The sequence below is a fragment of the Providencia sp. SP181 genome (genome assembly GCF_050446505.1).
GTDB classification, from domain to species: domain Bacteria; phylum Pseudomonadota; class Gammaproteobacteria; order Enterobacterales; family Enterobacteriaceae; genus Providencia; species Providencia vermicola.
On the sequence record NZ_JBBPXM010000006.1, the window covers coordinates 1 to 57,671 of the forward strand.

The window sequence follows — 57,671 nt, forward strand, 5'->3', positions numbered from 1 at the left end:
ATTATCAAAAGGAAACCTCGGTATACCCGGTATATTATCGTCAAAATCCTCTGCGAGGAGCCTGTCTCTATCTTCAATTGTGCGAAATTTAAAGGTTGCTGAAATTTTTAATTTTGAGGAGTCTGAAGATTGAAAATTCCATTTATATGTACAAGGGTACTTTTGCGGATCAATGATAAATTTCCAGCCAGGCGATTTCTCAATCTCCGCAATATCCTTTCTCAATGTAATTAAATCATTTTCAATTAATGTTTATTTAGATTTTAAATCATCCTTAATTGTAGTAGAAGAATCTTGAAAAGTATCGACTTTGTGATTATCAACATCATCATGGATATGAGCTATATTTTTATTATCATATAGATTTTCATGTAAAATATTTTTTAATCCTTCATACCTCCCTGTTAAATCAATATCTTCATGAGCATTATCATAATTATTAAAATAATCATTGAAATGTTCTCTTGGATTGTTTCCCCTTACAGTTATTGTACCTAGGTGTGTCACATCATCCATAAACTAACTTCCTTATTAGTTATAAAAAACAGAATAAAGAAATTAGAATTTAATATTTTTATAGTCAACTAACCGTTATTATTAATAAATATTCGTTAATTAAAATTAAAAACATATTATTTATAAAATGATTAATATCGTTTTTAATAAATAATTGACAGGCACATGCGACTAATTGTTTATATTCACAAAAATAAAAAAAACCAATGTGTTTCCACATTGGCTTCTATACGCTTTGGTGATAAACAGCATACTAGAGATACTGTTTATCTATGCGATTAAAGAAAATTATTTTTTCTTTTTCGCTTTTGCGTTTGGTAAATCAGTAATGCTACCTTCGTAAATCTCAGCAGCCATACCAATTGATTCGTACAGTGTTGGGTGAGCATGGATAGTTAATGCTAAATCTTCAGCATCACAGCCCATTTCAATTGCTAGGCCGATTTCGCCCAGTAATTCACCACCGTTCACACCGACAACCGCACCACCGATAACACGGTTAGATTGCTTGTCGAAAATCAGCTTAGTCATACCTTCTGAGCAGTCAGATGCAATTGCACGACCTGACGCAGCCCATGGGAAAGTCGCAACTTCGTAGCTGATATTTTGTTCTTTCGCTTCTTTTTCAGTTAAACCAACCCATGCAACTTCTGGCTCAGTATAAGCGATTGATGGGATCACTTTCGGGTCAAAGTAATGTTTCAGACCAGAGATAACCTCTGCTGCAACGTGACCTTCGTGAACACCTTTGTGAGCCAACATTGGTTGACCAACGATATCACCGATAGCGAAAATGTGTGGAACGTTAGTGCGCATTTGTTTATCCACGTGGATAAAGCCGCGATCATCAACTTCAACGCCAGCTTTGCCTGCATCTAAGTTTTTACCGTTAGGAACACGGCCGATAGCCACTAACACAGCATCATAACGTTGTGGTTCTGCGGAAGCTTTTTTACCTTCCATAGACACATAAATACCGTCTTCTTTCGCTTCAACTGCGGTAACTTTCGTTTCTAACAGCAGGTTGAATTTTTTGCTGATTTGTTTGGTGAATACTTTAACCACATCTTTGTCAGCCGCAGGGATGACTTGGTCAAACATTTCAACCACATCGATTTGAGAACCCAGTGCATGGTACACAGTTCCCATTTCTAAACCGATGATGCCACCGCCCATAACCAGAAGACGCTCTGGAACTTCTTTCAGTTCTAACGCATCGGTTGAATCCCAAATACGTGGGTCTTCATGAGGAATGAATGGTAATTGAATTGGACGTGAGCCCGCTGCAATGATTGCGTTATCGAAATTGATAGTCGTACTACCGTTTTCGCCTTCAACAACCAGCGTATTTGCACCCGTAAATTTACCCAGACCGTTAACGACGGTCACTTTACGACCTTTCGCCATCCCAGCTAGACCACCCGTCAGCTGATTAATGACTTTTTCTTTCCATAAGCGAACTTTAGAGATATCGGTTTTTGGCTCACCAAATACGATACCGTGCTCTGCTAATGCTTTCGCTTCTTCGATCACTTTTGCAACATGCAATAAAGCTTTTGAAGGGATACAACCCACGTTTAAACAAACACCACCAAGGGTTGAATAACGTTCAACTAAAACAGTTTCTAAACCTAAGTCAGCGCAACGGAAAGCCGCAGAATAACCTGCAGGGCCTGCACCAAGCACAACGACTTGGGCTTTAATTTCAGTACTCATCATGACCTCTTTTTGTTTTGTCCAGCGGTACTGCTGAATAAACGATCTTCCACTGGAAAAGTACACACCGAGAGCAGTTTACAGAATTGTTAACACCCTGAAAAGGCTCATTTCGTGATGTAACTCCCAACCTTTCGTAGCAGCAGCAAAAAATTCTGCCTCAGCCTAAATAAAACAGACCGGCCTATCAGCCGGTCTTATTATTTACATCACTAAACGGCGAATATCGCTCATTAATTGCCCTACTAGGGTGATGAAGCGTGCTCCATCAGCCCCATCGATGACACGGTGGTCAAAGGACAGTGACATAGGCAGGATCAGGCGAGGAACAAACTCGCTACCGTTCCAAACAGGTTTCATTGAAGAACGTGACAGCCCCATAATAGCCACTTCTGGTGCGTTCACGATTGGTGCAAAACCAGTTGTACCGATACCACCAAGGCTAGAGATGGTGAAACATCCGCCTTGCATATCAGCCGCAGTCAGTTTACCTGCACGCGCTTTCTTAGAAACTTCCATCAGTTCACGAGATAACTCTAAAATGCCTTTTTTGTTAACGTCTTTAAAGACAGGAACAACTAAGCCATTTGGTGTATCAACCGCGATACCGATATTGATATATTTTTTCAAGAACAGACGCTGTGCATCTTCAGAAATCGAGCTGTTAAAGCGCGGCATTTCTTCCAGAGCGCGGGCAACTGCTTTCATGACAAAAACTAATGGCGTGATTTTCACGTCCAGTTTTTTCTTCTCTGCTTCTTTATTCTGTTGCTTACGGAATTCTTCAACTTCAGTGGTATCCACTTCTTCCATCAGCGTAACGTGTGGGATCATCACCCAGTTACGGCTCAGGTTTGCACCAGAGATTTTTTGGATACGACCCAGTTCGACTTCTTCAACTTCACCAAACTTGCTGTAATCTACTTTCGGCCATGGCAGCATACCCGGTAAACCACCACCTGCTGCAGCTGGAGACTCAGCACGTTTGACTGCATCTTTCACGTAAGCTTGAACGTCTTCACGCAGGATACGGCCTTTACGACCAGTGCCTTTTACTTTCGCTAAGTTAACACCGAACTCACGCGCTAAGCGGCGAATAACCGGTGTTGCGTGGATGTATGCGTCGTTCTCAACAAATTCATTTTTACTATCAGCTGCTTTTGCAGCTGGTGCTGGTGCTGCTGCAGGTGCTGGTGCCGCTGCTTGAGCAACTGGTGCCGCAGCTGGTGCTGCACCGGCAACTTCAAAAGTCATGATCAGCGAGCCAGTTTTCACTTTGTCGCCTGTCGCAATCTTGATTTCTTTAACAGTACCAGCAAATGGTGCAGGAACTTCCATTGATGCTTTATCGCCTTCAACCGTAATGATTGATTGCTCAGCAGAAACGGTGTCGCCCACTTTAACCATCACTTCGGTAACTTCAACTTCATCACCGCCAATATCTGGCACGTTAACGTCTTTAATTGCAGAGGCTGCTGGAGCTGCTGGCGCTGCTTGTGCAACTGGAGCAGCGGCTGGCGCTGCGCCTGCGACTTCAAAGACCATGATCAGCGAACCAGTTTTCACTTTATCGCCTGTCGCAATCTTGATTTCTTTAACAGTTCCAGCAAATGGCGCTGGGACTTCCATTGACGCTTTATCGCCTTCAACAGTAATTAAAGATTGTTCTGCGGTCACGGTGTCACCCACTTTAACCATGATTTCAGTGACTTCGACTTCATCGCCACCGATATCTGGTACAGCAACGTCTTTTGACGCTGCTGCGCTTGGTGCTGCCGCAGGGGCTGCTGGCGCTTGTGCGGGAGCTGGTGCTGCTGCACCCGCTTCTGCTTCAAAGACCATGATTAGCGAGCCAGTTTTTACTTTGTCGCCTGTCGCAATTTTAATTTCTTTTACCACACCCGCTTGTGGTGATGGGACTTCCATAGAAGCTTTATCACCTTCAACGGTAATGAGCGATTGCTCTGCTTCTACTTTATCACCAACTTTAACCATCACCTCGGTGACTTCAACTTCATCAGCACCGATATCTGGCACTTGGATTTCAATAGACATTGATATTTACCTCTTATGCCAAACGTGGGTTAACTTTTTCTGGGTTAATGTTGTATTTTTTAATCGCTTCTTCAACGACTTTAACATCAACCTCACCACGTTTAGCTAATTCACCTAACGCTGCTACGATGACATAGCTGGTATCCACTTCGAAGTGGTGACGCAGGTTTTCACGACTGTCAGAACGACCAAAACCATCAGTACCCAGTACGCGGTAATCACTTGCAGGTACATAAGTACGAACTTGTTCAGCAAACAGTTTCATGTAGTCAGTTGATGCAACTGCTGGTGCGTCATTCATTACTTGTGCAATGTATGGAACGCGTGGTGTTGCAGATGGGTGCAGCATGTTCCAACGCTCACAATCTTGACCATCACGTGCCAATTCAGTGAATGAGGTTACACTGTAAACATCAGAACCAATGCCATACTCTGCAGACAGAATATCTGCCGCTTCACGAACGTGGCGCATCATTGAACCTGAACCTAACAACTGCACTTTACCTTTGCTACCTTCAACAGAAGCCAGTTTGTAGATACCTTTACGGATACCTTCCTCTGCACCTTCTGGCATTGCAGGCATGTGGTAGTTTTCGTTCAGAGTCGTGATGTAGTAGTACACGTTCTCTTGTTTCTCACCGTACATGCGCTCTAAACCGTTTTGCATAATCACTGCAACTTCATAAGCGAATGCAGGGTCATAAGAAATACAGTTAGGAATAGTCAGTGATTGAATATGGCTGTGACCATCTTCGTGTTGTAAGCCTTCACCATTCAGCGTTGTACGACCTGAAGTACCACCAATCAGGAAGCCACGTGCTTGTTGGTCACCCGCTGCCCACATTAAGTCACCAATACGTTGGAAACCAAACATTGAGTAGTAGATATAGAATGGGATCATCGGCAAGTTGTTAGTACTGTAAGATGTTGCAGCCGCTAACCAAGAAGAACCTGCGCCCAACTCATTGATACCTTCTTGCAGGATTTGACCTTTCGAGTCTTCTTTATAGTAGGCAACCTGTTCTCTGTCTTGCGGTGTATATTGCTGACCTTTCGGGCTATAAATACCGATTTGACGGAACAGACCTTCCATACCAAATGTACGCGCTTCGTCAGCGATAATTGGCACTAAACGCTCTTTAATAGAGTTGTTTTTCAACATCACGTTCAATGCACGAACGAAAGCAATTGTGGTCGAAATTTCTTTTGATTGTTCTTCTAATAATTGGCTGAAATCTGCCAGTGCAGGGATTTCCAGTTTCTCATCAAAAGTTGAACGACGAGCAGGCAAATAACCACCCAGCGCTTGGCGACGCTCGTGCAGGTATTTGTACTCTTCGGAATCTTTTTCGAAAGTAATGTATGGCAGTTTTTCGATTTGCTCATCAGCCACTGGCACATTGAATTGATCACGGAAGTGGCGAACACCGTCCATGTTCATTTTCTTCACTTGGTGCGCAATGTTTTTACCTTCAGCTGTTTCGCCCATACCATAACCTTTAATGGTTTGCGCTAAAATAACAGTTGGTTTGCCTTTGGTTTCTTTTGCTTTCGCAAATGCAGCATAGACTTTCTTCGGATCGTGACCACCACGGTTCAATGCCCAAATTTCATCATCAGTCATATCTTTAACTAATGCTGCAGTTTCTGGGTAACGATTGAAGAAGTGTTCACGAACGTACGCGCCGTCGCGTGATTTAAAGGTCTGGTAGTCACCATCTAAAGTTTCGTTCATTAACTGAACAAGTTTGCCGCTCGTATCTTTACGCAGCAGCTCGTCCCAACGGTCACCCCACATAACTTTGATAACTTGCCAGCCAGCACCGTTAAAGATACCTTCTAATTCGTTAACAATTTTTCCGTTACCTGTTACTGGGCCATCTAGACGTTGCAGGTTACAGTTGATAACGAAAACTAAGTTATCCAGTTTATCGCGTGTTGCGATAGTAATCGCACCTTTAGATTCTGGCTCATCCATCTCACCATCACCTAAGAATGCATATACGCGCTGCGCAGATGTATCTTTCAGGCCACGGTTATCAAGGTATTTCAGGAACTTAGCTTGATAGATAGCATTGATTGGGCCCAGCCCCATTGATACTGTCGGGAATTGCCAGAAGTCAGGCATCAATTTAGGGTGCGGATATGAAGATAGGCCATTACCACCAATTTCTTGACGGAAGTTGTTCATTTGCTCTTCAGTTAAACGCCCTTCTAAGAAAGCACGTGCATAGATACCTGGAGAGATGTGACCTTGGAAGAATACTAAGTCTCCGCCATCATTATTGTTATGAGCACGGAAGAAGTGGTTGAAGCAGACTTCATACAAGGTTGCTGATGACTGGAAAGAAGCCATGTGGCCGCCCAGTTCTAAGTCTTTTTTAGACGCACGCAGAACAGTCATTACTGCGTTCCAGCGAATTGCAGAGCGAATACGGCGCTCTAAGTCCATGTTACCAGGGTATGCAGGCTCATCTTCAACAGCAATTGTGTTGATGTAATCAGAACGACCAGATGCACCAGCAGCAATACTTACGCCGCCTTTACGCGCTTCGCTTAATACCTGTTCGATAATAAACTGAGCACGATCAACACCTTCTTCACGGATGACCGATTCAATCGCCTGTAGCCAGTCGCGAGTTTCAATCGGATCCACGTCATTTTTTAACATATCTGACATGGTGTATTCCTTATCTGTTATCTATTTTATATGGTTATGTGGAGCCTATCTTCCCGCTATTTTCCCAATATTGCTAAAACAGCGGGAAGATAGGCCCTGATGTAGTTGCCGCTTTAACTCTCTTTTAGAGCATTCACAATAATATAGACGCAGCAGTCAGGATCTATATTACTAAGTTAAATCAGGGTGTTGCTGTAACCGCCGTAAAGAACGTTCTCTACGAGTTTGCTCTCGGCTAATATCCAATAGCAAATCTTCAATAAAAGACAGGTGACGGTGAGATGCTTCGCGCGCTTTTTCAGGTTCTCTTGCCATTATTGCAGCAAAAATTTGTGCTCTATGGGAGCTAACCGCGTTATACATCTCTTTACGGGTATACAAAAATTCAAAGTTTTGACGGATATTCTGTTCTAACATTGGGATCATGCAGCGCAATAAATGCAATAGAACCACGTTGTGAGCCGCTTCTGTCACAATGAGTTGGTATTGGAGTACCGCATCTGACTCGGCATCTAACTCGCCGCTTTTTTGCGCGGTTTCGATAAGTTCATAACTTTGACGAATACGGTCAAGATCTTCTTCAGTACCACGGAGTGCAGCATAATAGGCCGCAATACCTTCAAGGGCATGACGAGTTTCAAGAAGATCAAATTGAGATTCGGGATTACCTTCGAGTAACTGAGCTAAAGGATCACTAAAGCTTTGCCACATTTTCTTTTGTACGAAGGTGCCGCCGCCTTGACGACGAGATAGAAGCCCTTTCGCTTCTAATGTTTGAATTGCTTCACGCACTGATGGCCTAGATACGTCAAACTGTTTTGCGAGTTCACGTTCAGGGGGCAGCTTTTCGCCAGGGCGCAATGTCCCTTCGAAAATAAGATGTTCAAGCCGTTGCTCTATTACATCTGATAACTTTGGTTGGCGAATTTTACCGTAAGTCATAATCTGCCATATTCATAAGTGAGTAATTATTGATTACGTATTACCCAGTGTTAATTGGTAATACCAATTTGTTTATGGGCTAATAAAGTAACAAAGTATTCACTATCTGTCCATAAAGACCTTGCGCTAAATCATAAAATCCTGCAAATATTAACAATTTATTTTAAAATTTAGCATGTTTTGATAACTAAACAACCAATGTCGTGAGAGTATTTTTAACATAAAAAACATCATTTACCGATTAAAAATACAAACTGAATCGTAAAAGCAATCATTTTAATGAATAAAAATTCATTAAAAGCAAATTAAAAATCAAATAAAACCTTAGCTGCTCTATTATACTTAAACGTCTCACTTTTTTTGTTTCAAAAATGTTAAAATCACAACTGAATTTACACTTATCTTAAATTCTAACCGCATCTTCAACTCAAATTGGCCCGCTTTCTATAGAATAATATTGATGCTTTTAAAAATAATATGCCAATACTTCCACTTTATGAATGCTGATATAAATCACTTAATGAGAAATAAAAGAACTGTATGATGAAATTGAGCAATACAGTTCTTATATCAAACTTTGATAGCGTAATGATGCTCTAGGAATGGTTCTCAACAAAACGCATTGATAAGTCCATCGCTTGAATATGTTTAGTCAAAGCACCCACTGAAATAAAATCAATGCCAGTTTCTGCAAATTCTTTTATTGTTTTTAGTGTCACATTACCTGAGACTTCAAGCGCAGCCTTCCCTGCAGTTAGCACTACAGCCTCTTTCATCATTGTCGGTGTAAAGTTATCTAACATAATGATGTCTGCGCCTGCTTTTAGCGCTAGAAGTAACTCATCTAGGCTTTCCACTTCAATTTCAATAGGTACTTCAGGGTGTGCTTGTCTGGCAAGTTCAACCGCCATATCCACCGAACCTGCTGAAATAATATGATTTTCTTTAATTAAATAGGCATCTGACAATCCCAAACGATGGTTAAATCCCCCCCCCATAAGAACAGCATACTTCAATGCAGTTCTTAGGCCAGGAATCGTTTTGCGAGTATCAAGTAGCTTGGCACGAGTTCCTGCAATCTCTTTTACATATATCGCAGTTACTGTCGAAACCGAAGAGAGTGTTTGGATAAAATTCAGCGCAGTCCGCTCCCCTGTTAATAAAACTTGAGATGGTCCCTGCATTTCACATAACACTTGATTTGATGTGACGGTATCACCGTCTTTCACTTTCCAATCAATTTTAACTAGCCCGCCTAATTGAAGAAAGACTTCTTCTAACCATTGTTTACCGCAAAAGATACCGTTTTCCCGTGTAATAATACGGGCGGTTGCAATCGCGCTTTCACTAAGTAGCTGCCCTGTGATATCTCTTTTATAGTCAACAACCTGTCCAAGGTCTTCTTTTAATGCAACTGTCACCATAAAAGGGATATCAACTGCTAATCGCTCTAATAGAATGCCGCGTCTTTGCTGTTCATCATAACGCCGTATAGCCATTTCTTTCTCCAAAATATGCTCTCGTCTTATTGTATCTATGCTAATCTTTCCATCCAAAGATAACGAGCCCTGACAAAAAGAAGATAGAATACTATGGATAACGAGATGAAAATACATGATGGTTGGTTAAATAATGTGACTCATATCCCCTCACCGCATCATGATCAACGCCCTGATGGTGTTACTCCCTCTTTGCTTGTTATCCATAATATTAGCCTTCCTCCAGGTCAATTTGGTGGGCCTTATATTAATCAATTATTCACGGGGGTTTTGAATCCTCAAGAACATCCTTTTTTTGAGGAAATAAAACACCTTCGCGTTTCTGCTCATTGCTTAATTCGCCGTGATGGCTCAATTATTCAATATGTTCCTTTTCATTTACGTGCTTGGCATGCAGGGCAATCAAGCTACCAAGGAAAAGAAAAATGCAATGATTTTTCAATTGGTATTGAGCTAGAAGGCACTGATTTTGAGCCGTTTACTGAATCACAGTACCAATCTCTCGCGACTTTAACCCAACAACTTATTACTCAATATCCATTGATTGCCCATAATATTACGGGTCATAGTGATATCGCCCCTTTACGTAAAACCGATCCTGGCCCATTTTTTGATTGGCAATATTATAGAAGCTTACTTTAAAATTAGTTTAATCATATATAGCAATGAAAATTAATTATTTTTTAATTGCTATATATTTATTATTCTTAATACATCCATTTTCCTTTAATTAAAGAAATTAAAAAAGGCCAATATTAAAATTAAATTATATTTTGCGAAGCCGATCGATAAAAAGTGTAATAAACCATCAATTCATTTATTTATCTACAAAGCGTTTCGCAACATCATTTACAATGAATAAAATATAGAGAAAAATAGCTTTATGATAAAACCTCACTTAACAACAGAGGTTTTATCATGCGCCAACAAGGATTTTCACTTATCGAAATAATGGTTGTTATTGCAATAATATCTATACTTGGTGTTATTGCTATTCCTGGTTATCAAAGCTATATGCAAAAGGCTGCAATGACCGATGTCCTGCAAACCATTTTACCTTACAAAAATAGTATTGAAATATGCCACTTCAATTTCGGTAGTCTATCTCAATGTAATAGTGGCAACGATAATATTCCAAATAATATTTCAGGGAAACACATCAAAACCATTGATGTAAAATCAGGTATTGTGAAACTGAGTGGAGATAAAACATTATCAGATCTTAATATTACACTAACACCTGTTGTCACAGGTAATAACTCGCCATTTAAATGGAATGTTGCTTGCGAAATAAAAGACAATACCAATTTAAAATCTTTATGTGAAAAAACGTTTAGTTTTTAATTAGGGGTAATTATGAATATAACGAAAGATAACCACTTTATATTTAAAGAACTAAAAAAACTATGTGATAAGCACTATATTATTATCGTGGATTATAACCATAAAAGATTATCTATAGCCACGGTTAAAAAACCTGATGATAATCTTATGGCAACTCTAAAGTTTATTGCTAGCGTTCCTGTTTGCTATGATATTTGGCCTAAAGAAAAGGTTGATCATTACTTCAATAGTGTAATACATCAAATCAAAGAGGAGGATATCCCTTACCAACCTAAAGAAGCAGAGACATTAAATATTACATCCCCTGCGGTTGATTTTGTTGAGAATTTACTTAAAACCGCAGTTCATAAACGCTCATCAGATATTCATCTTGAGCCATCCAAACAGGGGTTAAAGATTAGGATTCGTGTTGATGGGAAACTTTACTTTCTTCCTTCAGCACCCTACGAAATTAACAATGAAATCATTGCTCGGCTAAAAATACTTTCCAAAATGAATATTGCGGAAAAAAGACGTCCACAGGATGGACAAATGAATTGGTATTTTGATGGGCAAAATTACAGCATACGCCTTTCTAGTATTCCCACCTTATATGGTGAGAAACTCGTATTAAGAATTCTTAATACTCAATTAAAATATTCATTAGAGCACATAGGGATGTGCTCTTCCCTTCTTGACTCATTAAAAAGATACTTAAATCAGCCTCAGGGTCTAATCTTAGTGACAGGCCCTACAGGCAGTGGCAAAACAGTGACTTTATATAGTGCCCTGGAATTTTTAAATCAATCTTCTCGGAATATTTCAACAATAGAAGACCCAATTGAAATTCCTTTGCAAGGAATTAATCAAATACAGGTTCATGAAAAATCCGAACTTAGCTTTGCTTTTATTCTTAGAGCACTATTACGCCAAGATCCCGATATTATTATGATTGGTGAAATAAGGGATGAAGAAACCGCCCAAATTGCTACTCGTGCAGCGCAAACTGGCCATTTAGTTTTATCTACATTGCATACTAATTGTACTGTAAGCGCTATAGAACGTATGATCCAGCTTGGCGTAGAAAAAAAACAATTAATGTCTTGCTTAAAAATGGTGATAGCTCAAAGATTAGTACGTAAATTATGTCCTAAATGTAAAATACCTACACCATCAAAAACTCAGCTAAATAGAGTGTTAACGATTAATGAATGGAGGTCTAAGGGATGTGAGCACTGTTTTTCTGGCTTTATGGGAAGAACAGCTGTTTATGAGTACATTGACCAGCAAATAATTCAAGATTTACAGGAGCAACAAGGTCGTAATATTGTAAATTTTGAACGTCTTTTTCAAGCAGGTATCAAGCTCATTGAATCAGGGGAAACAACGTTACAAGAAATTTACGCCATTGTTGGCAACGAGGGGGCTTGAAATGTTCATTTATTCATATATTGCACTCAATGCTCACAACCAAATAATTGAAGATACCTTGTTAGCTAAAAGTAAAAAAAAAGCTTTTCTTATTATTACTGAAAATAACCTTATTCCATTGAAAATCAAAATTAAAGCGATTTTTAATTTAAATCACGCCTGTATTAACTATCGGATACATTTCTTTCATCAACTAGGTGCCTTAACATCATCTGGGATAACACTAATACAAAGCTTAAAAATACTTTCAGAAAATTGCCACCTTCCTTTTTGGCGTCACTTTATTAAAAATTTGATTCTACATATCGAAAAAGGGGAGCTTTTTTCCGATTTTTTAAAGAATCATCCACAAATTTTTAGCAGTACAATTATTAGCCTTATCATTGTTGCAGAAAAGACAGGTAAATATGATGAAAATTTTAATACGATTAGCTTTATGTTAGAACATAATGAAAAAATCTCTGCATTGTTCAAAAAAGCCATACGTTATCCGCTCACTCTCTGTCTATTTTCAGGTATGTTACTATGTATTATGTTTTTGTATGTCATTCCTCAATTTAAAGAAATTTACGATAGCTTTCAACAGGAGCTACCTCTATTAACACAAGCTATGCTTTACGTATCCGACTTTATAAAAGAACAATTCACATATTTTTTATCAGTTATTTTCGTTCTTCTAATATTTACACTAAAAATAAATAAGCATCAGCACTTACAACATTTTTTTTCACAACTGCCAGTATTCAAAAGTTTAATCTCCTATCATTATCTAAGCTTGTATTTTCTAACAGTATCATCCACATATAAAATCGGCCTTCCGCTAATTGATTGTTTAAAATGTACAATACAAACAATCAATAATAAGCAATACAAAAAAGATTGTGAAAATATTCTCTCTGCTGTTCTTAAAGGTGGGACACTTTCAAATGCAATGAAAGAGACTGTTTTATTCCCAAGTTTAGCAGTTCAATTAATCGCCGTTGCTGAAGAATCAGGTAAACTCTATTATTTTACAAGATACCTATTTAAGTTCTACTCCGAACAATACATGCTCCATATAGAGAGAAAAGTGAAAAACTTAGAACCTGTCCTTCTTGTATTTATTTCACTCTTAATTGGCATCATTATGCTAGCTATGTATCTTCCAATATTTAATCTAGGGAATGTTGTCACTGGATGATAGTTTTTAATAATATCTATCTCATATTATTAAGATACTCTAACCATATAGAATCATGTTATATAAGTATTTTTAACTATATTCATTCAAGTTAATTTGAGTGAAGACAAACGGATAATTTCAGTGTAATCTATTTTTATTTTCTATAAGTGATCGAAAAATTTATGCCTTATATCGTTGCTTTAACAGGGGGAATTGGGAGTGGTAAGACGACCATTGCAAACAACTTTGCTAAATTTGGTGTCCCCATCGTCGATGCTGATGTAATAGCTCGCCAAGTTGTAGAGCCGAATACCCCTGCTTTTGACGCTATCAGGTCACACTTTGGTAAAGAGATTATTTCTTTAGATGGCACGCTAAATAGAGGCCTTTTAAGAGACATTATTTTCTCAAACACTAATGAAAAAAAATGGCTAAATACACTTCTTCACCCCTTAATTCAGCAAGAGACGCAAAAACAGCTCTACCAAGACAATTATCCTTATGTTTTATGGGTTGTTCCTTTATTAATCGAAAACAACATTTCTCATTTAGCAGATAGGGTATTAGTCGTTGATGTTACCCCTGAAGAACAAATTCAACGTACAATAAAAAGAGACAATATAAGTCTCGAGCAGGTCAAAAATATATTAAATGCACAAGTTAGCCGTGAAAAACGATTATCTTATGCTGATGACGTTATTACAAACCATACTAAAGACACCAGCATTCAAGACAAGGTAGCAAATCTTCACAATAAATATTTAACACTAGCAAAAATAAAACCATAGGAATTAAAATGGGCGAACTAGCAACTACAAATTTAATCACTTATGAATATCCAATGAATGAAAAGATCCGTTCTTGGTTGCGCCTTGAAACTCTTTTATCTCAAATTTATGAGCTCAGCAATATCACCTCCTACTCTTCTGGTATCGCATTTTTTCGTTCAGTCTCAGAACTTATTGAAATTCTAGATAGAGGCGAAGTCCGTTCAGATCTTATTAAAGAGCTTGAAAAACAACGCACTCGCTTATCAAATTGGGCTAGCGACCCTAATGCGGACAATCAACTAATTAGTTCATTACTCACTGATTTATCAGATAAAATATCTCACTTAATGTCTGCACCTCGCTTTGGTCACCATTTACGAACAGATAAAATTATTAGCATGGTTCGCCAAAGACTAAGCATTCCCGGTGGCTGCTGTAGTTTTGATTTACCTACATTACAATTATGGTTAAATATTCCAAAAAATGAACGAGATAAAGCCATCAGTGGCTGGCTTCAAAGTCTCGATCCTTTAAATGATGCTTTAAAAACAGTTCTGTCATTAATTCGCCAATCAGGAACGTTTGAAACTAAAGAGTCATTTAATGGCTTTTATCAAGATAGTGTCGAAGGTAAAGAGCTACTGCGCATAAAATTGCCCGCAGAAAACTTTATTTACCCACAAATTTCAGGTCACAAAACACGCTTTGCTTTACGTTTCCTGCATATCGATAGCGAGAATGGTATACTCCCTGATATGATCCGTTTTGAATTATCTTGCTGTTAAAGTAGAGAAATGTTTTATGAGTGAAATTATTGAAGTTAACTGCCCAACCTGTCAAAAAGTTGTGATTTGGAATGAAAGCAGCCCTTTTAGGCCTTTTTGCAGCAAGCGTTGCCAGCTCATTGATCTTGGTGAATGGGCCAGTGAAGAGAAACGCATTGCAAGCCAGAGCGATATCTCTGAAAGTGATGATTGGAGTGAGCAACCAGATAACTAGCTTTATATTTTTATAAAGTGGAAAATGTAACCTCTGTTTAAACTTGTATATTTTCCACTTTATTTTCAATGTATTAAAAAATTATTACTGTATAAGCATCTCTACAATAACACGGTTTGCAGGTGGGAACTCATTCTCAACCAATGCTTTTTGTTCTACCCAGCGTGAATCCTGCCCTTCTTTTCCATAAGGTTCATTATCCCACGCAGAGACAATAAAGAAATAAAGCGTAATAATTCTATCTTCAAACTCATGATCTACACGGTGAAATTGTTCATACTGAGTGGCAATAATCCCGACTTCTTCCTCAAGCTCACGAATCAAGGCAGCTTCAGGTAATTCACCTTGTTCTAGCTTTCCGCCAGGAAACTCCCAAAAGCCAGCCATATGTGTGCCTTCTGGTCGTTTAGTAATAAAAATTTTTTGCTGGGAATTACGAATAATTCCAGCCGAGATATGCAGATGTTTTTTTTTCATAATCTTTTCGTCAAAAAGGCGGGTTACCCCGCCTTTTTTATATTAATGAGTTAATAGTAACTTAATTCAAACGGCCATGGCATTGCTTGTATTTTTTACCTGAGCCACAAGGACAAGGGTCGTTACGACCAATTTTGTGACCTTGAGTTGCTATGTTAGCTTCGGTTTCAGTCATTAAAGATTCAGCGCCCGCTTCATGACTTAATTGTTGTCTTTTCGCTAAACGCTCAGCTTCTTCACGACGCTGTTGCTCTAATGCTTCAACCTCTTCAGGTAAACGAACTTGTACCTTAGATAATGTGCTGATAACTTCATATTTCAAGGCTTCAAGCATATTAGCAAACATACTAAAGGATTCGCGTTTATATTCTTGTTTAGGGTCTTTTTGTGCATAACCACGTAAGTGAATGCCTTGGCGCAAGTAATCCATTGAAGCCAAGTGCTCTTTCCATAAGGTATCTAGTGTTTGTAACATGACACCTTTTTCAAAGTTACGCATCGCTTCTGCACCAACAATTTCCTCTTTACGCTCATAGATTTCAACCGCTTTTTGCATGATACGTTCACGTAAAGTTTCTTCATGCAATTCAGGTTCTTTATCCAGCCATTCTTTCATTGGCAGATCAAGATCAAAGTCATTAACTAAACGCTGATGCAAACCATCAATATCCCACATTTCCTCTAATGATTGAGGTGGAATATAGGCATCCATCGTGGTGGTAAAAACATCTTCGCGAATGCTGTCAACCGTTTCTTTAATATCACCACCGTCGAGCAATTCATTACGCTGAGTATAAATAGCACGACGTTGATCACTCGCAACATCATCATATTCAAGTAATTGTTTACGAATATCAAAGTTACGGCTTTCAACTTTACGCTGTGCGTTAGCAATTGCTTTAGTTACCCATGGGTGCTCAATCGCTTCTCCTGGTTTCATACCCAGTTTTTTCATCATGCCAGTCACACGATCAGAAGCGAAGATACGCATCAGAGCATCTTCCATCGATAAGTAAAAACGTGAAGAACCCGCATCCCCTTGACGACCTGCACGACCACGTAACTGGTTGTCGATACGACGTGATTCATGGCGCTCTGTACCAATGATATGTAAACCACCCGCAGCTAAAACCGCATCATGGCGCACTTTCCAATTCGCTTTGATTTCATCAATTTGCTCTTGCGTTGGCTCTTCTAACGCAGCAACTTCCGTTTGCCAGCTCCCACCTAACATGATATCCGTACCACGGCCTGCCATGTTCGTTGCAATAGTAACTGCACCAGCTTGACCCGCATTCGCAATGATATCCGCTTCCATTGCGTGGAATTTCGCATTCAGGACGTTATGGGCAATTTTGGCTTTTTTCAGTGCATTAGAAATTAATTCAGATTTTTCGATGGAAATTGTACCAACAAGAACAGGTTGCCCATTGGCGGTTCTTTCACGAATATCTTCAATAATGGCTGCAAATTTATCGGTTTCGTTCATATAAACGAGGTCAGGTAAATCTTTACGCACCATTGGACGGTTAGTTGGGATAACAATAGTGTCTAATTTATAAATTGAGCTAAATTCAAATGCTTCAGTATCCGCTGTACCCGTCATACCCGCCAGTTTTTCGTATAGACGGAAATAGTTCTGGAATGTAATCGACGCTAAGGTTTGGTTTTCATTTTGAATTTCAACACCTTCTTTTGCTTCAACCGCTTGGTGTAAGCCATCTGACCAGCGACGACCTTCCATTGTACGACCTGTATGTTCGTCAACAATAACGATTTGGCCATCTTTAACGATATAGTCAACATCTAAGGTGAACAATGCATGAGCACGTAAGCCTGCCATTACGTGGTGCATAAGCATAATGTTTGTTGGTGAATATAATGATTCGCCTTCATCCATTAAGCCTTCTTTTGCCAAAAGTTCTTCAATTAACACCAGACCGCGTTCGGTGATAGTGACTTGGCGTGATTTCTCATCAACAGAGAAATGCCCTTCCCCTTGGAAAGTATCTGAATCTTCTTTTTCTTGGCGTTGCAGATGTGGAATTAACTTATCCACTTTTTGGTAAAGTTCTGAGCTATCTTCTGCAGGACCTGAAATGATCAGCGGTGTACGCGCTTCATCGATAAGGATTGAGTCGACCTCATCCACTAATGCATAGTGCAATTTACGTTGTACACGCTCTTCTGGGCTAAATGCCATGTTGTCACGTAAGTAGTCGAAACCAAATTCATTATTAGTACCATAAGTAATATCTGCAGCGTAGGCTTCGCGCTTCGCAGGCGGTGCCATACCTGGTAAGTTGATACCAACCGTTAAACCTAAGAATTCAAATAAAGGGCGGTTATTTTCCGCATCACGTTTTGCTAAGTAGTCGTTTACCGTCACAACATGGACGCCTTTGCCACTTAACGCATTAATATAAGCAGGTAATGTCGCAGTTAATGTTTTACCTTCACCTGTACGCATTTCTGCAATACAACGCTCGTTCAGTACCATCCCACCAATTAACTGCACATCAAAGTGACGCATACCAAAAACACGACGGCTGGCTTCACGCACGGTCGCAAATGCTTCTGGAATAATGCTTTCTAAGCTCTCGCCTTTAGTTAAGCGTTCACGAAATTCAACTGTTTTGGCTTTTAACTCATCGTCTGATAGCTTTTCAAAATCAGGCTCTAAGCGATTAATTTTTTCCACTTCTTTGCGCAGTCTGCGCAGAGTACGATCGTTACGGCTACCGAATACTTTGGTCAAAATTTTAGTTAACATACTTTTAATCTCATTAAATCAATAAGTTATTTTATTATTTCATAGATTTTAAGGCGCAGATTTTCTCAACATTGAGTTGATAAATCTATTAAGAGATCAAGCAGTTAATGGACCAGCACGAATGCCATGTACTTGTGCAACCCAAATAGCAGGCTGGTAGGTAACAAAATGAGGGTAAATATAATGACTGACTAGTACCGTGCTTTCGTGCGTTTGAAGCGAACGCTCTGCCAACATGGCATAAAGCGTATCCAGCATCAATTGTGGTACAATAAGCTGTTCGGATTCTTCTTTTGTCGTCGCTACGTCATCATCTTCATTTGCAGAAAAAGCAAACGTGAGTTGGCGAATAACATTGCGCACCGCATGTTGCTGCCAATAATTAACCGAGTATGATGATGAAGAAGAAGAACGCTGAGAATTTTGCTGCGCAAATAAGTTATCAAATGCATTAACCGCTTGGTTTTGGCGGTTCGCAGGTGATGAGTTAACTTGCGTAAGCTGAGATTCGGAAAGAGCATTTAAAATTGTAGGCAAGCCGACACCCGTGGCAACCACACCTAATAATAGGTGGGACCAAAAGTATTTTCTACCAAGTTGTCGCCAAAAATTTAAAATGCCCATTAAACTCTTTTATAATGAATAAATGACAATATTATTATCTGTACATTAGTTTTCATCATTGTTAGCCGGAGCCAAAAATGAGAGATAGTCATCCACAAGCACTTTTCGATGTTCTTGAGGGATCATTGGCAAATTCATCAAATACTTTACAAACTATTCAGCGAAATGCAAAAGCCATTATCAAGCTGAACCGCGCTGTAAAGGGCTTATTGCCGGCTGAAATTAAGCCAATGTGCCGTGTTGCAAACTACCGTAATAATATTATGGTCATTGAAGTGGCAAATGCCAGTTGGATGACCCGTCTTAATTATGAAAAATTAAACTTACTTTCCGCATTAAGAACTTCTATTCTACCATCATTATCGTCTATCGACATCAGAATCAATCCTGATTTAATGCGAAAAACCAAACAAAATAGCTCAGTAAATAACCGAACAGCTGCATCAACACAAAAAATGAACGAAAGGCAGATAAGTACACAAACAGCACAAGTATTATTAAAATTAGCGGAAAATAGCCCGAAAGGATTAAAAGAAAGGTTTGAGCGGCTGGCTGCACTAGCCGGAGAGAGTACTAGTGCAACCAACAGAAAGCGCTAACCCAGATTTGGGCTAGCCGCATAATAGTTATGCGTATACAGCTGAAGGCGCTTTGAATGCCACAGGCAATTCAGCTTCATCTTCAAAGGTGACCAGATCCCAAGCTGACTCTTTAGCAAGAACCGCTTGCAGAAGTTTGTTATTCAGTGCATGGCCAGATTTGAACGCAGTGAATGCGCCAATAATGTTGTGCCCACACATAAATAAGTCACCAATTGCATCCAACATTTTGTGACGAACGAATTCATCTTCAAAACGTAAGCCATCTTCATTGAGGACTTTATAGTCATCAACAACGATAGCGCAGTCGAAACTACCGCCTAAGCATAAGCCTTGGGATTGCAGATATTCGATATCACGCATAAAACCAAACGTACGTGCACGGCTGATTTGGTTCACAAATGATTCCGCAGAGAAATCAAGTGAATAGCGCTGAGTGCTGCTATCAATCGCCGGGTGTTGGAAATCGATAGTGAAATCCAGGCTGAAACCATTGTAAGGTCGCATTTCTGCCCACTTATCGCCATCTTCAACACGAACAGTTTCTTTAATACGTAAAAATTTCTTCGCACAATTTAACTCTTCAATACCGCCATCAAGCAGTAAGAAAACAAACGGTGCAGCACTGCCATCCATGATCGGGATTTCAGGCGCATTGACTTCAATAACAATGTTATCGATACCTAACCCTGCTAATGCAGCATTCAAATGCTCAACGGTCGAAATACGTACGTTATCTTCATTGACTAAGCAAGTACATAACATCGTATCGCGAACAGATTTCGCATCTGCCGGAAAATCAACCGGTGGATTAAGGTCAGTACGACGGTAGATGACCCCGGTGTTTGCCGGCGCTGGACGTAAAGTCAGCGTAACTTTTTTGCCGGTATGTAAACCAACACCAGTCGCTGTAATAATACGTTTTAATGTCCGTTGTTTGATCATCGTCTATTTCTCGCAATGTTATAAGTCCTACTGATCATCATACAAAATAATCAGTAGGAAATTTTAGCACAAAAAGCGGAGAATCCAATATAAATAAAATTAATCGGCTTGCTTACGCAAGAACGCAGGAATATCGAGATAATCTGGTTCTTTGTTTGTTTGCGTATTTTGGTCATTGACCGCTTTAGCCGCTGCTGGTTTCTCTTCGGTTAATGAAGACATGCTATTTTGCATTTGCTGATAGCGTTGTTCCATTGACGCCTGCTGTGACATTTTGTTGCTAACTAAGGTAATTTCAGGGCGTTTGTCCATACCAATACCTGTTGCAACAACTGTAACGCGCAGCTCTTCATGCATTTCTGGGTCGAGAGAAGTACCGATTACCACAGTCGCATTATCAGATGCGAATGCACGAATAGTGTTACCTACCGTTTCAAACTCATCCAAACGCAGGTCGAAACCAGCGGTGATGTTGACTAACACACCACGAGCGCCTGACAGGTCGATGTCTTCCAGTAATGGGCTAGAAATTGCCATTTCAGCAGCTTCTTCGGCTCTATCTTCACCGCGTGCCACACCAGACCCCATCATCGCGTAGCCCATTTCTGACATAACGGTACGCACGTCAGCAAAGTCCACGTTCATTAAACCTGGGCGAGTAATCAGCTCTGCAATACCTTGTACTGCGCCTTTAAGTACGTCGTTTGCCGCACCAAAAGCATCCAGTAATGAGATACCACGACCAAGAACTTTTAATAATTTGTCATTTGGGATGGTGATCAAGGAGTCAACGTGTTTTGATAACTCAGTGATACCCGCTTCTGCAAATGCCATACGCTTTTTGCCTTCAAAATTGAAAGGCTTAGTCACGACCGCAACTGTCAGAATACCCAATTCTTTCGCCACTTCGGCAACGACTGGCGCTGCACCTGTGCCTGTACCACCGCCCATACCTGCTGCGATGAAAACCATGTCAGCACCATCTAATGCATTACGTAGCGCTTCGCGATCTTCTTCCGCAGCATTGCGGCCGACTTCAGGGTTTGCACCTGCACCCAAACCTTTTGTAATACCCGTACCGATCTGGATAGTTTGTCCGACTGCGGTTTTACGCAGTGCTTGTGCGTCCGTGTTGACGGCGAAGAATTCGACGCCTTCAATACGTTCACGCACCATGTGTTCAACGGCATTACCGCCGCCGCCACCAACACCGATGACTTTAATCACCGCATCGTTAGTGAGCTCCATTGGTTCAAACATAATGTCTCTCCGTTTTGTGCTTACTACTTTTGAAGCTAATAATAGGCTTCTTTATTAAAATTAGAATTCTTTTTTCAACCAACTGGTGATTTTACTGAACCAACCTGTGACTGAGGCACGCTTTTCTGTCTCGGTATCGTCGCCAAGATGGCTTTCTTTACCGTAATGCAGAAGCCCTACCGCGGTAGAATAATATGGCTCCTGCGCGTAATCTGTTAACCCCGTAATATTTAACGGCGTACCAATCCTTACTTGGGTGTGGAATACTTTCTGGGCACATTCAACTAAACCGTCAATCTGTGCAGCGCCGCCCGTTAAGACAATACCAGCCGCTAAATGGTGTTTGACACCTTGTTGACGTAACTGTTCCTGTAAATTTAAAATTTCTTCATTTACTAAGTTTAACAGCTCAGTATACCGCGGCTCGATGACTTCTGCTAAGGTTTGACGTTGTAAACTTCTCGGTGGTCGACCACCAACGCTCGGCACTTCAACCGTTTCATCTTTACTCACAATCGAACCGACAGCACAACCGTGGCGAACTTTAATCGCTTCTGCATCACTTGGTGGCGTACCGAAGGCATACGCGATATCGCTGGTAACCACATTCCCTGCGTATGGAATCACTTTCGTGTGGCGTAACGCACCGCCAGTATAAACGGCCATATCCATAGTACCACCACCGATATCCACCACGCACACACCTAATTCACGTTCATCTTCAGTTAATACGCTATAACTTGCTGCGAGACCAGCAAAAATCAGCTGGTCAACTTTTAGTCCACAACGTTCAACCGCTTTAACAATGTTTTTCGCCATATCATTATGGCAAGTAATTAAATGAACTTTTGCTTGCATGCGCACCCCCGACAAACCTACTGGGTTTTTAATCCCTTCTTGGTAGTCGATCGCAAATTCTTGCGGGATTACGTGCAGAATTCGATGCTCATCACGCACACGCACTGATTTCGCCGTATGCACCACACTATCAACGTCTTCTTGTGTCACTTCTTCTTCAGAAACTGGCACCATACCAATTTCATTTTGGCAGCTAACGTGTTTACCTGAAAGCGCCAAATAGACAGAGGAAATTTGGCAATCTGCCATCAGTTCTGCTTGGTCGATAGCCCGTTGAACACATTTTACAACAGACTCTAAGTCGTTTACGCCGCCTTTATCCATTCCACGAGATGGGCAGCTTCCCACCCCGATAATATTAACCATACCATCGGGCAGAATTTCGCCAACAAGGGCTGATACCTTGGAAGTTCCAATTTCAAGGCCTACCACTAATTTTCTGTCCGTTGCTTTAATCATTTCTTCTGCCTAATTTGAGTTATTAGCAATATTTTTTATTGTAACCCCGGTGGTGCATCGACCAAAACTGGCGCCCAGCCCACCGCAGCACCACTGGTATAACGTAAGTCAACGTAGTCGACGCGTTTGTCCGTTGTTTGCTGCAAGAGCGGATAAAGTTCAAGGAACCGATTTAACCGCTCTGAAACATCTTTTTTACCCAGTTCGATTCGGGTGTCGTTATCCAAAATGATCTGCCATGCATGACGGGCTGTCATTGATAACGATTTAAGCTTTAACTTATTTGTCGCAAGCGTATTTTTAAAGTTAGCAAGCTCTTTTAGTACCTCTTTTTGGCTACCTTGTGGGCCATAAAGCAATACATAATCCCCTTTACCATTTTCGCTTGCTGGTAAGTTAAACACCCTACCTTCTACATCCACCATATTTTGATCGTTCCATCTGGCGAATGGTTGATACTCAACAATATGAATTTTTAATTCATCTGGCCATTGTTTACGCACAGTAACTTGGCGTATCCATGGCATCATACTTATTTGGTTTTGGATAGCGTTGACATCGACAGTCATAAACGTACCCGGTTGCCCTAACGATAAAATCGCCTTTCTTACATCATCGTTCTTGGTGTAATGCCGCTCACCTGTTAAGACGAGCTTTGACATCGGTAGCCTGTCAGCATCTTTCATCCACGTCATCACCATCCAACCACTCCAAACGATGGTACCGACAACGATGAGAAAGAAAAATAATCCGCCTAAAAATGCCCCATTACTTGGGCCTGAACGTGGGTCATCATCATTGTGATGATTATGATGCCTGACGTTTAACGCTGCTTGTGACATATCAACGAGCCAATTCTAAAATTCGCACAACTAACTGCGAAAAATCTAAACCTGCCTGACGCGCGGCCATTGGTACTAAGCTGTGGCTTGTCATACCTGGCGAAGTGTTCACTTCCAACAAGTAAAACTGGCCATCGCTATCTTGCATCACATCAACACGCCCCCAACCATCACAACCGACCGTTAAATAGGCGTTCATCGCTAACTCAGCAAGCTCAGACTCACGTTGTGTATCTAAACCACTTGGGCAGAAATATTGGGTCTCATCAGACAAATATTTTGCTTCGTAGTCATAAAATATTCCTGGCGGCTGGATACGAATCGACGGTAGAGTTTTATCACCTAATACCGCGATGGTGTATTCAGGACCACTGAGCCATTTTTCAATTAATACGGTTTCGTCGAAACGAAACGCTAATTCAAGTGCCGCAGGTAATGCATCTAAGCTGTCCACCTTACTCATACCAACACTCGAACCTTCTAAGCTTGGTTTTACAATTAATGGCAAATCCAGAGCCTTAACTTTTGCAGTGATTTGTTCACTGCTCATCTGCAAATGTTGCTGTTTAGTTAAGTATATATAAGGAGATACACTTAGTCCCGCACCTTGCCATAATTGTTTTGTTCTGAGTTTATCCATACTCAGTGCCGATGCCATTACGCCACTTCCAGTATAAGGCAAACCAAGGTATTCAAGCATCCCTTGGATCGTACCATCTTCACCACCTCGACCATGTAATGCGATGAAAACTTTATCAAAACCTGCTTCTTTTAGTGTAATAACAGGGAAAGTTTTGGTATCAATAGGATGCGCATCAACTCCGCCTTGGCGAAGCCCTGCCAATACGGCATTTCCTGACTGAAGTGACACTTCACGTTCAGCTGATGTCCCACCAAATAGCACCGCAATTTTCTCTGCCATGTTTATTCCTCGACCATTGGCGGCTGTAATTTCGTTTCCGCGAGCGTTTTGGCTATTTTACCAATATTTCCTGCGCCTTGAACTAAAATTAAATCATTTTCATCAAGAGTTTGAGCTAAAAGGTGAGAAATTTGTTCCGGTTCTGAAACATAAATCGGATCAATCTGACCACGACCTCGAATTGTGCGGCACAATGAGCGGCTATCAGCCCCTGCAACATGCTTTTCACCCGCTGAATAGACATCCAACATCAGCAATACATCCACTTGCCCTAATACATTGACGAAATCGTCGTATAAATCACGGGTACGTGTATAACGATGAGGTTGAAAAATCATCACAATGCGTTTATCTGGCCAACCTGCTCGTGCTGCTTTAATGGTGGCATCCACTTCTGTTGGGTGGTGACCATAGTCATCCACTAACATGACCTCACCTTCTTTGCCGTTGACATTGCGTAATGCAAAATTACCCAAGAAGTCAAAACGGCGCCCTGTACCTTGGAATTCCACCAATGCAGACAAAATGTGTAAGTCATCAATGCCTTCTTCCGTCGCAACCGCAACCGCAGCTGTGGCGTTTAATGCATTATGGCGACCTGGTGCGTTCAACACGACCGTCAATTCCGGCATATTTTCACGTGCAATAGTGAAAAATCCTTGATTGCCTTTTTGTTCGTATTTGGTGATGCGCACATCGGCGTCCTCACTAAAACCATAAGTGGTGATGTAGCGGCCAATTTTTGGTAGCAATGTACGAATAACAGGATCATCAATACACATCACTGCTCGGCCATAAAATGGCAAGTTATGCAGAAAATTAATGAAGGTGTCCGTTAAATTATCAAAGTTACCTTGGTAAGTATCCATGTGGTCAGCTTCGATATTGGTCACTACTGCGACTAATGGCTGCAAATGCAAGAACGATGCATCACTTTCGTCCGCTTCTGCAATCAGATAACGGCTACTCCCTAAGCGTGCATGTGTTCCCGCTGATTTCACTAACCCGCCGTTAACAAACGTAGGGTCTAAACCTGCTTGTGCATAAATGCCTGAAATCATCGCCGTCGTGGTCGTTTTACCATGTGTTCCCGCAACAGCGATACCGTGACGGTAACGCATTAATTCAGCCAACATTTCTGCACGACGAATAACTGGAATACGGAGTTCTTTCGCCGCTTGAATTTCAGGGTTTTCACTTGAAATCGCCGTTGAAACGACAACCACACTGGCATTCTCAACATTTTCTGGACGGTGATTAAAATAAATCGTTGCACCTAATTCAGTTAATTGTTGAGTCACAGCATTGGGTGCCAAGTCTGAACCACTAATTTCATAGCCTTCATTTGCCAACACTTCAGCGATACCACCCATGCCTGCACCGCCGATGCCGACAAAATGGATGTGCCTGACTCTTCTCATTTCTGGCACTGATGTTCTTAATTTCGCTAATTGTTGTGTATTCACTCTGTTTTCGCTTCTTTATAAAATCGGTATCAAATGTGACTAAAACTATTTAGCCACTTCGCAAATCACGGCTGCAACACGTTCAGTTGCATCACTAATTGCACAATCATGGGCTTTTTCAGCCATCGACAACAATTCTGCTCTATCCCACTGCTCAAGCAAGTTTGCTACCGCTTCAGCGGTAAATTGTGGTTGCTCTAAGATCTTCGCAGCGCCCGCTTTTTCCAGTGGTAATGCATTCCAATATTGTTGGCGGTCTTTGTGCTGAAAAGGAACAAAAATAGCAGGTAAACCTGCGGCTGCAACTTCACTGACGGTCAATGCGCCAGAACGGCATACAACAATATCTGCCCAAGCATAAGCTTGCGCCATATCGTCAATAAATTCAGTAACTTTATACTCAGAATTGCCTGAAACTTGCAGCTGTTCATTATACAACGCTTCAGTGGATTCCTTACTGCCTTTTCCCGCTTGGTGCCAGATATTTAACTGTTTGCCTACTTTTGCAGCAACTTGCGGCATCACTTGGTTTAAAATCCGTGCGCCTTGGCTACCACCGACAACTAACACGCGTATCGCGCCTTCTCGGCCTGCTAAGCGAACCGCTGGCGTAGGAAGTGCCAGTACATCTTCACGAACAGGGTTACCAACTACAGGCGCATCAGGGAAAGCCCCCGGAAACGCTTGCAAAACCCGTTTTGCGATGCGTGATAACCATTTGTTCGTCAAACCCGCGATGCCATTTTGCTCATGCAGAACAACCGGAACACCACACTGCCATGCCGCAATACCGCCAGGCCCTGAAACATACCCGCCCATGCCTAATACCGCATCGGGCTGATAACGCTTGATGATTGTTTTCGCTTGTCGTATCGCTTTATAAATACGCCATGGCGCGCCTAACTGTGCGGCAATACCTTTGCCTCTTAAACCTGAAATCTGAATAAACTCAATATCTATGCCATGTTTTGGCACTAAGGTCGCTTCCATTCTATCGGCAGTACCTAACCAGCGAATTTCCCAGCCCTGAGCCTGCAAATAATGCGCCACAGCGAGCCCTGGAAAGACATGCCCTCCTGTTCCACCTGCCATGACGAGTAATTTTTTGGGCTGACTCATTTGGTACTCCTTACAAACGCCTGCGCTTTTTCTAGGCGTGTTTCAAAATCAATTCGCAGTAATACCGCTATCGCTGCGGCCATCACTAATAAACTGGAACCACCATAACTAATTAGGGGTAACGTTAACCCTTTCGTTGGCAGCATACCTGAGGCTGCACCAACGTTAACCAAAGCTTGGAAAGTAAACCAAATACCAATAGAGCAGGCCATATAGCCGCCAAATAATTGGTTAGACATCAACGCACGACGCCCAATCATCATCGCCCTAAATGCCAACATGAACACCATTAACAGGACTAATACAACTCCGACATACCCCAATTCTTCCGCTAACACGGAGAAAATAAAGTCAGTATGCGCTTCAGGGAGGTATTCCAGTTTTTGAACTGAATTTCCTAACCCTTGGCCTAACATTTCACCACGACCAAATGCCATTAATGACTGTGTTAACTGGTAGCCACTACCAAATGGGTCATCCCATGGGTTTAAAAACGAGGTCACACGGCGCAAACGGTAAGGCTCAAACCAGATCAGCGCTAATACCCCCACCGCACAGGTGGCAATACCGATAATAAACGGTGCCAGCCTTGCGCCCGCTAAAAACAGTAAGCCTAATGTTGTGACGACTAATACAATGACTGTACCTAAGTCAGGCTGTAAAAGCAGTAATGATGCCATCACAATCAAAATACACATCGGTTTGATAAACCCGAGAAAGCGAGTACGAACTTCTTCTGACTTGCGTACTAAGTAGCTTGAAACATAGCAAAATAGAGTGAATTTCGAAATTTCAGCTGGCTGAATTTTCACTAACCCGACGTCAATCCAACGAGATGCCCCGTTAACCGAACTCCCTGCCACTAATACCACGACTAACATGCCCAGTGAGCCCATCAAAAATAGGAAATTATACTTTTCCCAAAAAGCCATCGGTATGCGCATGACCGCTAATGATAAGGCGAAAGCAATAACGAGATAGACCATGTCGCGTTTTGCAAAGTAAAACGGGTCTTCTGTCAAACGCTGCCCTACTGGCATCGACGCCGAGGTCACCATAATGAAGCCGATAGCCGCTAAACCGAATGCCAACCAGACCAATGTACGGTCGTACAGCGTTGAGCCTGAAATTACGCCATTTTTTTCACCAATGACCCAATTTTTTAAACGCATCGCACCCGGTATGGTCATTACCCAAGCTCCTTCGCTAATTGAGCAAAAATAGCGCCACGCTGCTCAAAGTTTTTAAACTGATCTAAACTGGCGCAAGCTGGCGATAATAACACCATATCCCCTGCTTTTAATTGCGGTGCAATTTGACGTAAGCTTTGCTCCATCGTGTCAGTTAATACTGATTTTTCAGGGGCTAAAGCGGCTAATGATTTACCATCACGACCAAAGCAATATAAATGGTAGTTATCCGCGGCAATATATTGTTTTAACGATGAAAAATCAGCCGACTTACCATCACCACCTAACAATAGATAGACTGAGCCGTCAACATGCAACCCATTCAATGCGGCTTCAGTACTGCCCACATTAGTGGCTTTGGAGTCATTAATCCAACGTACTCCATTGTTAAATAATACCAATTCAAAACGATGTGCTAACCCAGCGTAGGTTTTCAACACCTCAATACAAGCAGGGCGCGGAATATTTACCGCATCCGCAAGGGCTAACGCAGCCAGTGCGTTCAAATAGTTATGCTGGCCCGTCAAGCGCATCTCATTCACGTCTAACAATGTTTTACCGTTGACCACCAACGCACGATTTTTCGTGTCAAAGCAATACTTGCCACTGTTCACCCCAAAACCAATACATTCATCAGCGGATTGGTTTTCAGGCAGCGTTAACGCATCTTGCATATTCACGATACAGTTCTGTGCACCATGATAAATTTTTAATTTCGCACCGCGGTATTGTGATAAGCCCAGCGGATATCTGTCCATATGGTCTTCGCTGATATTCAGTACCGTTGCTGCTGCCGCTTTTAGGCTTGATGTGGTTTCGAGTTGGAAACTGGATAACTCTAGAACGTACAATGCATGGCCTGAATTGAGTAAAGACAGCGCTGGCGTGCCAATATTGCCACCCACACCGACAGAAATCCCTGCCGCGCTCGCCATCTCCCCGACTAATGAGGTAACAGTGCTTTTCCCGTTTGACCCTGTAATCGCCACAATTGGCGCATCCGCTTCACGACAAAACAGCTCGATATCACCGACGATTTCAATACCGTTTTGCGCAGCTTCCTGCAATTGTGGTGTCGCTAATGCAATCCCTGGACTTGCAACAATCAAATCGGCTTCTTGAAGCCATGCGTTGTTCAAACTTCCGCTATGGCACTGCACATTTTCAGGCAGTTTATCCACACCCGGAGGTGTTGCACGGGTATCCATCACGCGTGGCACAGCACCACGCTCAATGAAAAATTGAACGCACGATAGACCTGTGACGCCCAGACCTATAATGACAACGTTCTTACCCTGATAATCAACCATATTAACGCACCTTCAACGTTGCTAGCCCAATCAGCACTAGCATCAAGGAAATAATCCAGAAGCGCACGATAACACGAGGTTCTGGCCAGCCTTTCAATTCATAATGGTGGTGAATTGGTGCCATGCGGAAGATCCGTTGACCACGTAATTTAAACGAACCGACCTGTAAAATAACGGATAAGGTTTCAACCACAAACACCCCACCCATAATCACTAATAGGAATTCTTGGCGCAGTAAAACGGCGATTGTACCTAATGCACCACCGAGCGCCAGTGAGCCTACATCCCCCATAAAAACTTGTGCTGGGTATGTGTTAAACCAAAGAAAACCTAAACCTGCCCCAACAATAGCCGTGCAAACAATCACCAACTCACCTGCGTGTGGTAAGAATGGAATATGCAAGTAGCCCGCAAAATTGACGTTACCTGTCGCCCATGCCACTAATGCAAAACCAGCTGCAACAAATACCGTTGGCATGATGGCTAAGCCATCAAGGCCATCCGTTAAATTCACCGCATTACTGGTACCGACAATCACAAAATAGGTCAGTAAAATGTATAACATGCCCAGTTGTGGCATCACATCTTTGAAGAATGGCACAACAAGTTGAGTGGCTGGCGTGTCTTTGCCTATCGTATACATAGAAAAAGCAACAACTAACGCGATAACGGACTGCCAAAAATATTTCCAACGAGCGATTAAGCCACGCGTGTCTTTTCTTACTACCTTGCGGTAATCATCCACAAAACCAACGATGCCGTAGCCGATTAACACCAGCAATACACACCAAACATAAGGGTTATCTAAGCGCGCCCACAGTAAAACTGACACTGTAATTGAAAACAGGATCAACAGACCGCCCATAGTTGGCGTGCCACGCTTACTGAAGTGTGACTCAGGGCCTTCGCTACGCACGACTTGCCCAATCTGCATTTTTTGCAGATAAGCAATCAGGTGCGGCCCCATCCATAACGCAATCGCAAGTGCAGTCAGCAAACCGACAATGGCTCTGAACGTCAGATATGAAAAGACGTTCAAGACGGAAAACTTGTGGACCAACATTTCGGCAAGCCAGACTAACATTCGAAGCACTCCTTCAATGCATTCACCACATCTTCCATCGCGGAGCTGCGTGAACCTTTAACTAAAATGGAAACAACATCATTCTGCTGTGCTAGCGGAATTAGTCGGGTTAATAAATCGCTTTTTACCGTAAAGTGCTCACCACACTCACTAAATTCGCTGATCAACTTACTGAGTTGACCAACGCTGAATACTTTATCTAAACCAGCCTGTTTAGCCGCAACGCCAACACGTTGGTGGCACTCTTCTGCGTAATCGCCAAGCTCGCCCATATCACCGACAACTAAAATGCGGTAACCTGGCATTTTTTCCAGTACGTGAATGGCGGCAATCATGGAGCCATCATTGGCATTGTAGGTGTCGTCCAACACCACTTTGTGTTCTGCTAAGCGAACAGGAAACAAACGGCCTGGCACGGCTTTGGTATTTGCTAAGCCATTCTTGATATCTTCAAGGCTTGCCCCAACCGAAATGGCTAATGCACTCGCCGCTAATACGTTGGCAATATTGTGGACGCCTGGTAGTGGTAACGTAATATCAACGCACCCAACTGGCGTATGTAACACAAAATCTGTTGTTAGCTGTTTGATTTGAATATCTGTTGGGTAAAAATCAGCTTTAGGCTGTTGTGTTAATGAGTAATACCACACCGTTTGGCGTGGTTGGAACTGCCATTTTTCACTGTAGCTATCTAAATTGACAATTGCCGTCCCTTCTTCTGGGATACCTTGGTAAATTTCACCTTTGGCTTTTGCCACGCCTTCTGGCGAACCAAACCCTGCTAAGTGCGCACCAAATAAATTGTTTACTAATGCCGTTTCTGGCTTAACAATATTAGTGGTGTAAGCAATCTCATTTGGGTGGTTAGCCCCCATTTCAATCACAGCAAAATCGTACTCTGGCGTTAAGCGAAACAGTGTTAACGGCACGCCGATATCGTTATTTAAGTTACCTGCGGTATATAAGGTTTTGCCTCGCTCAGCCAAGATAGATGCCGTCATTTCTTTCACAGACGTTTTGCCCGATGATCCTGTTAAACCAACAATGCGAGCACTCACTTGCTGGCGAACCCAGGCAGCCAGTTGCCCCATTGCAATACGGGTATCATCAACAACCACTTGTGGGCAATTTACGGCCAGTTGGCGATCGACTAATAAGGCTTTTGCACCGCCTTCCACCACTTGCTCAGCAAAATCATGAGCATCAAAACGCTCCCCTTTAAGGGCAATAAACAAACCGTTCTCACCAATTTTACGGCTGTCTGTGCTAACGCTTTCAAGCACAAATTCGCAGTTAGATGCAAACTCAATCCGCCCTGAAGTGATTTTTGCGAGTTGCGTGAGGGTTAATGGGATCATGCTATCACCCCCAATAACCGTGCCACCGTTAAGCGATCTGAATAATCTAACTTACGATTACCTATAATTTGGTAATCTTCATGCCCCTTCCCTGCAAGGACAATCACATCATCTGGTGAAGCTTGCAAAATAGCATTAGTTACTGCTTCTGGACGCCCTGGTATCGCTAGAGCACGACTTGAATCCAGTAAGCCCGCCATAATATCGTTGATAATATCCATTGGGTCTTCACTGCGAGGATTATCGTCAGTGATAATGATTTTATCTGCCCACTCTTCTGCCACAGCACCCATAAGTGGGCGCTTACCTTTATCGCGATCTCCACCGCAACCAAACACACACCAAAGCTGCCCTTTACAATGTAAACGAGCTGCTGCAAGCGCTTTTTCTAACGCGTCAGGTGTATGAGCGTAATCAACAACCACGGTCGGTTTGTTTGGTGCACTAAAAACTTCCATTCGACCACAAACAGGGGAAAGGGAAGATGTGGATGCTAATAACGAGTCAAGTGGGTAACCCATCATTAACAATGTCGCCATCGCAACTAATAAGTTACTGACGTTGAACGCCCCCATTAATGGACTTTCAAATGCGCCGTTACCCCATGTGGAATCAAAATGAATAGTCGCGCCTTTATCGTGGTATTCCACTTCAGTAGCTTTTAACCAAGGCCCTTGCCAGTTGGCTGGAATACGATTTTCCATCGTTACCGCACATGCTTGTGGTAGGCGTTGTAACCATTTCAGCCCAACGTCATCATCTGCATTAATAATTTGATTTTTAGTTTGATGCGTCGAGAAAAGTAACCATTTTGCCGCTTCATAATTTTCCATATCACCATGGTAATCAAGGTGATCACGGCTTAGGTTGGTGAACACTGCGGCAGCGAATTGCAATGCAGCGACACGCCCTTGTACTAAACCGTGGGAGGACACTTCCATCGCAGTCAATGTGGCTTTTTTATTTAATAGCTGCGTGAGTTCTAACTGAATATCTACCGCAGAGCCTGTCGTATTCTCCGTTGGTGAAACCTGCCCTAATAAACCATTTCCAACAGTTCCCATCACAGCGCTTGTCTCGCCAAGACCTTGCGCCCACTGTGCAATCAGTTGGGTTGTTGTTGTTTTACCATTTGTTCCCGTCACGCCGACTAATTTCATTTTGGCAGAAGGCTGGTCATAAAACTCACCTGCCAGTGCAGATAAACGATTGTTTAAGTCATTGAGATAAATCACTGGCACACCATGAACAAAGCGAATTTCGCCTTCTTCAGCTTCACCTTGTGCCTCTGCAATCACAGCACCAACCCCTTGTGCAATCGCTTGAGGAATATAATGCCTACCATCCGACTGATGGCCTTTTATCGCAATAAACAGATCGCCCGCGGCAGCCTTTCGACTGTCTAGCGTCATCTCACGTAGTGAGATAGGAGTTGTGCTTACACCAAATGGCGCAAGAAGATCACAAAGATTACGATCTGCCACTTTTAACCTCTTTTTGACTGTTCACAATTTCATTTTTATCATCAGGTTGTAACGCATCTGGCTCAATATTCATCAGTCGTAAGACTCCGCCCATAATCGAACCAAACACAGGAGCAGAAACTGCCCCTCCGTAGTACTTACCACCGCTTGGCTCGTTGATTAATACAACAAGCGCATAACGTGGATTACTTGCAGGGGCTACACCCGCTGCATAAGCGAGATATTTTTCAACATATCGCCCTTCAGGACCGACTTTTTTCGCGGTACCTGTTTTAATTGCAATACGATAACCTTTAATCGCGGCACGAGCACCACCACCACCAGGCAGAGCTACACTTTCCATCATATGCACCACCGTACGCATAATTGGCTCAGGGAAAACACGAGTTCCTGGTACTGGTGGGTCAACTTTTGTGATAGATAGCGGCCTATAGATACCAAAACTACCAATTGTTGCGTAGGCTCGCGCTAATTGTAACGGTGTTACCATTTGCCCATAGCCAAAAGAAAAGGTGGCCCTATCTAAATCAGACCACCGTGTTTTTTTACTTGGAAAGATGCCACTACTTTCCCCGACTAACCCCAGATTAGTCGGCTTGCCAAACCCAAAGCGGCTATACACATCCACCAGCTCTGTGGCAGGCATCGCTAACGCCAGTTTAGAAACACCCACGTTACTCGACTTCTGTAAAATTCCAGTAATCGTTAATTCCGCATAGCGCGCAACGTCTTTAATTTCATGTCCACTAATACGATATGGATAAGTATTAATGACTGAATTTTCTTTAATAATTTTGTTGTGTAATGCGCTCATTACCACCATTGGTTTTACTGTTGAACCTGGTTCAAAAATATCGGTAATTGCGCGATTACGCATGGCATCCATTGCTGTGCCAGCAAGGTTATTTGGGTTATACGATGGGCTATTGGCCATCGCCAATATTTCCCCAGTGTGTACATCCACTAAAATCGCCACACCTGATTCCGCTTTATTTTCTTGCACGCCGCGAGTCAGTTCACGGTAAACAATTGATTGAATGCGTTCATCGATACTTAATGTCAGGTTATGCGCCGCTTGGCTATCGACTGATGAAATCGTTTCGATCACGCGACCATTTCTATCTTTACGAACAGTACGCTCTCCTGGAGCGCCTTTTAACCAGCGGTCAAAACTTTTTTCAACACCTTCAATACCTTCACCATCAATGTTTGTCACACCTAACAAGTGTGCTGTCACAGGGCCTGAAGGGTAATAACGGCGAGATTCTTTGCGCAGGTAGATACCTGGGATTTTTAATTTTTTAACGTAGTCACCGATAGATGGGTTAACTTGGCGCGCTAAATACACAAAACGGCCACGTGGATTGGCCGATATTTTCTTGGTAATTTGCTCGAGTGGAATTTCGAGTGCGTCTGCAAGCGCTTTCCAGTGCTCATCATTGCTAATTCCACCTTTCTCAAACACTTCTTTTGGATCTGCCCAAATTGCATTAACTGGCACGCTGACCGCGAGCTGCCGACCTTCACGATCACTAATCATACCCCGAGCAGTTGCCACTTCTTGAACACGCAAAGAGCGCATATCCCCTTCTTTAACCAGTTTTTCAGGGGCAATAATTTGCAGGTAAGCCACGCGCGTTAATAACCCTGCTAGCGCTAAGACAATACACCCGCACAGCAAAATAAAGCGCCAGCGGACAAAGCTGGTACTTTCTTCTTGTTTCTTATTTTTTGCTGTTTTTGGTGCTTTCATTGGGAACCTTTTTATTGTTGAGAAACAATAATTTTTTCTTGTGATGGCTCAACTTGAACCATCTGTAATTTATCAACGGACAAACGCTCAATACGGCTATGGCTCGCTAATGCGTTTTCCTCGAGGATCAGATTGCGCCATTCAATATCCAACGAATCTTTTTCTTCGTACAATTTGTCTTTAGCTGCAGTTAATAAGCGAGTTTCATGTGCCGTTGTAACCACAAACACGGCGCTAATAATAATCGCAGCCAATAAAATCAAAGGAACGATGCCGTAGCGAAATAAATCACGTCCAATTACGCGTGCTAGGCTGTGCCTTTCAGGAACCATTATTGCGTCGCCTTTTCTGCAAAACGCAGCACAGAGCTTCGTGCGCGTGGGTTTTCGTCAATTTCATTATCTGAAGGCTTCATTTTGCCTAAGTCACGTAACTGCGCGCTACCTAATGCTTTAATTTGCGTTTCTGTCAGTGGGATCCCAGCAGGCACACTTGGCCCTTTACTGTTTTTACGGATAAATTGTTTAACTAACCTGTCTTCCAAAGAGTGAAAACTGATCACTGATAAACGCCCTTCTGGTGCTAAAACCCTCATCGCACCGTTTAGTGCCTGCTCAATCTCTTCCAGTTCACTATTGATGTAGATACGAATAGCCTGAAAACTGCGAGTTGCAGGATGTTTATGTCGGTCTTTCATCGGGCTGACTTTTGAAATTAATTCAGCCAGATGGCGTGTCCGTGTTAATGGCTCTTCTTCGGGGTTATGATTGCGTTCCACAATCGCCCTAGCGATACGCTTCGAAAAACGCTCCTCGCCAAAGGTTTTCAGCACCCATGCAATGTCATCAGCCTCTGCGTTCATTAACCATTGCTGTGCCGATTGCCCTTTGGTTGGGTCCATGCGCATATCCAATGGTCCGTCTCGCATAAATGAAAACCCTCTTTCTGGGTCATCCAATTGCGGTGAAGACACGCCTAAATCCAATAAAACACCATCAATTTGCCCCGTTAACCCTTCTTCTTCCACATATTGTGCAATGTCAGAGAACGGGCCATGCTTAATCATAAAACGCGGATCATCAATGGCTTCGGCGGCTTTAATTGCCTCTGGGTCACGGTCAATGGCGATTAAACGCCCATGCTCACCCAATTGACTTAAAATTAAGCGAGAGTGCCCACCTCGACCAAAAGTGCCATCGATATAAATACCATTTGGCTTAATATTCAAGCCATTAACGGCTTCATCCAATAATACGGTTACGTGCTTAAATTGCTGTTGCGTCATTGTTATAGTGACAAATCCTGTAAGCGGGCTGAGAGTGGTTCAGTGGTGAGACGCTCCGCAGCGATATCATTTTCCACTTGTTTGTACCAAGTTTGCTCATCCCAAAGTTCAAATTTATTAATCTGGCCAACCAACATGACCTCTTTGGTTAGCCCTGCGTGTTGGCGCAATGTATTGGCTAACAAAAGACGTCCTGCATTATCCATCTGGCATTCGCTAGCATGACCCAGTAAAAGCCGTTGTACACGTCGTTCTGCTTCGTTCATGGTAGATAAACGAGACAGCTTTTCTTCAATGATTTCCCATTCAGGCAAGGTATAAAGCAGCAGGCACGGCTGGTGAAGGTCAATGGTACAGACCATTTGCCCTTTCGCTTCCTCGGTCAGCATTCCTCGATAACGAGTAGGCACGGTTAGCCGCCCTTTGCTGTCGAGATTAACCAGTGTTGCTCCACGAAACATACCCGATTAAACCCCTTTTATTTCCTAGCTACCCACTTTACCCCACAATTCTCCACATATAAAGTTTACGAATGGTATGAAAACCTTGTCAAGCCAGTCACACCTGGCTTTAGGTTTATTTACAGAACAATTCAGAAAATAGAAGGACGAGTAAAATCTTACTTGGAAAGAAAATAAGAAATAACAAATTGATATAATTAGCTTATTTTATAAATTTCGCACAAAATAGCAAAGTGGCTGTTTATTGTTGAAAAATCATACAAACGACGCTAAATCCAATCTCTATCTCATTTTTAATCAGTGTATTTCGTACCAATTCTTTACTTTTAATCTGTTCGTAAAACAGTGTTGATGCACTGTAAAGATAAAAACGCCTCTCCAGTAAAATAAAACCGTTATATTTCATTGAACTAAACAACTGTTTTAATAAACAGTATTAAAATTACAAAAGAAGTAACCAACCCAATGCAAACCTATGCAAAAACCTTTTTTATTTTTGTTTTTATCGCATTTAGCTTTTGTTACAAAATAAATAAATAATCGACTAGGATAATTCCTAAAGTTAAATATTTACTTATTTTTAGCCTATAAAAAAAGGACGCCTACATTGTAGGGGCCCTTATATTACTCATAATCGTGATCAACATCACTCATTATTGAATGGCATTACACTGATCGCCTAAAGTTGCGGCTATTTTTTATTGCTTACGACCTAAACTTCCACGACGACATAAGTCACGACGAATTCGAGTGATACCTGCCTCGGGTTTTTGCTTTTCATCGAGGCTAGCTAATACTAGTTCTAAGATACGCTCTGCAATATCACGGTGGCGCTGAGCAAGTGATAGCACAGGGCAACCGAGGAAATCCAATAATTCGTTATCCCCAAAAGTCGCAATAACCATATGCTCAGGCAAACGGCCACTACGTTTAAGAGCCACATCCAGTACGCCTTGGAGTAAAGAAAAGGATGTTGTAAATAACGCATCTGGCATCTCATTACCGCTGTCGAGCCAATTCGCAAATACTTCTGCGGCAGCATCTCGCTCGTAGCTATTTGCATACAAATAGTCAACTTCACGTTCACGTGTATCGCCATTCCATGCTTTACGGAAACCTTGTTCACGTAAATAGCTGACAGACAGTTCAGGTAATGCCCCTAAGTACAATACCGATTCAGCTTTGAATTTACGCAATTCAGCTGAAATCATAAAAGCATCTTCTTGGTCATCCCCTACAACACTAATAAAGTGCTCTTTTTCAAGCGCCCTATCCAGTGCAATGATAGGAAGTGAACGGTTCGCCCAGCGCTGATAAAAAGGGTGCTCTGGTGGAAGTGCAGTCGACACAATAATAGCATCAACTTGGCGCTGCAAAAGGTGCTCAACACAACGGATTTCGTTGTCAGGTTGATCTTCAGAACACGCGATTAGCAGTTGGTAGCCACGTTGACGTGCCTGTCTTTCTAGATAATTTGCTATACGTGTATAGCTGGTATTTTCCAGATCAGGGATCACTAACCCAATGGAACGGGTGCGCCCTGCACGTAACCCCGCAGCAACTGCATTTGGATGGTAATTGTGCTCTCTGACGACTGCCATCACTTTTTCAACAGTTTTATCGCTGACTCGATACTGCTTGGCCTTGCCGTTGATCACATAACTAGCCGTTGTGCGGGAAACACCCGCTAGACGGGCTATCTCATCCAGTTTCACGTTAACCTCTTTTTAATTTCGGGAGCAGCCTCGAGTCATTCGAGGCCTTATATCCGAGTATTCTACCTTTGGAAGATAAATTTTTCACCGCATAATTTTGTCACCACGCGAAACACCGACAATACCCGAGCGTACAACTTCAACAATTTCAGCAACACCACGTACTGATTCGATGAAAGCATCCAGTTTATCGCTTGTTCCTGCGAGCTGAACGGTATAAAGCGTTGGTGTAACATCAACGATTTGCCCACGGAAAATATCTGCACAGCGTTTCACTTCATCACGCCCATAACCAGACGCTTGAAGCTTCACTAACATGATCTCACGTTCGATATGTGCTGAAGCCGTCAGCTCACTCACACGCAGAACATCCACCAGCTTGTGCAATTGTTTCTCAATTTGCTCAAGAACTTTCGCATCGCCTTTGGTTTGGATAGTCATTCGTGACAATGTTGGGTCATCAGTGGGTGCAACCGTCAAACTTTCAATATTATAACCACGTTGAGAAAACAGACCTATGACACGGGACAAAGCACCTGATTCATTTTCTAATAAAACGGATAAAATACGACGCATAATCAGGTCCTCTCTGTTTTACTCAACCACATTTCGTCCATTGCTCCACCACGGATCTGCATTGGATAAACGTGTTCGGTTTCATCAATATTGATATCAACAAATACTAAGCGTTGGTTTTCATTCACTTCCACAAGCGCTTGCTTGAGTTTTTCTTCCAGTTCATCAGGAGAAGCAATTGAAATTCCAACATGGCCATATGCCTGCGCTAATTTAATAAAATCAGGGAGCGATTGCATATAAGATTGTGAATGGCGGCCTTGATAAATCATATCCTGCCACTGTTTCACCATCCCTAAAAAGCCATTATTGAGGTTCAGAACTAACACAGGCAAGCCATATTGCAATGCCGTTGATAACTCTTGGATATTCATCTGGATGCTGCCATCACCCGTCACACAAACCACTGTTGAGTTTGGATGGGCTAACTTCACCCCTAATGCAGCAGGTAAGCCAAAGCCCATCGTGCCGAGACCACCTGAATTTATCCAATGTCTTGGTTTATCAAAAGGATAATACAATGCGGCAAACATTTGATGCTGACCAACATCAGATGTCACATATGCCTCACCATTTGTTAAACGGTAAATCATTTCAATGGCTTGCTGTGGTTTGACTTTTGTTTGATTGGTTTCATAACGTAGACACTGTTTTTTGCGCCACTCTTCAATGTCTTTCCACCAATCTTTTAATGCATTTTCATCTTGTTTTGCAACAGCTTGATCTAATTGCCCTAACATTTGTTTTAAGGTTGATTTCGCATCACCAACAATCGGAATATCTGCATTTACCGTTTTTGAAATTGAAGTTGGGTCAACGTCAATTTGGATCACAGTCGCATTCGGACAATATTTTTCTAAATTGTTCGTAGTGCGGTCATCAAACCGCACGCCAACAGCAAAAATGACATCTGAATTATGCATGACTTTATTTGCTTCATAAGTCCCATGCATACCTAACATCCCTACGGATTGCTTATGAGTTTCAGGAAATGCCCCTAAGCCCATCAACGTGGATACAACAGGCAATTTTAATGACTCTGCTAATTCAATGATTTCCGCTGAGCAATTGGCGTTAATCGCACCGCCACCAATATAAAAGACGGGTTTTTTCGCAGCGACTAATTTAGAAAGTGCTTTTTTGATCTGCCCTTTGTGCCCTTGCAGTGTAGGGTTATACGAGCGTAAAGAAACAGATTCAGGATAATGATAAGGAAACTTAAGTGCAGGGTTTACCGTATCTTTCGGGAAATCGATAACGACAGGTCCAGGGCGACCACTCGCCGCAATGTAGAAGGCTTTTTTAATCGTCTCAGGAATTTCTTCAGCACTTTTAATTAAGAAACTGTGTTTCACTATCGGGCGAGATATTCCTACCATGTCACATTCTTGGAATGCATCATTACCGATTAAAGAGCTAGCAACCTGCCCTGATAGCACCACCATCGGCACAGAGTCCATATAAGCAGTTGCTATGCCAGTAATCGCATTAGTTGCCCCGGGGCCTGAAGTGACGAGAACTACACCAACATCCCCTGTTGAGCGAGCATAGCCATCGGCCATATGCACTGCGGCTTGTTCATGACGCACCAGAATATGTTCCACACCACCAACGGTATGAAGCGCATCATAAATATCTAATACTGCACCGCCTGGATATCCAAACACGTGCTTTACTCCTTGGTCAATCAATGATTTGACGACCATTTCAGCTCCCGACAACTTCTCCATGAGTTTGCCCCCAGACATTATTTGCAAGTTAAGAGGTATTAATTACCCCTTTATTTTTATCGTTTAAACAGGTTAATGCGTGCTATTAACATATCTCTCTGGCTGAAACGAAGCAAACATCATTTCAGCACAAAAATAGCAAGTATTTCACATCATCTTAAACATTTATCGTTCACAGAGGGAATAACTGCATATGGAAAAAATGGAAGAAATATTGACTATTTTCCAACCAACTAACGACGTGAAATATTTTGTACTGCAGACAGTAATGAATAAGAAAAAAGAACATGGATGAAATGAATATATAGAAATCAGGCTCACCTACCGAAATAGATAAGCCTGATAATAAAACGCTTAATTACTCTTGATACATAGACTCAATTTCTAATTGATAGCGTTCAGAAATAATCTTACGGCGCAATTTCAACGTTGGCGTTAATTCACCTTTTTCCATTGAAAACGTAGTGGGCAACAAGGTAAAACGCTTAACCTGATGAAAATTCTCTATATTTTTTTGCAGATCTTTTAAACGAGCTTCAAAAAGTGCCACAATATTAGAATCTTTCAGCAACTCAAGGCGATCACGATATTTTAAGTTAATCGAATGCGCGTACTCTTCTAGGCTGTCATAACAAGGAACTATCAATGCAGAAACAAACTTACGTGCATCGGCAATGACGGCAATATGCTCAATAAATTTGTCTTGGCCTAATACCCCTTCAATCATTTGAGGTGCAATATACTTGCCGTTAGACGTTTTCATTAAGTCTTTGAGCCTATCCGTAATATATAAATTACCTTGCTCGTCAATTTTCCCTGCATCACCTGTTTTTAACCAACCGTCGGAGGTAAACGTGTCTAAGGTTTCATTCGGGCGATTGTAGTAACCTTTCATCACGACAGGGCCCTTGACTTGGATCTCATCATCTTTACCGATACGCACTTCAACCGAAGATAATGGTGTACCAATCGAACCTAGTGGATATTTACCTTCTTCCCAACATGAAACCGTCGCGCATGTTTCTGACATACCATAGCCGTATTTAATATCCACGCCTGCGGATAAGAAAAAGGCAATAACATCGTCATCTAAACGCGCTCCTGCGGCGGGCATAAAACGAATGCGCCCCCCTAACCCCTCGCGTATTTTACTTAAAACCAATTTATCCGCTAATGGGAAGATAGCCTGATTGATTAATGATGGTGTGCCGCCTTTTGACAACGCTTTAATGCGACGTTTACCAAGGGAAATTGCCATCTTAAATAGCATTCTACGTGCCCACGACGCTTTCGATACCTTACTTTGCACCGCACTGTAAACTTTTTCATAGAAACGCGGCACTGCACACATCACCGTTGGTTTGACATCAGCTAGCGCTTCTCGCACTAAATTGGTGTCCGTTAAATAGACGTTAAGTGCCCCCACGTGCATGACATAGAAACTCCAAGCGCGCTCAAACACATGAGATAACGGTAAAAAGCTTAACGAAATATCATCGGCGGTGAGTTGTAATCGTTCATCGTGCAGATACAGTTGGGCAGCCATATTGTAATAATCCAACATAACGCCTTTTGGCTCGCCTGTAGTGCCTGATGTATAGATAATCGTAAATAAATCACTGAGGTTATGGGCTGAAATTCGGGCATCCAGCTCCATTTGGTATTCAGGTTGTGCTTGTGCCATAAAAGTCGACAAGTGTAAGGTTGCCACTGAGTTATCAATCAACTCAACACTCTCGTCCATGACGACAATCATTTTTAATTGCGGGCAAAGCGCAGGCAATTGGCACGCAATGTCATATTGCGTTTGTTCACCGACAAACAACACTTTAATGTTGGCATCGTTGATAATATAAGCGGCTTGTTCAACACTGCTGGTCGCATAAAGCGGAACCGTCACTGCTCTAATCTGAAGTGACGCTAAGTCAATCAGTGACCAATTCATGCTGTTATGGGCAAATAACCCAATATTTTCCTGTGTTGAAACATCTAAGGCCAAGAGGTGGCGAGAAATCGCAGAGATGCGCTCCCCCACTTCATTCCATGTTAATGAGCTTTGTTGCCCATTATTCCATTGACTGAAAGCTATCCGGCTCGCTGATTCGTGTGCGTTGATTCTGCTACGTAAGCGATTGACTAAATGGTATGGATATAGATTTTCAGTAATCAAAGTTAATTCCCTATCGGTCATTATTGATATAAGTCACTCGGTATCTTCACAAGAACTTAACCGTTTCATTATTTCAGCTTACAAGTGTTAGCTGAATATCGGCAGTGTATCGACTAATAACGTAGGAGGAAAGTTTTTGTATGTAAATTTTCTGCAAATGTTATGTTTGCCGCAAAACTCATCATAGTATTCTCTAGAATGAGTGAATTAACTTGTCTTGGAGCCAAGAATCCTATAGTTCAAGGCTCCATTCAGAGTATTTACCTTAAGCCGCGACAGCTTGGTCCAAGAGTTCCGCAATCATTTGGCTGAATTGCGATTTCATCCATTGGTGGCCTTTATCCCTTGCAGTTGATTCATGCCATGTCAGATAACAAGGACGAGACTGACTTTCTAAAAGCAACGGTAAAGTACGTAATTTCAGTTGCCCTGTATAATGTTCAACTAACCATTTAGGCGCAATTGCAACTAAATCGGTTTGTGCAACGATATTTAATACACTACTGAGGTCAGTGCCTTGATAACTAATAGTATGGGACAATTCAGTATTGTAATAATAAGGTTTGCTGAATGAACCAATATTGTCCATTGACATGATTGCGTGTCGTTCATTCATTAAATCATACTCTTTAATAGAATTAACAATTCGTGGATGGTTATTCGCTGTAACTAATACCAGTTCATCATTAAATAAAACCTGATGTTGATATTCGGGTTTTTCGAATTGGTTATATCCAATAAAGAAATCTATTTCTTGATATTTTAACTGATGTGCAATGTTATTATCCAAAAATGAATGAATAAACACATTAATATTAGGTGAGGCCATTTTAAATTTTGCAACAATCATAGCAGCCAGGCGAATATCTAAAGGTGAACAAATCGATAAATTAAATATACGGTCGCTATCTTGTGGCTCAAAACCTGCGCCAGGTAATTCATTATGCACTAATTGCAACGCTTGTCTTACAGGCCCAAAAAGCTGTTTTGCCCGCGATGTAGGCTGGATACCACGGCCATAACGAACAAATAGTTCATCGTTAAACATTGACTTTAAACGTGAAACCGCATTACTCACCGCGGGTTGAGACATCCCCAAAACTTGTGCTGCTTTCGTGACATTTTGCATCTGCATAACGACATCAAAAACGGTTAATAAATTTAAATCAACATTACGTAGGTGAATATCGCTGCTTTCTTTTTTACCTGTTGAAATCGTATCAAAATCAGTCATTTTTTACTCCACTAAATATATTTATCATTTTTCATTAACGAAAAGACAAATTCACCTTAAAAATACCGACGAATATATAAACTCGTTAAATATTATTTCTGAAACAACTTATAGATAGTAAGCTATTTCGCTTTCCCTGCATTTATTAAAACGACGTTTCTATTACTTTACTCATTAATTATAATTCACAGAATAGATATCATTATAAAACGCAAACATTCACCAAGGTAATGAGTGATATTTTTGTATTAGAATCACGATTACTCTCAGTAAAAATAATAAAACAATTTCCCGAAGAAATCATAATAAATCGCATTTGGATTCTGTAATTATTCTTATTATCAGATTAATTTTTACTTATTCATTTATTAGACAACTAAGTTAATCAATAGCTATTGATTTTAGTAATTAATTTTATGTGTTTTATCTTTTTTACAAATCATTAAACCCAAAAAAAGCCAACAATAATTTAAAAAACAATAAGTTACATGAATCAAAGACACCAATGAAATTCATTGAAAGAATTTTACCCTAAGTTTAGACTCAAAAAATAGGCAAAAACATCATAGAAATTAGTGAAAATAGTCACATACCCTAACTCAAGGGCTTAATTCACAATTGGTAAAAAACAGTCAGAAATCCATGATTGACATTAACTTTAAGATCACGTATCAATAAATACAGTTTAATTTAGATATTGATGAGAGACAGTTTAAAATGACATTTTCTATTCGCCTACTAAGCCTACTACTACTCGCATTAAATTTGCGCGGTATGCTTATGGACGGAAAATAGAAAGGCACTGTCCACAAACATTAAGAACCCGCGCAACCCGCGGGTTTTTTTATGCCTGCGGCTTTGGAAGAACATAAAACTCAATTTATTAAAACAAAATTCGATATGAGGAACACAATATGAGCAACCAAGTCATTATTTTCGATACCACATTACGTGATGGTGAGCAGGCGTTACAAGCAAGTTTGTCCGTAAAAGAGAAATTACAAATCGCATTCGCATTAGAACGCTTAGGCGTTGATATTATTGAAGCTGGTTTCCCTGTGTCATCACCAGGCGATTTCGAATCAGTTCAAACTATTGCTCGTGAAATTAAAAATAGCCGTATCTGCGCATTGGCTCGTTGTGTTGAAAATGATATCGATGTTGCAGCAGAATCCTTAAAAGTGGCTGAAGCCTTCCGTATCCATATCTTCTTAGCCACCTCCAATTTACATATGGAGAAAAAATTAAATAAGTCGTTTGATGGTGTGATGGATATGGCAATCAACTCTATCAAACGTGCAAGACGCTACACGGATGATGTTGAATTTTCTTGTGAAGATGCAGGACGTACAGACCCTGACAATTTGTGCCGTATTGTTGAAACGGCTATTAATGCAGGTGCAACCACCATTAACATTCCTGATACCGTAGGCTATACAACACCTTATCAATTTGGCGGTATCATTACCGATTTGTATAACCGTGTTCCAAATATTGATAAAGCCATTATTTCAGTTCACTGCCACGATGACTTAGGCATGTCCGTCGCAAACTCTATTAGCGCCGTTCAAGCGGGAGCTCGTCAAGTAGAAGGGACTATTAATGGATTAGGCGAACGCGCTGGAAATACAGCATTAGAAGAAGTCATTATGGCCATTAAATTGCGCGAGCAAATGTTAAATGTCCACACCAATATTAATCACAAAGAAATTTATCGCACTAGCCAATTAGTTAGCCAATTATGCAACACCCCAATCCCAGCCAATAAAGCAGTAGTTGGTAGCAATGCGTTTTCCCACTCCTCAGGTATTCACCAAGATGGCGTATTAAAAAACCGCGAAACTTACGAAATCATGACGCCTGAGTCAATTGGTTTAAAAGCAGAGAAATTAAATTTAACCTCTCGTTCTGGCCGCGCTGCCGTGAAACACCGTATGGAAGAAATGGGCTATCACGAAGGCAAAGACTTCAAATTGGATGAGTTGTACACCGCGTTTTTGAACTTAGCCGATAAAAAAGGTCAAGTGTTTGATTATGACTTAGAAGCCTTGGCTTTCTTTACTAAGCAACAAGATGAAACCGACCACTTTGTGATGGATTATTTCAGTACACAGTCTGGTTCAAGCATTGTGGCTACCGCAACTGTCAAAATGCAGTGTGGCGATGAAGTGAAATCTGAAGCTGCAACAGGCAATGGTCCTGTAGATGCTATCTACCAAGCCTTTAGCAACATCACCAATTACCCAATGAAATTAGTTTCTTATCAGTTATCTGCAAAAGGTCATGGTGAAAACGCATTAGGCCAAGTGGATATCGTGGTGGAATGCCATAACCGTAAGTTCCACGGCATGGGCTTAGCAACAGATATCGTTGAATCCTCAGCAAAAGCGATGGTTCACGTCTTAAACAGCATTTGGCGTTCTGAACAAGTCGAAATCGAAAAACAAAAAATAAACCAAGAATTACAATCAAACACAAAGGAAGCAGTGTAACCATGTCTAGTTATCAAATTGCCGTATTACCGGGAGATGGTATCGGTCCAGAAGTAATGGCACAAGCGCATAAAGTCTTGGATGCAGTGAGCAAACGCTTTGCTATTACGATTAACACTAAAGAATATGATGTCGGTGGTGCGGCCATCGATAATCATGGCGAGCCACTGCCACAAGCGACGGTAAAAGGTTGTGAAGAAGCTGATGCGGTGTTGTTTGGCTCAGTTGGCGGCCCAAAATGGGAACATTTGCCACCCGATAGCCAACCAGAACGAGGGGCATTATTACCATTACGTAAGCATTTCAAATTATTCAGCAACCTGCGTCCAGCGCGCTTATACCAGGCCTTAGAGGCATTTTGCCCGTTACGTGCAGATATCGCTGCACAAGGCTTTGATATTCTGTGTGTTCGTGAATTAACAGGCGGTATTTACTTTGGCCAGCCGAAAGGCCGCAAAGGCGAAGGTAGTGAAGAATATGCGTTTGATACCGAAGTGTATCATCGTTACGAAATCGAGCGTATTGCACGTATCGCGTTTGAATCTGCGCGTAAACGTACACATAAAGTGACGTCAATCGATAAAGCAAACGTATTGCAAAGCTCTGTATTATGGCGTGAGGTTGTCAACCAAATCGCCAAAGAATACCCAGATGTAGAAGTTAATCATATGTATATCGATAATGCCGCGATGCAAATGATTAAAGCACCATCGCAGTTTGATGTAGTTTTATGTTCTAACTTATTTGGCGACATTATCTCTGATGAGTGTGCAATGATCACAGGCTCAATGGGCATGTTGCCATCGGCGAGCTTAAATGCAGACGGTTTTGGTTTATATGAACCTGCAGGCGGTTCAGCACCTGATATCGCAGGTAAAAACATTGCAAACCCAATTGCCCAAATTTTATCTGCCTCAATGTTATTACGCTTTAGCTTAAACCAAGCCGATGCTGCTGATGCAATAGAGCGCGCAGTTAACAAAGCATTAGAAGATGGCCACAGAACATCCGATTTAGCGGGTGCGGGCAAATCAATCAGTACCAGTGAAATGGGCGATGTTATTGCTCGTTATATTGCACAAGGGGTTTAATCATGGCCAAAACTTTATATCAAAAATTATATGATGCTCACGTGGTACGTGAAGTCGAAGACGAAATCCCTTTGATTTATATCGACCGTCATTTGGTACACGAAGTCACTTCTCCACAAGCATTTGATGGGTTAAGAACCAAAAACCGTCCATTGCATCAACCAAGTAAAACGTTTGCTACGATGGATCATAACGTATCCACCCAAACCAAAGACATCAATGCTTGCGGTGATATGGCGCGTATTCAAATGCAAGAACTGATGAAAAACTGCAAAGAGTTTGGTGTCACCCTGTATGATTTGAACCACCCATACCAAGGGATAGTTCATGTAATGGGGCCAGAACAAGGGATCACCTTACCAGGTATGACGATTGTGTGTGGGGACTCACATACCGCAACCCATGGCGCTTTCGGTGCATTAGCGTTTGGTATCGGTACGTCAGAAGTTGAGCATGTTATGGCGACCCAGACACTGAAACAAGCTCGTGCAAAAACCATGAAAATTGAAGTGGTCGGCAAGGCGCCTGCAGGCATTACAGCAAAAGATATCGTTTTGGCGATCATTGGTACAACAGGCAGCGCAGGTGGTACAGGCTATATTGTTGAATTTTGTGGTGAAGCCATTGAAAACCTGAGTATGGAAGGTCGCATGACGGTTTGTAATATGGCCATCGAATTGGGTGCAAAAGCAGGTATTATCGCCCCAGATGCGACAACATTTGATTACATGAAAGGCCGTCAGTTTGCACCAAAAGGCCAGCAATGGGATGACGCCGTTGCTTATTGGAAGACCTTAAAAACGGATGATGATGCTAAATTTGATAAAGTCATCACCATTCAAGCTAGCAGTATTGCACCACAAGTGACTTGGGGAACCAATCCAGGACAAGTGATTGCAATCAACCAACCGATCCCTGCACCAGAGTCTTTTGCGGATCCTGTTGAGCGCGCATCTGCTGAAAAAGCGTTAGCTTATATGGGGTTACAATCAGGTATTAAGTTATCTGATGTCAAGATCGATAAAGTGTTTATCGGTTCATGTACTAACTCACGTATTGAAGATTTACGTGCAGCCGCAGCAATTGCTAAAGGCAAAAAAGTGGCTGATGGCGTACAAGCTATTGTGGTTCCAGGATCGGGGCCTGTAAAAGCCCAAGCAGAACAAGAAGGTTTGGATAAAATTTTTATTGATGCAGGCTTTGAATGGCGGTTACCTGGCTGCTCCATGTGCTTAGCCATGAACAATGACCGCTTAAACCCAGGTGAACGTTGCGCGTCCACCAGTAACCGTAACTTTGAAGGTCGCCAAGGCCGAGCAGGTCGCACCCATTTAGTCAGCCCTGCAATGGCAGCTGCGGCGGCGATTAATGGTCATTTCGCTGATGTTCGCGATATTCAGATTTAAAGGAGAGAAAAATGGACAAGTTAATCACCCATGTGGGCATTGTTGCTCCTTTAGACGCCGCGAATGTGGACACTGACGCGATTATTCCAAAGCAATTTTTACAAAAAGTCACCCGCACAGGTTTTGGTCAACATTTATTTAATGACTGGCGTTTTTTAGATGAGAATGGTCAGCAGCCTAACCCTGATTTTGTACTGAATAAACCTGTTTTCAAAGGGGCGAGTATTTTGTTAGCCCGCGAAAACTTTGGCTGCGGATCGTCTCGTGAACACGCCCCATGGGCACTGACGGATTTTGGTATCCAAGTGGTTATTGCACCAAGCTTTGCAGATATTTTTTACGGCAACTCATTCAATAACCAACTGTTGCCAATCAAATTAAGCGAGCAAGAAGTGGATGAGATGTTTAACTACGTCAACAGCCACGAAGGTTGCCAGTTTACCGTTGATTTAGAAGCACAAACGGTCACTGCAGGGGATAAAACCTATCATTTTGATATTGATAGTTTCCGCCGTCATTGCATGATGAATGGGTTAGATAGCATTGGTTTGACATTGCAACATGTCGACCAAATAAAGAATTATGAGCAACAAATCCCAACCTTTATGAACTAAGATACTCGTCAGATTTCACATGGCGTGGGTGTTAGCATCGCTCGGCTACTCGGGTCACATACATATGTATGCTCCCCGAGGTATCCTTGCTTGCTGCCTACACGCCATATGAGCTATCTAGAGTATCCCCATTTTCAAACTTTCACGCACTCAAATGCGGAACTCTTTGTTCTTTACACTTCTCCCCCTCAAAGATCACTTCCCCATTAGTTTCTTCCTGTATAATTATTTAAACGAAATGCCATGATTAACGATTAACGATTTTTTCTAAATAGTTCACGTTATGGCAAGGCGGCAAGAGAGGATATCCCTAGGAGCATACACTAGTATGTGACTAGGGTGTCCGAACGAAGCCAACACAGCCATAACGTGAAATATGACGAAAAAATAAAAAAAAGCCGGTAAAAACCGGCTTGGTGACAGACACCATTACTCTAAATGGGGGAGTCGGCTTGCAATTGCAAGCCAAACGAGCTACTTACTGCCACCTATTATCCGCAGATATTAGGAAATTAAAATTGATGCAATTTTTGCCGGAGTTCCTCTTTTATGTCTAATACACGCTTACAAACACAATTCGTTCGCCTCTGGCAACATTTTCAAGGGCACGATAGTGAAACCACGTTGCAAGATATTGCTGATATCTTGTTCTGTTCGCGCCGTCATGTACGAACGTTATTAAATAACATGCAAGGCCATGGTTGGTTAAGTTGGCAAGCGGAATCTGGTCGAGGCAAGCGTTCTACACTTATTTTCCATGTGAATGGGTTAGAACTCCAGCAAGCCCAAGCAGAACAACTGCTTAAAGAGGAAAGCATTGAAAAACTCGTGGCGTTAGTGGGTGATAAAGAAACTATCCGACAAATGGTGCTTTCCGAATTAGAGCGTAGCTATCGGCAAGGAAAAAATCTCTTACGCATTATTTATTACCGTGATTTCCCCAATTTATTGCCGGGAGCCCCCATGCGCCGCTCCGAAATTCATTTAATGAGCCAAATTTTTAATGGGTTAACCCATATAAATGAGGAAAAAGGGGAAGTAGAAGACGGGCTAGCCCACCACTGGCAGGACATCAGTGACACCCATTGGCGTTTCTATTTACGCCCTGCTATCTATTTCCATCATGGGCGGGAAATGCTTGCGGAAGATATTATTCACTCATTATTACGTTTAAAACAGTGCTGGCCGCTATTTTCCCATATTCAATCTGTGAGTTCACCACAGCCTTATGTCATTGATATTCAGTTAAATCAGCCTGATAAACAACTGCCTTGGTTGTTAGGTAGTCACCATGCGGCTATTTTACCTAAAGAATGGGAAAGCCTAGAAAACTTTAACCGCTACCCTATTGGCACTGGCCCCTACCAAGTTGATAAAAACCTGCCTCAAAAGCTGACCATTACCGCCTTTGACCGCTACTTTGGTTATCGCGCGCTCTTGGATGAGGTCACCATTTGGGTTGTACCTGAACTTTCAGAACAAATGGTGTGTACCACTCTAAAAATGGATGGTGATAAACACCATAATGATTCCTTAGAAAGCCGTATGGAAGAAGGTTGTTATTTTTTATTGATGGATCAACGCTCTGAGTTATCACAGCGGGAAGACGTTCGCAAATGGCTATGCAGCTTTCTCACGCCTGTCAACCTACTTGCTCATTGTGAACCTTTTTACCAGCGCCATTGGGCACCTGCTTATGGTTTATTGCTGCACTGGCATCACAGCAAAATGCTAACGTTATTTCCCAAACCTGACGACCTCACAGAGCTAACGGTCACATTTTACCATCACCACCACGAGTTCTATGCAATCAGCCAAATTATGAAGCGAGTGTTGCATGAACAAGGAGTCGAGTTAAAAATCAACATTGTTGACTATGATGACTGGTTTAACGGCAATTCCCAAAGTGATATTTGGCTAGCCACCGCCAATTTCTTTAAACCCCTTGAGTTTTCTATCTTTGCCACCTTGTATGAAATGCCACTATTACGTCAGTGCCTTGGTGATAGCCTCGATACGCAATTAAATCAATGGCGAAATAATACTTTTGATGTCGAAGCGTGGTGTGAAAGCTTAATTGACTCACAAATCTTTCATCCTATATTTCACCACTGGCTTGAGTTGCAAGGTCAACGCACTATGCGCGGCGTTAGGATGAATACCTTTGGTTGGTTTGATTTTAAATCCGCATGGTTTAAGCCTTCTGAGGATAACCTGTCTAATTTATGATAGTTATAAACAGCCAAAGTGAATAATAAGGATGTTATTCACTTTTTCTGTGGATATCCATGTGAACAACCCTATAGCAATCAGGGTATATCCCCAAATCAGGTTTTTATCAAAAATAATTAAAATCTAATAAACTTTGATAAATCAACGAAATAAAGCCCCAAAAAACACGTTATCCACTGGTTAATTTTTTCACTAAAAAGCTTAGGACTTTAACTGAACAAATATCAAACAACGTCGTATTTATCCACAACTAATGTGTTTAACTTACTCTATTTTTGTGATGAACGTCATAAAACCCCATTCGTCAAGGCTGTAAATACACACAGTAATCACTGTTTTACACAGTTATCCAGAAAACCTGTGGATAACCTAGTGTATGATCCTGTGATTATCTTGGGATGAACATGAATAACCCGATAAACAAAATTTAATACCGTTGGATAAAAAGCATTAACTACATATATATCATGCAGTTAAAAATAGTCATGAAAAAGTGTTATACTCTCTTAGTTATTTGAATTATTTTTGACTGTTTTTTATACATTTAATTTTTAGAGCACTATGTCATTTACGCCACCACAACCGCCAGATAACGAAGCTACCTTAATGAGTCGGGCTCAAGCGCTTGCCGGCTATACTTTAGGTGAACTCGCCCAAATTGCCAGTGTCCCTATCCCCCCCGATCTAAAACGTGATAAAGGCTGGGTAGGCATGCTACTTGAATATTATTTAGGGGCGAGTGCAGGTAGTAAGGCGGAGCAAGATTTTGCCCACATTGGCGTTGAGCTCAAAACTATCCCTATCGACCGCCATGGTGTTCCTCTCGAAACGACCTTTGTCTCCGTTGCCCCTTTAACAGGGAACAGCGGTTTAACATGGGAAAATAGCCATGTACGGCGTAAACTATCGCGTATACTGTGGTTTCCTATTGAAGGTGAACGCCAAATTCCCTTAGCGGAACGTCGGGTCGCTAACCCAGTAATTTGGAGCCCATCCCCGCTTGAGGAACAGTTACTACGGCAAGATTGGGAAGAATTAATGGATTTGATTGTGTTGGGAAAAGTCGAAACAATTACGGCACGCCATGGGCAAGTTCTACAAATCCGCCCAAAAGCGGCAAACAATAAGGCTCTGACAGAAGCCATTGGCGAGTTTGGCCAACCCATTATGACGCTTCCTCGCGGTTTCTACCTTAAAAAAGATTTTACCGCCCCACTGTTAGCTCGGCATTTTAATCTCACTTAATCAACAAGGTGTCGCCTGTACCAAAGCAGACGATAAACATTTATCCCTGTTTCATAATAAAAGGTACACAGATGTTTGAATGGATACTCGACCCCAATGCTTGGATGGCACTTGCCACTCTAACCATTTTGGAAATAGTTTTAGGTATCGATAATATTATTTTTTTGAGTATCGTAGTGAGTAAGCTCCCCGCTCACCAACAAAATAGTGCCCGGCGTACAGGGCTAATTGCAGCGATGGTCATGCGCCTTGCCTTATTAGCCTCAATTGCCTGGTTATCACGCCTCACAACCCCGTTATTCACCATTGCAGACCATGTCGTTTCCGCTCGAGATATCATTTTATGTGCAGGGGGAATTTTCCTGATATGGAAAGCCAGCCAAGAAATTTTTGAAACTATTGAAGGAGAGGATGAAAACAATCTTGCGCAGCGGCAAGTGCATTCATTTTGGGGCGCTATTGTACAAATTGCCCTGTTAGATATTATTTTTAGCCTCGATTCCGTTATCACCGCCGTTGGGCTTTCTGATCACCTGTTTATTATGATGGCCGCAGTGATTATTGCAGTGCTTATCATGATGTTAGCCGCAAAAAGTATTGGTGACTTTGTCGAACGCTACCCATCCGTTAAAATTCTCGCGCTCTCTTTTTTAATTTTAGTCGGCTTTACACTGATACTCGAAAGCGTACAAGTTCATGTTGCTAAAGGGTATATCTATTTTGCAATGTTCTTTTCCATGACCGTTCAAATGCTCAATATTCTGCGCAGCAAAAAATGGAAAATGAAACACAAAGTAAATTAACGCCCTAATTCAAGCGCTTGCTTTGCAGCTAAGATAGCCCCTTCAACTGCTTTCTTAGCTTGTGGGCTATTTTTCCAGCAACTTGAACCTGTAAGTGCAGCACCAGCAATTAAAATTTCATCATAAGATGCTTCACTAAGCTGAGCCAATGATGAAAACCCCATCTGTTCCAAACGGCTGATCACCATCGGGCCAACCCCTTTCACTGCCAATAAAACCTGCTTTTCTGACGCCGAAAATGCCATGAACACCTCTTTTCGTTAATTATTCAGCTAATATTTTGCAATTTACCTCTTTAATACTTTAAAATTGCAACCATAACAATGCCAGTTTGAATAATTATTAACTGAACCATCTTATCACCCAATCTTTCTTTGCCTGTTTTAGGAATTTACCATGTACAATGTGCCGTTGATTAACCCACGCCAACACTTCATGACGCTCTCTGATGGCCGTCAACTTTGCTGGTTTGAATCAGGGCCCAAAACAGGTTTTCCTGTGATTTTTTGTACTGGTGCAGGAATGAGTGGCAACCTTGGCTTTGGCTTAGATTTGCTGGAAAAATACAACATTCGCTTAATTGTGCCAGAACGTGCTGGCCTCGGTGATTCCACTTTTCACGCCAAAAAATCATTAAAAAGCTTTGCATTCGATATTCAAGCACTACTTGATAACCTAGCAATTAACCAATTTTCGGTACTGGGTTTTTCCCAAGGTGGTGTTTTCGCGATGGCAGTTGCCCATTATTGCCAGCCTGTTTCCCTTTCGATTGTGTCTGGGCAAGACCAATTCGAATACCCTGCGACTCGCGCTAAATTAACCGCTGACGTAGTGAATATGCAGGAACAAGCACTGAATACACCTGAGAACTTATCCGACTGGTTACAGAAAAATGTCACTGGCGAATGGTTACTAGCATTTATCCTCAATTGCAGTGCAGAAATCGACCAACAGTTATACAATGAAGCACATTTTTTAGAGGCCTATACCGATTGTATACGCCGTGCTTTTTCTCAAGGCAATCAAGGCTATGTGCAGGATTTATTGCTTTCCCTGCAGAACTGGGAGTTCACCCCTGAAGACATCACCTGCCCAACCTCATTATGGTATGGTGAATTGGATATGAGCACCGTGCATTCCCCTGATTTTGGCGATGTTTTGGCCGACCGTTTTTTCAACTGTAGCCATCATTTATACACACAAGAAGGCGGTTCCTTGCTTTGGACACAAGCCGACGCTATTTTAACTGACCTGCAAAACCACGCCGCATAACATAAAAAGCCGCGGTGAATAATTCACAGCGGCTATCATTGCCATCCTAATATTACCACCTTCTATTAACGGTAAACGATCCCGCCATCCGTCAGGATAGATTGTCCTGTAATATAGTCAGAGTCATCGCTTGCTAAGAACGCCACTAAGCCCGCGACATCATCAGGAGTTTGAGCACGGCCTAATGCGATACCTTCAACATATTTTTTGTAAGTCTCACCTTTTGGCGCGCCTGTAATTTCAGCAAAGCGCTCATCGATTTCCACCCACATGTCTGTCCCAACAATACCTGGGCAATATGCATTTACAGTAATACCTGAACTTGCGTACTCTTTCGCCGCCGCTTGTGTTAAAGCACGCACCGCAAATTTGGTTGCTGAATATACACCTAACATAGCGAAACCGTCATGGCCAGCAATAGAAGAGGCATTAATGATTTTCCCTTTGTGCTTACGCTCTTGGAATTTCTCACTGGCAGCTTGAATACCCCACATAGTGCCATCTACGTTGATTTTGAAGATTAAATCCATATCTTCTTGGCGAACATCAGCGATTGGCTTAACTTGCGCAATCCCTGCGTTGTTGATCATCACATCAAAACCACCTAGCTCAGCTTCTGCATGAGCAACCGCTGCAAACACTTGGTCACGCTGGCTAATATCCGCAGCAAACGTCGTGACTTTACGACCTAATGCTTCAATTTCTTTAGCCACATCTTGCAGTTTGTCTTTTTTCAAATCAACCAGTGCAATGTCCGCACCTTCTTTTGCTAAACGCAGTGCAATACCACGACCAATTCCCTGTGCCGCTCCGGTCACTAAAATAACTTTGTTATTTAAAGCCATACTGTTCTCCTACTTATTCATAGCCAAAATGACTAGTCCACCATGACTTATAAGTTAACAATAATAACAATAAGTTACAAAGAAATGATTTTAATCTACCATTTGGAACTTATAAAAAACATTTCACTATCTGATAGCGCTATTTATTTTACTCACCAACGAAAAGTACACAAATTCGTAAATTAGCAGGTATTCGTTAATAAAAATCATTCTCAAACAAGTGAGCAAAAAGTGCGAAACTCCACTATTTAATACACGATTGTTGAATATACCAACATAAAAAAGCCACCAATTTGGTGGCTTCATGATAGCTAACTATATCGCTATAAGCGGATAATTATTTTTTAGACGCTTGAATATACAGCATTTCTAAAGCAATCGATGCCGCGGCTAATGCGGTGATTTCAGATTGGTCATAAGCGGGAGCCACTTCCACTAAATCCATCCCAACGATATTTAATGGCTGTAAACCACGCAGTAATTTCAGTGCACGGTCTGACGTTAAACCGCCAACGACTGGTGTGCCTGTGCCTGGTGCAAACGCAGGGTCAAGGCAGTCAATGTCAAAGGTTAGATACACTGGCATGTCACCCACGATCTCTTTAATTTGCGCAACCATCTCGTCCACACCGCGGTCATTCACTTGCCCTGCATCGAGTACAGTGAAACCGTTGTCGCTATCGTGCTCAGTACGGATACCAATTTGCACTGAGCGCGTTGGGTCAATCAAACCTTCTTTTGGTGCATGATAGAACATGGTGCCATGGTCATATTGACTACCATTGCCGTAAGTGTCAGTGTGAGCATCAAAATGCACTAGCGCCATTTTGCCGAAGTGTTTTGCATGTGCACGTAACAGTGGCAGCGTGACAAAGTGGTCACCT

Annotated in this window: 49 protein-coding genes and 1 pseudogene (1 of these 50 running past the window's edge); 16 read left to right on the plus strand and 34 right to left on the minus strand. The window is 41.8% G+C overall.

Annotated features, from left to right (window positions below; genetic code table 11):
- The 7 genes and pseudogenes from AABS66_RS11545 to nadC all read right to left on the minus strand — a co-directional run.
- Positions 1–225: pseudogene (locus AABS66_RS11545) on the minus strand (adhesin); the annotation flags it as partial.
- Between the two features lie 27 nt (positions 226–252).
- The gene (locus AABS66_RS11550) at positions 253–516 is read right to left on the minus strand and encodes a hypothetical protein (RefSeq protein WP_206082676.1); all 264 of its coding nucleotides are present in this window, start codon (positions 514–516) and stop codon (positions 253–255) included.
- Between the two features lie 288 nt (positions 517–804).
- Positions 805–2,232 (minus strand): dihydrolipoyl dehydrogenase, encoded by a 1,428-nt coding sequence (gene lpdA / locus AABS66_RS11555; protein WP_206082677.1) that lies wholly within the window; start codon positions 2,230–2,232, stop codon positions 805–807.
- 204 nt (positions 2,233–2,436) lie between these two features.
- Positions 2,437–4,287 (minus strand): pyruvate dehydrogenase complex dihydrolipoyllysine-residue acetyltransferase, encoded by a 1,851-nt coding sequence (gene aceF / locus AABS66_RS11560; RefSeq protein WP_206082678.1) that lies wholly within the window; start codon positions 4,285–4,287, stop codon positions 2,437–2,439.
- A 13-nt stretch (positions 4,288–4,300) separates the two neighbouring features.
- The gene (gene aceE, locus AABS66_RS11565; RefSeq protein ID WP_206082679.1) at positions 4,301–6,967 is read right to left on the minus strand and encodes a pyruvate dehydrogenase (acetyl-transferring), homodimeric type; all 2,667 of its coding nucleotides are present in this window, start codon (positions 6,965–6,967) and stop codon (positions 4,301–4,303) included.
- A gap of 171 nt (positions 6,968–7,138) precedes the next feature.
- Positions 7,139–7,909 carry a pyruvate dehydrogenase complex transcriptional repressor PdhR gene (gene pdhR / locus AABS66_RS11570; protein WP_206082680.1) on the minus strand — a complete coding sequence of 257 codons (771 nt, stop codon included), beginning with the start codon at positions 7,907–7,909 and terminating at the stop codon, positions 7,139–7,141.
- A 596-nt stretch (positions 7,910–8,505) separates the two neighbouring features.
- Complete coding sequence (gene nadC, locus AABS66_RS11575) at positions 8,506–9,408, minus strand: carboxylating nicotinate-nucleotide diphosphorylase (protein WP_206082681.1); 903 nt, start codon at positions 9,406–9,408, stop codon at positions 8,506–8,508.
- Positions 9,409–9,513: 105 nt separating this feature from the next.
- Here nadC and ampD point away from each other — a divergent pair, with 105 nt between their 5' ends.
- From ampD to yacG, 7 genes are all read left to right on the plus strand, one after another.
- Entirely contained in the window at positions 9,514–10,050 is a 537-nt protein-coding gene (ampD, locus tag AABS66_RS11580) for a 1,6-anhydro-N-acetylmuramyl-L-alanine amidase AmpD (protein WP_272539117.1), read from the plus strand.
- Between the two features lie 276 nt (positions 10,051–10,326).
- Positions 10,327–10,752 carry a prepilin peptidase-dependent pilin gene (ppdD, locus tag AABS66_RS11585; protein WP_206082683.1) on the plus strand — a complete coding sequence of 142 codons (426 nt, stop codon included), beginning with the start codon at positions 10,327–10,329 and terminating at the stop codon, positions 10,750–10,752.
- A gap of 12 nt (positions 10,753–10,764) precedes the next feature.
- Positions 10,765–12,162, plus strand: a complete 1,398-nt coding sequence (locus tag AABS66_RS11590) for an ATPase, T2SS/T4P/T4SS family (protein ID WP_430224940.1) — start codon at positions 10,765–10,767, stop codon at positions 12,160–12,162.
- 1 nt (position 12,163) lies between these two features.
- Complete coding sequence (locus AABS66_RS11595) at positions 12,164–13,342, plus strand: type II secretion system F family protein (protein WP_206082685.1); 1,179 nt, start codon at positions 12,164–12,166, stop codon at positions 13,340–13,342.
- A 164-nt stretch (positions 13,343–13,506) separates the two neighbouring features.
- The gene (coaE, locus tag AABS66_RS11600; protein WP_206082686.1) at positions 13,507–14,112 is read left to right on the plus strand and encodes a dephospho-CoA kinase; all 606 of its coding nucleotides are present in this window, start codon (positions 13,507–13,509) and stop codon (positions 14,110–14,112) included.
- 8 nt (positions 14,113–14,120) lie between these two features.
- A complete protein-coding gene (zapD, locus tag AABS66_RS11605; protein WP_206082687.1) occupies positions 14,121–14,879 on the plus strand; it encodes a cell division protein ZapD in 759 nt (252 codons plus the stop codon).
- 16 nt (positions 14,880–14,895) lie between these two features.
- Positions 14,896–15,093, plus strand: a complete 198-nt coding sequence (yacG, locus tag AABS66_RS11610; RefSeq protein WP_206082688.1) for a DNA gyrase inhibitor YacG — start codon at positions 14,896–14,898, stop codon at positions 15,091–15,093.
- 84 nt (positions 15,094–15,177) lie between these two features.
- Here the strand turns inward: yacG and mutT are convergent, their stop codons facing one another.
- The 3 genes from mutT to secM form a co-directional block, all read right to left on the minus strand.
- Complete coding sequence (gene mutT, locus AABS66_RS11615; protein WP_272539115.1) at positions 15,178–15,570, minus strand: 8-oxo-dGTP diphosphatase MutT; 393 nt, start codon at positions 15,568–15,570, stop codon at positions 15,178–15,180.
- Between the two features lie 61 nt (positions 15,571–15,631).
- Positions 15,632–18,343, minus strand: a complete 2,712-nt coding sequence (gene secA / locus AABS66_RS11620; RefSeq protein ID WP_206082690.1) for a preprotein translocase subunit SecA — start codon at positions 18,341–18,343, stop codon at positions 15,632–15,634.
- A gap of 96 nt (positions 18,344–18,439) precedes the next feature.
- A complete protein-coding gene (gene secM / locus AABS66_RS11625) occupies positions 18,440–18,967 on the minus strand; it encodes a secA translation cis-regulator SecM (protein WP_272539113.1) in 528 nt (175 codons plus the stop codon).
- 77 nt (positions 18,968–19,044) lie between these two features.
- Here secM and AABS66_RS11630 point away from each other — a divergent pair, with 77 nt between their 5' ends.
- Positions 19,045–19,566 (plus strand): DUF721 domain-containing protein, encoded by a 522-nt coding sequence (locus AABS66_RS11630; RefSeq protein WP_272539112.1) that lies wholly within the window; start codon positions 19,045–19,047, stop codon positions 19,564–19,566.
- Positions 19,567–19,593: 27 nt separating this feature from the next.
- Here AABS66_RS11630 and lpxC read toward each other — a convergent pair whose 3' ends face one another.
- The 21 genes from lpxC to leuO all read right to left on the minus strand — a co-directional run bounded on the left by lpxC (position 19,594) and on the right by leuO (position 44,787).
- Positions 19,594–20,511 (minus strand): UDP-3-O-acyl-N-acetylglucosamine deacetylase, encoded by a 918-nt coding sequence (gene lpxC / locus AABS66_RS11635; RefSeq protein WP_206082693.1) that lies wholly within the window; start codon positions 20,509–20,511, stop codon positions 19,594–19,596.
- A 99-nt stretch (positions 20,512–20,610) separates the two neighbouring features.
- Positions 20,611–21,771 carry a cell division protein FtsZ gene (ftsZ, locus tag AABS66_RS11640; RefSeq protein WP_206082694.1) on the minus strand — a complete coding sequence of 387 codons (1,161 nt, stop codon included), beginning with the start codon at positions 21,769–21,771 and terminating at the stop codon, positions 20,611–20,613.
- Positions 21,772–21,831: 60 nt separating this feature from the next.
- The gene (gene ftsA / locus AABS66_RS11645; RefSeq protein WP_206082695.1) at positions 21,832–23,088 is read right to left on the minus strand and encodes a cell division protein FtsA; all 1,257 of its coding nucleotides are present in this window, start codon (positions 23,086–23,088) and stop codon (positions 21,832–21,834) included.
- 35 nt (positions 23,089–23,123) lie between these two features.
- The gene (gene ftsQ / locus AABS66_RS11650) at positions 23,124–23,930 is read right to left on the minus strand and encodes a cell division protein FtsQ (protein WP_047756121.1); all 807 of its coding nucleotides are present in this window, start codon (positions 23,928–23,930) and stop codon (positions 23,124–23,126) included.
- A gap of 1 nt (position 23,931) precedes the next feature.
- Positions 23,932–24,852: a D-alanine--D-alanine ligase gene (locus AABS66_RS11655; RefSeq protein WP_206082697.1), complete on the minus strand. Its 921-nt coding sequence runs from the start codon at positions 24,850–24,852 to the stop codon at positions 23,932–23,934.
- Positions 24,853–24,854: 2 nt separating this feature from the next.
- Complete coding sequence (murC, locus tag AABS66_RS11660) at positions 24,855–26,318, minus strand: UDP-N-acetylmuramate--L-alanine ligase (RefSeq protein ID WP_206082698.1); 1,464 nt, start codon at positions 26,316–26,318, stop codon at positions 24,855–24,857.
- Positions 26,319–26,363: 45 nt separating this feature from the next.
- Positions 26,364–27,437, minus strand: coding sequence for an undecaprenyldiphospho-muramoylpentapeptide beta-N-acetylglucosaminyltransferase (gene murG / locus AABS66_RS11665; RefSeq protein WP_206082699.1), 1,074 nt, complete (start codon positions 27,435–27,437; stop codon positions 26,364–26,366).
- A complete protein-coding gene (gene ftsW, locus AABS66_RS11670) occupies positions 27,434–28,627 on the minus strand; it encodes a cell division protein FtsW (RefSeq protein WP_206082700.1) in 1,194 nt (397 codons plus the stop codon). Before ftsW ends, murG begins: the two co-directional genes overlap by 4 nt.
- Complete coding sequence (gene murD, locus AABS66_RS11675) at positions 28,627–29,937, minus strand: UDP-N-acetylmuramoyl-L-alanine--D-glutamate ligase (protein WP_206082701.1); 1,311 nt, start codon at positions 29,935–29,937, stop codon at positions 28,627–28,629. The genes ftsW and murD overlap by 1 nt, the downstream gene beginning before the upstream one ends.
- 1 nt (position 29,938) lies before the next feature.
- Positions 29,939–31,021 carry a phospho-N-acetylmuramoyl-pentapeptide-transferase gene (gene mraY / locus AABS66_RS11680; protein WP_206082702.1) on the minus strand — a complete coding sequence of 361 codons (1,083 nt, stop codon included), beginning with the start codon at positions 31,019–31,021 and terminating at the stop codon, positions 29,939–29,941.
- The gene (gene murF / locus AABS66_RS11685) at positions 31,015–32,379 is read right to left on the minus strand and encodes a UDP-N-acetylmuramoyl-tripeptide--D-alanyl-D-alanine ligase (protein ID WP_206082703.1); all 1,365 of its coding nucleotides are present in this window, start codon (positions 32,377–32,379) and stop codon (positions 31,015–31,017) included. Before murF ends, mraY begins: the two co-directional genes overlap by 7 nt.
- Complete coding sequence (gene murE, locus AABS66_RS11690; RefSeq protein ID WP_206082704.1) at positions 32,376–33,863, minus strand: UDP-N-acetylmuramoyl-L-alanyl-D-glutamate--2,6-diaminopimelate ligase; 1,488 nt, start codon at positions 33,861–33,863, stop codon at positions 32,376–32,378. The genes murF and murE overlap by 4 nt, the downstream gene beginning before the upstream one ends.
- Positions 33,850–35,616, minus strand: coding sequence for a peptidoglycan glycosyltransferase FtsI (gene ftsI, locus AABS66_RS11695; protein ID WP_206082705.1), 1,767 nt, complete (start codon positions 35,614–35,616; stop codon positions 33,850–33,852). Before ftsI ends, murE begins: the two co-directional genes overlap by 14 nt.
- An 11-nt stretch (positions 35,617–35,627) precedes the next feature.
- Positions 35,628–35,948, minus strand: coding sequence for a cell division protein FtsL (gene ftsL / locus AABS66_RS11700; protein ID WP_206082706.1), 321 nt, complete (start codon positions 35,946–35,948; stop codon positions 35,628–35,630).
- On the minus strand, positions 35,948–36,901 hold the full coding sequence (rsmH, locus tag AABS66_RS11705) for a 16S rRNA (cytosine(1402)-N(4))-methyltransferase RsmH (protein ID WP_206082707.1): 954 nt from the start codon (positions 36,899–36,901) through the stop codon (positions 35,948–35,950). The genes ftsL and rsmH overlap by 1 nt, the downstream gene beginning before the upstream one ends.
- A gap of 2 nt (positions 36,902–36,903) precedes the next feature.
- Positions 36,904–37,362, minus strand: a complete 459-nt coding sequence (mraZ, locus tag AABS66_RS11710; RefSeq protein ID WP_206082708.1) for a division/cell wall cluster transcriptional repressor MraZ — start codon at positions 37,360–37,362, stop codon at positions 36,904–36,906.
- A 698-nt stretch (positions 37,363–38,060) separates the two neighbouring features.
- Complete coding sequence (gene cra / locus AABS66_RS11715) at positions 38,061–39,077, minus strand: catabolite repressor/activator (RefSeq protein WP_206082709.1); 1,017 nt, start codon at positions 39,075–39,077, stop codon at positions 38,061–38,063.
- 84 nt (positions 39,078–39,161) lie between these two features.
- Complete coding sequence (gene ilvN / locus AABS66_RS11720) at positions 39,162–39,653, minus strand: acetolactate synthase small subunit (RefSeq protein WP_206082710.1); 492 nt, start codon at positions 39,651–39,653, stop codon at positions 39,162–39,164.
- Positions 39,654–39,655: 2 nt separating this feature from the next.
- The gene (gene ilvI, locus AABS66_RS11725) at positions 39,656–41,383 is read right to left on the minus strand and encodes an acetolactate synthase 3 large subunit (RefSeq protein ID WP_206082711.1); all 1,728 of its coding nucleotides are present in this window, start codon (positions 41,381–41,383) and stop codon (positions 39,656–39,658) included.
- 358 nt (positions 41,384–41,741) lie between these two features.
- A complete protein-coding gene (locus tag AABS66_RS11730) occupies positions 41,742–43,574 on the minus strand; it encodes an AMP-dependent synthetase/ligase (protein ID WP_430224941.1) in 1,833 nt (610 codons plus the stop codon).
- Between the two features lie 244 nt (positions 43,575–43,818).
- Positions 43,819–44,787 (minus strand): transcriptional regulator LeuO, encoded by a 969-nt coding sequence (gene leuO / locus AABS66_RS11735; protein WP_430224942.1) that lies wholly within the window; start codon positions 44,785–44,787, stop codon positions 43,819–43,821.
- Between the two features lie 914 nt (positions 44,788–45,701).
- Between leuO and leuA the strand changes: the two genes are divergently transcribed.
- The 7 genes from leuA to AABS66_RS11770 all read left to right on the plus strand — a co-directional run bounded on the left by leuA (position 45,702) and on the right by AABS66_RS11770 (position 54,670).
- Positions 45,702–47,279, plus strand: coding sequence for a 2-isopropylmalate synthase (gene leuA, locus AABS66_RS11740; RefSeq protein ID WP_206082714.1), 1,578 nt, complete (start codon positions 45,702–45,704; stop codon positions 47,277–47,279).
- Positions 47,280–47,281: 2 nt separating this feature from the next.
- Positions 47,282–48,370 carry a 3-isopropylmalate dehydrogenase gene (gene leuB, locus AABS66_RS11745; RefSeq protein WP_206082715.1) on the plus strand — a complete coding sequence of 363 codons (1,089 nt, stop codon included), beginning with the start codon at positions 47,282–47,284 and terminating at the stop codon, positions 48,368–48,370.
- A 2-nt stretch (positions 48,371–48,372) separates the two neighbouring features.
- Complete coding sequence (leuC, locus tag AABS66_RS11750; protein WP_272539108.1) at positions 48,373–49,776, plus strand: 3-isopropylmalate dehydratase large subunit; 1,404 nt, start codon at positions 48,373–48,375, stop codon at positions 49,774–49,776.
- A gap of 11 nt (positions 49,777–49,787) precedes the next feature.
- Entirely contained in the window at positions 49,788–50,390 is a 603-nt protein-coding gene (gene leuD, locus AABS66_RS11755) for a 3-isopropylmalate dehydratase small subunit (RefSeq protein ID WP_206082717.1), read from the plus strand.
- Positions 50,391–50,939: 549 nt separating this feature from the next.
- A complete protein-coding gene (gene sgrR / locus AABS66_RS11760; protein WP_272539107.1) occupies positions 50,940–52,619 on the plus strand; it encodes an HTH-type transcriptional regulator SgrR in 1,680 nt (559 codons plus the stop codon).
- 564 nt (positions 52,620–53,183) lie between these two features.
- On the plus strand, positions 53,184–53,867 hold the full coding sequence (mutH, locus tag AABS66_RS11765) for a DNA mismatch repair endonuclease MutH (RefSeq protein ID WP_206082719.1): 684 nt from the start codon (positions 53,184–53,186) through the stop codon (positions 53,865–53,867).
- A 71-nt stretch (positions 53,868–53,938) separates the two neighbouring features.
- Positions 53,939–54,670, plus strand: a complete 732-nt coding sequence (locus tag AABS66_RS11770) for a TerC family protein (protein ID WP_206082720.1) — start codon at positions 53,939–53,941, stop codon at positions 54,668–54,670.
- Here the strand turns inward: AABS66_RS11770 and AABS66_RS11775 are convergent.
- Entirely contained in the window at positions 54,667–54,915 is a 249-nt protein-coding gene (locus AABS66_RS11775; protein WP_206082721.1) for a helix-hairpin-helix domain-containing protein, read from the minus strand. The two genes, AABS66_RS11770 and AABS66_RS11775, sit on opposite strands and share 4 nt — an antisense overlap.
- Positions 54,916–55,066: 151 nt before the next feature.
- Between AABS66_RS11775 and AABS66_RS11780 the strand changes: the two genes are divergently transcribed.
- Positions 55,067–55,942 carry an alpha/beta fold hydrolase gene (locus AABS66_RS11780; RefSeq protein WP_206082722.1) on the plus strand — a complete coding sequence of 292 codons (876 nt, stop codon included), beginning with the start codon at positions 55,067–55,069 and terminating at the stop codon, positions 55,940–55,942.
- A 65-nt stretch (positions 55,943–56,007) separates the two neighbouring features.
- On the opposite strand, the gene AABS66_RS11785 is transcribed toward AABS66_RS11780, so the two are convergent.
- Together AABS66_RS11785 and speB are read right to left on the minus strand one after the other, a co-directional pair.
- Positions 56,008–56,787: an acetoin reductase gene (locus tag AABS66_RS11785; RefSeq protein WP_102137372.1), complete on the minus strand. Its 780-nt coding sequence runs from the start codon at positions 56,785–56,787 to the stop codon at positions 56,008–56,010.
- 337 nt (positions 56,788–57,124) lie between these two features.
- Positions 57,125–57,671: the 3' portion of an agmatinase gene (gene speB, locus AABS66_RS11790; RefSeq protein WP_206082723.1), read on the minus strand. 374 nt of this gene lie beyond the right edge of the window; only the last 547 of its 921 coding nucleotides appear in the window; the start codon falls outside the window, past its right edge; its stop codon occupies positions 57,125–57,127.

Excerpts from the sequence above, each read along its gene's own strand:
- AABS66_RS11550 (WP_206082676.1), bottom strand. The coding sequence starts at position 516 with ATGGATGATGTGACACACCTAGGTACAATAACTGTAAGGGGAAACAAT.
- lpdA (WP_206082677.1), bottom strand. The coding sequence starts at position 2,232 with ATGAGTACTGAAATTAAAGCCCAAGTCGTTGTGCTTGGTGCAGGCCCT.
- aceF (WP_206082678.1), bottom strand. The coding sequence starts at position 4,287 with ATGTCTATTGAAATCCAAGTGCCAGATATCGGTGCTGATGAAGTTGAA.
- aceE (WP_206082679.1), bottom strand. The coding sequence starts at position 6,967 with ATGTCAGATATGTTAAAAAATGACGTGGATCCGATTGAAACTCGCGAC.
- pdhR (WP_206082680.1), bottom strand. The coding sequence starts at position 7,909 with ATGACTTACGGTAAAATTCGCCAACCAAAGTTATCAGATGTAATAGAG.
- nadC (WP_206082681.1), bottom strand. The coding sequence starts at position 9,408 with ATGGCTATACGGCGTTATGATGAACAGCAAAGACGCGGCATTCTATTA.
- ampD (WP_272539117.1), top strand. The coding sequence starts at position 9,514 with ATGAAAATACATGATGGTTGGTTAAATAATGTGACTCATATCCCCTCA.
- ppdD (WP_206082683.1), top strand. The coding sequence starts at position 10,327 with ATGCGCCAACAAGGATTTTCACTTATCGAAATAATGGTTGTTATTGCA.
- AABS66_RS11590 (WP_430224940.1), top strand. The coding sequence starts at position 10,765 with ATGAATATAACGAAAGATAACCACTTTATATTTAAAGAACTAAAAAAA.
- AABS66_RS11595 (WP_206082685.1), top strand. The coding sequence starts at position 12,164 with ATGTTCATTTATTCATATATTGCACTCAATGCTCACAACCAAATAATT.
- coaE (WP_206082686.1), top strand. The coding sequence starts at position 13,507 with ATGCCTTATATCGTTGCTTTAACAGGGGGAATTGGGAGTGGTAAGACG.
- zapD (WP_206082687.1), top strand. The coding sequence starts at position 14,121 with ATGGGCGAACTAGCAACTACAAATTTAATCACTTATGAATATCCAATG.
- yacG (WP_206082688.1), top strand. The coding sequence starts at position 14,896 with ATGAGTGAAATTATTGAAGTTAACTGCCCAACCTGTCAAAAAGTTGTG.
- mutT (WP_272539115.1), bottom strand. The coding sequence starts at position 15,570 with ATGAAAAAAAAACATCTGCATATCTCGGCTGGAATTATTCGTAATTCC.
- secA (WP_206082690.1), bottom strand. The coding sequence starts at position 18,343 with ATGTTAACTAAAATTTTGACCAAAGTATTCGGTAGCCGTAACGATCGT.
- secM (WP_272539113.1), bottom strand. The coding sequence starts at position 18,967 with ATGGGCATTTTAAATTTTTGGCGACAACTTGGTAGAAAATACTTTTGG.
- AABS66_RS11630 (WP_272539112.1), top strand. The coding sequence starts at position 19,045 with ATGAGAGATAGTCATCCACAAGCACTTTTCGATGTTCTTGAGGGATCA.
- lpxC (WP_206082693.1), bottom strand. The coding sequence starts at position 20,511 with ATGATCAAACAACGGACATTAAAACGTATTATTACAGCGACTGGTGTT.
- ftsZ (WP_206082694.1), bottom strand. The coding sequence starts at position 21,771 with ATGTTTGAACCAATGGAGCTCACTAACGATGCGGTGATTAAAGTCATC.
- ftsA (WP_206082695.1), bottom strand. The coding sequence starts at position 23,088 with ATGATTAAAGCAACGGACAGAAAATTAGTGGTAGGCCTTGAAATTGGA.
- ftsQ (WP_047756121.1), bottom strand. The coding sequence starts at position 23,930 with ATGTCACAAGCAGCGTTAAACGTCAGGCATCATAATCATCACAATGAT.
- AABS66_RS11655 (WP_206082697.1), bottom strand. The coding sequence starts at position 24,852 with ATGGCAGAGAAAATTGCGGTGCTATTTGGTGGGACATCAGCTGAACGT.
- murG (WP_206082699.1), bottom strand. The coding sequence starts at position 27,437 with ATGAGTCAGCCCAAAAAATTACTCGTCATGGCAGGTGGAACAGGAGGG.
- ftsW (WP_206082700.1), bottom strand. The coding sequence starts at position 28,627 with ATGACCATACCGGGTGCGATGCGTTTAAAAAATTGGGTCATTGGTGAA.
- murD (WP_206082701.1), bottom strand. The coding sequence starts at position 29,937 with ATGGTTGATTATCAGGGTAAGAACGTTGTCATTATAGGTCTGGGCGTC.
- mraY (WP_206082702.1), bottom strand. The coding sequence starts at position 31,021 with ATGTTAGTCTGGCTTGCCGAAATGTTGGTCCACAAGTTTTCCGTCTTG.
- murF (WP_206082703.1), bottom strand. The coding sequence starts at position 32,379 with ATGATCCCATTAACCCTCACGCAACTCGCAAAAATCACTTCAGGGCGG.
- ftsI (WP_206082705.1), bottom strand. The coding sequence starts at position 35,616 with ATGAAAGCACCAAAAACAGCAAAAAATAAGAAACAAGAAGAAAGTACC.
- ftsL (WP_206082706.1), bottom strand. The coding sequence starts at position 35,948 with ATGGTTCCTGAAAGGCACAGCCTAGCACGCGTAATTGGACGTGATTTA.
- rsmH (WP_206082707.1), bottom strand. The coding sequence starts at position 36,901 with ATGACGCAACAGCAATTTAAGCACGTAACCGTATTATTGGATGAAGCC.
- mraZ (WP_206082708.1), bottom strand. The coding sequence starts at position 37,362 with ATGTTTCGTGGAGCAACACTGGTTAATCTCGACAGCAAAGGGCGGCTA.
- ilvN (WP_206082710.1), bottom strand. The coding sequence starts at position 39,653 with ATGCGTCGTATTTTATCCGTTTTATTAGAAAATGAATCAGGTGCTTTG.
- ilvI (WP_206082711.1), bottom strand. The coding sequence starts at position 41,383 with ATGGAGAAGTTGTCGGGAGCTGAAATGGTCGTCAAATCATTGATTGAC.
- AABS66_RS11730 (WP_430224941.1), bottom strand. The coding sequence starts at position 43,574 with ATGACCGATAGGGAATTAACTTTGATTACTGAAAATCTATATCCATAC.
- leuO (WP_430224942.1), bottom strand. The coding sequence starts at position 44,787 with ATGACTGATTTTGATACGATTTCAACAGGTAAAAAAGAAAGCAGCGAT.
- leuA (WP_206082714.1), top strand. The coding sequence starts at position 45,702 with ATGAGCAACCAAGTCATTATTTTCGATACCACATTACGTGATGGTGAG.
- leuB (WP_206082715.1), top strand. The coding sequence starts at position 47,282 with ATGTCTAGTTATCAAATTGCCGTATTACCGGGAGATGGTATCGGTCCA.
- leuC (WP_272539108.1), top strand. The coding sequence starts at position 48,373 with ATGGCCAAAACTTTATATCAAAAATTATATGATGCTCACGTGGTACGT.
- leuD (WP_206082717.1), top strand. The coding sequence starts at position 49,788 with ATGGACAAGTTAATCACCCATGTGGGCATTGTTGCTCCTTTAGACGCC.
- sgrR (WP_272539107.1), top strand. The coding sequence starts at position 50,940 with ATGTCTAATACACGCTTACAAACACAATTCGTTCGCCTCTGGCAACAT.
- mutH (WP_206082719.1), top strand. The coding sequence starts at position 53,184 with ATGTCATTTACGCCACCACAACCGCCAGATAACGAAGCTACCTTAATG.
- AABS66_RS11770 (WP_206082720.1), top strand. The coding sequence starts at position 53,939 with ATGTTTGAATGGATACTCGACCCCAATGCTTGGATGGCACTTGCCACT.
- AABS66_RS11775 (WP_206082721.1), bottom strand. The coding sequence starts at position 54,915 with ATGGCATTTTCGGCGTCAGAAAAGCAGGTTTTATTGGCAGTGAAAGGG.
- AABS66_RS11780 (WP_206082722.1), top strand. The coding sequence starts at position 55,067 with ATGTACAATGTGCCGTTGATTAACCCACGCCAACACTTCATGACGCTC.
- AABS66_RS11785 (WP_102137372.1), bottom strand. The coding sequence starts at position 56,787 with ATGGCTTTAAATAACAAAGTTATTTTAGTGACCGGAGCGGCACAGGGA.